Genomic DNA, 49,974 nt, shown 5'->3' with positions numbered 1-49,974 from the left:
CATAATCATCAAATTGTTTGCGGAGCCGGAGCTTGCGCGCTTGATCCTTATCTCCATGTGGTCAAATGCTCACAAACTTCTAGTTTAGCCTGTATTCTTCCTCCATCAAGTACTGCCGTTGTTTGTGGAACACCTGTAAATATGGGGACGGACCCCGTTAATTATTAGTCAACTTGTTCAAAACACATCGGGGCCGTCCCGGACCGTCCCCGGAATATTTCACTCTAGATAAAAGCCTAGCTTTTTATCTATACTTGAATGATTCAGAAATTTACCATCCCCCAATAATTAAGAGGATATCATTTTGAATACGACTAAACGGATTTGGTATCAAAGTTTTGTGGATCCCAAACAACAGGCAAATTACATCAAGCATCTACAAACTCACTTAAACCAATATGCTGATAAAAACTTCCAGTTTGAAGTACATGGCCTAACACCGCCAGACAAAAATCTGCATCCCCTCACTGAGTTTCGCTGTGCAATGCAAACAATTCATAATGCAATCGAAGCTGAAAAAAAAGGTTACGATGCCTTTGTTATAGGCCATTTCCAAGAGCCTGGAATCAATGAAATAAAAGCGGTTCTGGATATTCCAGTCATTGGTCTTGGTGAGGCCAATATGCTCCATGCGTGCAGCCTAGGTTATAAAATTGGTCTTGTTACGATTAATCCAGTATTTATTCCCTGGCATGAAAATCAAATTCGCCATTATGGCCTGCAAGAGAGGGTAATTATGGTGAATGCCGTCAATGCGCAAGTAAAAGATTTTGAACTGGCTTTTAGCGACACCGTGATTTATCAAAAGATGCTTGATGATTTTACCCAACAAATAAGACCAATGGTTGCCAAAGGAGTAGAAGTGATCATTTTAGCGGGCGGTCTTCCCATGTTGTTATTTGCCCGACAAAAGGAATTTATAATCGATGACGCAATTGTAGTTAATGGCATCGCCGTCTGTGTCAAAGCAACTGAAATGATGCTGAATCTTAAAGAGCTTGCGGGAAGTTTTATCAGTAGACGCGGTAATTATAAGAAAGCAACTCCAGATACAATTGATGAATTTCTTGATTTACTTAAAGATGAAGGCTGACTCATGCAAAATTCAAAGCTTAACTCCTGATGAATTTTTTATTGAGTCAAAGGAATCGTCGGCCCAAGGCCCGACAAAATTACAATGAATCGCTAAATTCGGCCACTTTCGAGTGTACACGCCAATATCTATAATGATTCAATGGCGCCAATAACATAAATAAAAAAACTTGACCCTTTGTGACCTTATTGTAACTATGAATAAAAGGAGCTGATTTATAGGAGATTGGTTGATGCTTAGAACAAATTTTTTGAAGGCAGTATTTAAGTCTAAGATTCTTTTATTGTTTGTATTTGTCACTGCTTCTGCCAACGCCGCTGATCCGCTCATTTACATGCGGCCAAACGAGACGCCAATGTTTACTGAATTATACCAACGTTATGGCTTACTTAACCCTCCAGCAGTGCATGTTTTTGACAGTGCCGTTTATTTGGGACAACCTGGTGAAAAAAGTCTACTGATTCCTTCAAGCGTGGCCTTTTTTAATGAGGTCGATCAAGCGCTTCGCGCATATCATGCACGCATTGGTAATAAAGAATTGTTTCTTGATCCTCATGAAACAAAATATACCTTTTGTCCATCCAATGGCTCACTACAAATTATTTTTGCTCTAGTTTATGCAATTGCTGCATCTGAGCCACAAAAACACTTCCTTTTTGTTGAAAAGATACCTTTTTATTCATTCCATGAGCACGCCGTAACTTATCGACCCTATCCAAATGCGCGCTTTCAGGGCTTTAACGATCCGAGTGAAGTGAAGCCAAAACCGGATGAAATCGTGGTTGAATTTGTAACCTCGCCCAATAATCCTGATGGCAAATTCCGCAAGCCATATACTCAAGCAAACATCATCATTGCTGATTTAGTCTTTTCTTCACCATCTTATGGTAGTGATGGTACGGGATATATTAAAGACAATATGGCTTGGCTTGCCAAGGCAAGAAATGAGGGAAAACATGTTTTGGCGTTTAATTCTGTTTCCAAAGCACTTGGAAAACCGGGATATCGTCTGGGTTATATGTGGTTTCCTATGAGTGATGCATATGCTGCCAGTATTTTTCCTAATTTCTTTTCCTATGTCTGGAAGTTAACCACAGGAGAAAGCACTCCAGGTGTTGCTGACGCGTTGAATCTTATGTCCGCCCTAGCCGCACTTCCTGATGCAGGACAAGCCCTACGTACGGATGCCTTTAATACCATTGTAAAGCGGCATAACATTGTCAAAGAGGAAATGCTGAAGCGTTATCCTGGAACGGAAGTCATCAGCATTCCAGGTAGCCCTACTTTTTTTGCAAAACTCAATAGTCCAGACATTTCAAAAATGACCGGCGAGCAAGTTCTGCTTAAAGATCTTAATGTCGCAGTGGATAATGGTAACGCGATGGGCGCGACAGACGCCTTCATTCGCATTAACTTATGTGGCTATAGTGGCGATCTTGCTGAGTTTTTGAATCGTCTTGCCCAAGCTAAAAAATATAATACAAATGAATTATTAGTATCCTCAGCAAATCATTGCAAACACAGAACGATTCACAGTAATGAAAATGCCCAGTATGTTGTTAATCTTGATGATTGTATTATTGATGTTGATGCAAAAGACGCTAACGTTGACATTTTATTGCCGCAATTTATTAACTATCAACAAAGCAATTTAATTTCTATTAAAAAGGTTGATGGCTCAAATCATTCAGTCACAGTGCGAGCAAATCAATTAACACAATCACTTAAAGATAAAAACGAACAGTTACAAATGCAGTGGACACAACCTTTTTTCATGAATGGTCAGTGGCACGTTGCGCGTTCATAAGATGACTGTATTGAGTATTTTTAAAAGTAAGCAGGTCGGGCCAAGGCCCGACAAAATCAAGATTGCTCTTCAAAACGGATTCATGTTATGCCGTTGCAAGATAATCTTTTCCATACTGTTCTAAATAATCATTGTAATTACCAAGAAAATCCTGCACTCCATATTGTTCGGTTAGGACAATGATACGTGTTGCAATGTCATCAATAAAATAACGATTATGGCTAACAAATAATACGGTTCCTGGGAACAACTGAATTGCTTCGATTAAGGCGTCTATCGATTCAAGATCTAAATGGTTGGTTGGCTCATCAAATATCAAAACATTATGTTTTTCCAAAATTAATTTGGCCATAATTAACCGAGCAGACTCTCCACCACTTAATACTGCAATCTTTTTATCAACATCTGCTCCGCGAAATAGTACTTGACCAAGCACTTTCCTGATTTCCTGTGAGGATGCAGCTATATTATCCTCCATCCATTGCAAAATAGTTTGTTCTGGATTGAGTTGAGTTCGATAATCTTGGGCAAAATAACCAACGTTTACAGTGTCACTCCATTCAAAATGTCCCTGATCTGAGTGTAATTCCCTTAATAGAATTTTCAGTAAAGTAGATTTTCCAATGCCATTGGGTCCTATAATGGCACATTTATCGCCACGTTGTATGGTAACCGATACATTTTTTAATAATACTCGCTCATCAAATTTTTTGTGCAACTGTTCTACTTGAACAACTAATTTTCCGGAAGATTTCTTTTGCTGGAAATTAAAATAGGGTTTGAAAATATTAGATTCTTTGATCTCAACCAACTCTATCCGCTCTATCATTTTTTGACGTGACGCCGCCTGGCTTGCTTTACTTGCTTTTGCGCCAAAGCGATCAACAAAACCTTGCAACGCATCAATTCGTTTTTCCTGGTTTTTCAGCTCACTTTGTTTCAAGCGTAAGCGTTCCTCTTTAGCAAAACAAAATTTATCATAATTTCCTGGGTAATCGAGTATCGTATCATAATCAATATCAAGTATATTCGTGGAAGTATTATTGAGAAAACTTCTATCATGAGAGATAAAAATCAATAATCCTTTAAATGATGTTTTTAGGAATTCTTCCAACCATGCAATCGATATAATATCCAAGTGGTTAGTTGGTTCATCGAGTAACATAATATCTGGTTGTTGATAAAGAACTTGTGCCAATAAAACACGTAATTTGTAACCACCTGATAAAGCACTCAAGGGACCATAATGAAACTTTTCGGCAATGCCTAAGCCAAGCAATAAATTTTTTACTGTAGACTCAGCTTCATAACCACCCTGATTCATTACGATTTCTTCTAACTCACTCAGACGATAACCATCGTCCTCAGTAAAAGTTTCTTTAGAGTACAAGCTCTCTTTTTCGGTAAGCGCATCCCACAAAACGTGGTTTCCACGAATAACAACATCAACAAGACGATCCTGTTCATAACGAAAATGATCTTGCTTCAAAATACCTATTTTATGACTTTTTGCTTTTTCAACAGTGCCATGTGATGCTTGTTCTTCGCCTGCTAATATTTTTAAAAAAGTAGACTTGCCTGTACCATTGGCGCCGACTACTCCATAACGCTGCGTAGGCAATAAGGTCAAATCCACATTTTGGAATAAAGATTTAGGTCCAAACAACATACTTAAGCTTTTTACCTCTAACATTAACCCTGCCTCACTTTACCTATTTTAAAAATAACGCTTATTGATCGTTCAAAAGCTCGCTACTTATCAAACATGACGATTAAATTTAAATCTATTTGTATTTTTTGTGCAATTTTAACATGATTTGCATCAATTAGCATTCAACTTAACATGTTGCGCTGGACTTAAAAGCCTATACTTGTTTCTTTTGTCAGAGAATTACCTAAGGCACACAAGGATGATGAGGGAAGAGGTCAACAACAAATTGATTTAAAATTGGACTAAAAAATGTTAGTCTATGCACCTCTTATAAAATACAAGTGCACTCAATGATTCAATCCGAACTATCCCATCAACAACTATTGTTCTCTCAGTTACCCCTGCGCCAAGAACTCATACAAAGTATTGCTTCTTTAGGTTATGACAGCATGACGCCCATCCAAAGGCAAAGTCTGCCAATAATACTTAACAATGAGGATATAATTGCTCAAGCAAAAACAGGAAGTGGAAAGACCGCTGCTTTTGCTTTGTCCCTATTAAATAATTTAAAAATTTCGTTTTTTGCAGTACAAGGTTTGGTCCTTTGCCCTACCCGTGAACTGGCAGAACAAGTCGGCCAAGTAATCCGTCGCTTAGCCTGTTTGATGCCTAATGTTAAAGTGATTAATTTGTCCGGTGGTATACCGATGAAACCTCAACTGGATTCATTGAGACATGGAGCTCATATTATAGTAGGAACACCAGGTCGAGTTCTTAAGCACTTGAAAAATGCTTCCTTAGACTTAACTAAAGTAAAAACTATCGTGTTAGATGAGGCCGATAGAATGCTTGATATGGGATTTTTTGATGACATCACAAGCATTATCTCTGCCACTCCTAAGCAACGCCAAACCTTACTGTTTTCGGCGACCTATCCTGAAGAAATCAAGCAATTGGCTAAACAGTTTATGATGAGTCCCAAAGAAGTCCTGGTGGAAACCTCATCTAATGAAATTGATATTGAACAACGTTTTTATGAGGTAACAAAACAAGCGCAGAAGTTTTCTTTATTAAAGTCATTACTACTACACTATCAACCCACTTCGACTTTAATCTTCTGTAATACCAAGCAACAGACAGCAGATGTAACAGATCAACTCATTCACGAAGGCTTTAGCGCGGTCGCTTTAAATGGAGATATGGAACAAGCAGATCGCGATCTGGCAGTCTTGCGTTTTGCCAACCAAAGTTGTTCTATTCTTGTAGCCACTGATGTTGCCGCCCGAGGTCTTGATATCAAGGAGCTTCCAGCAGTCATTAATTTCGATCTCGCTTTTGACCATGATGTCCACATTCATCGTATTGGTCGCACTGGACGGGCTGGAAATAAAGGTCTTGCTTTAAGTATTACGACACCAGCAGATGCGCAACGAATTTGTGCTATTGAAGATAATCTGTCCTCCCCTATTATCTGGGAAAACAATAATGACTTTGGCAGCAGTCATGCGACTCGATTAGTCTCAGAAATGGTTACCCTAAGCCTGTCCCTCGGTAAAAAAGATAAAATCAGGCCTGGAGATATTCTTGGTGCATTAACCAAAGATGCAGGATTAGCCGGAGACACCATTGGCAAAATTAACATCACAGCCATGCTCTCATATGTCGCAATTCATCGCAACCATGCTGATAAAGCGTATCAATATTTACAAAATGGCAAATTGAAAGGACGTAAGGTTAGTGTGCGTAAAATCAGTTAAACGTCTTGGTAAGCTATAATCGCTTTCAATATTAAAATATTCACATAGCAATCCATTGTAAAAATTTTACGCATTTTGCGTGGTACTCTTAATATCCTCTTAATAATGATTATTTATAATACACCTTGTGCTTTTAAAATTTATAGCGTGGTGTATTATGCAAAAGAAAATAGAAATCGAGGTTGTCGAAACAACTTCAAAAGTGGTATTAAATTACCACAAACATCCCGAAGTCGGTGGTACAGGACATGTTTCCATAGAAGCCACTTGTGACGGTAAAAAATATGTGATTAGTGTTTATCCTAGTACTGATTTATCTCCACTAACACCGCTTGCTGTGACCTCGATGTACATTTTCCCTACAAAAGCAGTAAATCATAGCTCCCCATCACACACGGACAGCCCTATTCATGCCTCGTATGACCTTACTGACGAGATAGCAGATATAAATGCAGTGATTGAAGAAATGAGCAAATTACACGAAGTAATGGATTCAGGCCGCGCCAGCTTTAGCTTAACCCCTGGTTGCGTCACTAAAACTGCAGCGGCTATTTTGAACTGTAATGCTTCCACCACGAATATGATGTTAGGACTGAAGATGTACGATAGAAGTCTCATTGATTCTGAAATTGCACAAGTTGAAGTAATTAATTGTGCCGAAGCAGTAAGTAGAATCCTAGAGGCCGGTGGCATAAAGAGACCTGAGGGCATACTGTCCTTTGCTGCGCCCTCAAGCATTAATAGCCATTTTGCTGCTCGGTTTAAAGAAACAGAAGCAACAGATACGGCTACCGAGCAAAGCCCAGAACCTAGTGAAACAGTCCCAGAGCAAGGTCAAACGAGCCCAACTGTAGAAGAACCTGGCTTTTTGAGAGGCATATACAATTCTTTCGTAAGCTTTTTCACTCCGAAAGAAACTTATTCCAGCACAGAACCAACAAAGCAAAGTTCTAATAGCTATGATTATGATTGGCCTTCTTATGATAGCGGCCCAACTGAGGAATCCGCAAAAGTAGAAACGCAGATAGAAACACCTTCACGAGATGAAGAGACACCATCACCAGCATCTAGAGATGAAGATACCTCTTCAAGAGCGTCAGAATGTTCTGAATCCTTTTTTAGTAGTGAACAGGTTACTGCGCAAAGGGAAGAAGAATCTGATTTGGATTACTGTTCGCGATATGACGCCATGGTTAACTAATGGTGCTTATTTAACTCAATGCAACCTACCATCCTTTTAAAGGAGGGTAGGTTTTGTGCTAAAGAGTGAATTCATGGTTTTCATGAAGATCAAAGCAATAACCTTGCAAGCAACTCTATTGTTCCATATAATCATTTGGGCAATTTTTATCAAAGATGCTCGTCGCATCAGCAGCATTAGTTTGGTTTGCTGTTAAATAACCAATAAAGGGAGGAATCCTTTATGTTAGGTAAAAAAGAAAATGCAAGTATTGAATCAGCCCCATTAGAAGAGCCAATGGAAGACAGTACCGTCACCATCTATTCGTGGTCAACTGGGCTCAATACCCTGGGTCATGTCGCAATGAAGTTTGACGATGAGCCAGGTAATTATTGGAGTATCTGGCCCAAAGCAACCCCAGCTGGAGGCCTTACCTCAATATGGCCATTAAAAGCCACTTTAGCTACAAAATTAGAAGATGATTGCATGCAAGAAGCGATTAGGCCACCAGCAGATTTCGCAAATCTTATGGAGCCTGCTGAGATTTTACCGTTGCCACCCGATAAAGTATTTGTAGTACATGGTCTTGACAAGCAAAAAATGAAAGATGAGTTCACACGGATAAAAGCAGGATTTGATACAGGTGAAGTGTGTTACCAACTTCTCCCCGGAGTAACAGCATCTGGCTTTATTCACAGCGTTCTCTTCGGAAATCCCAAGAACACAGAAGTATATAACTGTGTGACTCTTACAGGGCATTTATTAAAAGCTGGTGGTAAATCGTTAACTAATGACCCGTGGGCAACTCCTTCTAATTTTGCAGAAAAATTATCCACTCTCGATCAAGTAACACTACTTAATCCCCCAGAAAATGCCACCGCCACCGAAAAACCAAGCATTCAGGAAAATGCCCCTGAAGAGGCAGAATCAGCCTCTGCTTCTATCACGAAGAGACTGACAAGCCGCTGGTTTAGTGATGATTATTTTGATAATGATACAAGTAGTCAGGAGGTAACTGATAGCCGTTCGGAAACTCAAGAATCCGTATCGTGGAGGGAAGATGCATCCAGTCCAAGAGTTTCAGAAACCTCTCTTTCTTTTTTTGACCATGAAAATGGGAGTTCTCAGTCATTTTTGCAACAAAAAGATGAGGAGTCTGATTTAAGCTATGTGCAAAGAATGGATGCCATGTGCAACTGAAATTTATGCCCCTCAATAGAGGAAATAGGCAATGAACGAAACCTTGATGAAGCAAAGCGGAGTCAAGGTTCATTTATTACAACTCATCCAATATGCAAATCAACGCGAATTATTTTCACCTCAACCAATCCAGCATGGTACAACAGCGATGCAACTCGCGTCACATCACTTTACAAAGCTACGATTGTTTTAATTATCCAAAAATCAGAAAAACCGAGAGTGCTACTGAGCTCGCGCCCAGAAAAAAGACGAAATAGACAAATAATAATACAGCATGAATTGAAAATGATCTAATTTTGGACTAAAAATTAACTCAGGTGTTTGTAATCACTTGGAGTATATCAATGGATAATGTGTACATAACTAAAACCAGTCATTTTCTCCCCAACCAACCCATCAGCAATGAAGAAATGGAAACATACCTTGGCGTTATTTGTGACAAAGGCTCTCGAGCTAAAAAAATTGTATTACGTAATAACCGTATAGTGAATCGTCATTATACCCTCAACAAATCGGGTGAGGCGACTCATAGTAGTCCTGAATTGACCTGTGAAGCAATAACACGTTTGTTTCAAGACAAAACGTTGCAAGACGGAGAACTGATACTTCTTGGTGTACCAGAAAGTGCCCAATTTCAATATTCAATGGCCCTACTCAGAGTAACCTATAATTAGGCACTGGAAAAAGATTATGATTAACGTGGAACACATTGGTTTCTATTTACCTGAAAAAATAATTTCTAATTTAGCTCGGAAAAACGATTTTGGTGTGGATGAAAATTTCATTCAGAATAAAGTTGGTATTACATCGATAAGAATAAAAAAAATTGATGAAGAAACCTCTGATATGTGCGTCAAAGCATATCTTAATTTACAGGAAAAGTCGGGACACAAAAATGAAGAAATAGATTGCCTCATCGTCTGCACTCAAAATCCCGACAATTATGGGTTACCACATACGTCAGCCATTGTGCATAGCAAATTATCTCTGGGACAACAGTGCGCGGTTTTTGACATCTCTTTAGGATGTTCAGGGTATGTATATGGATTATCCATAATAAAGTCGTTTATGGAGGCAAATTTATTCAATAAAGGAGTATTAATAACAGCCGATCCTTATTCAAAAATCATTGATGAACAAGATAAAAATACATCTCTTCTTTTTGGAGACGCAGCTACCGCTACTCTTTTAACTAATTCAGCAAAGAATGTTTGGCAAATCAAACAATTTGTATTTGGCAGCAATGGAAGTAAATGTCACTCAATCAAAGTGGATGATATGACACAGAAATTTATTATGGACGGATATGATGTGTGCAATTTTGTAGCCAAAACAATACCACCGCATATTTTATACACTATAGAAAAAAATAACTTATCTATTGATCAAATCGAGCAATTCATAGTACACCAAGGCAGTAAATTTATTATTGATACAGTTCGTAGAAAACTGAATGTTTCTCCAGATAGGCTACCATTTCTCGCAATGCAGTATGGAAATACCGTTTCCTCTTCAATTCCAATGATTCTAAAAGATACCTCATTACATCATAAATATGTGTTAATTTCAGGTTTTGGAGTTGGTCTCTCTTGGGCAAGTTGCATTTTGGAGCGTACCTAAGCTAATCATGCAATTGGAGTCATCATGAGCATTTTACTTGAAGATTTAAAGAGTTTAAGTAAAGGCATGGCGCAAAAAATTTAATAACGGCAGACTCTACGTTTCAAAACTTATTGAATTATTCTAATAACGCACTTAATAAAATCGTGTTTGCTAACAGGCTACATTGCTGAATATCACCATCGGGGAATAAAGAGAACATCCATTCTCTTTAATTTGAAGCAAATCTAGGGCGGCCCAAGAACCGACCTAGCTGGTGCTTACTAATCTTGAAGATTCTCTTTTTCTTGTTCAAGCCACTCCAAAAAAGCTTCACGATCTGATTTAGACAAGTTAAAAAATTTATTTTTAATTGTTTCAATAGGTTGCTGTTGTCTTCTAGGCGCTTTGACCAAAGTATCACTTATATTGATTTTTCCTTGCACCACATTTTCATAAGCGATGGGATCTTTCTTTTTTAATTTCAAAAGTTGTCCATCCACAGATCGCGAACGCGAAGGTAAATAAGTAATATTATTTTCCTGATACAGATTATTAGGATGCGTATTATCTTGCTCCCGAAGGTCATTATTCAAATCTTTAATCGAGATTTTATTTTCCTTTGCATACACCCTGACACTATTATCCACCATACTCAGAACATCACCCCAATGAGCGACATGTTGCGTATTGACATCCATAGCAGACCGCAATAACCACAACATTTCATTGTTAGTAATCCCCAGGCCGTCTGCTGATTTATCAAGGGCATATTCCCCAAAATTTTGATAGGGGCTTTCTCTTTTTTTCCAAACTTCCCGTTCAATAATCTGTGATATTATGGAGGGAAGGCGCTGAAAGATAAGTTGCTTAAATTCACATATATGCTGATTCGCTTGCTCATGTAGTTCTTCATCCGAGAGGACTGGCTTCTTTTCATTTAATATTTCTTCTGATTGCATTGTAAATCCACTTGTTGGCAATAATTGTTTGGTATTTTAAAAACTACTAAATGGTTATCTTAAGCTGATACGCTTATTGAACTCAATAAGTGATCCAAAAAATTGGAGGTTGATTAATAAGCCGGAAAGCGCGCACTCTATAGCTTTCAAAATGGCGCAAGAATGGTTTATTTTTAAACAAATCTTGCCATATGTTGTCTATACTTAACTTATCTAAGCGATTAAGGAACTATATTATGTATAAGTTAGTTAAATCCAGTTTAGTAGTCTTATCATCATTAGTTTATAACCCTCTTTATGCGGCGAATTGCCCAATACCTCAATCACAACACCCCACACTTGATGCGATATGTAATGCAGCTACAGGTAATCCCAATTGCCTGCTTACCTGGAAAGGTTATCAATGGTGGCTGGATTACAATGCAGTGCCAGATCCCGGCTTCCCCGGTAACAATTGGTGGATACGTTATAAATGGGATCAGGGACAAGGCTATGATCCTCGCTTTATTCGCGTCGATGAGAACGGCGATTTAGAACTAAAAATTGCCACAAGTGATTTAGGCGGTGGACAAAAAGAATGGAACTCATCAGAAGCCGTTTTAGTGTCAGATAAAGATGGCAATCCCTTAGGTTATGGCCATTATTATGCAGTAATATATGCTCCCCCAGGATTTGCTAAATTAGATGATAATAGTGTTTTTGGTTTGTTCACTTATGCTAAAGATGATAACAAGAAACCCAACAATCATAATGAAATCGATATGCTTGAAATTTCAAAATGGGGCGGCAAAGCGAATGTAGAGCAATCTGGTGTTGACAGAGCCTTAATGCCCATTATGTATAACGATCCTCCTAATGAAAATGATGCTCATGCGCAACTTGGTTTACAACCTTGGTCCTCATGGCTTACAGACGAGAATTTCAAAAAATATCCTATACCAGATGGAGTAAAAACCGTTACTGCCTACATGTATTGGAATGGTAAGGACGGCGAGAAAAAGATCCACATAAAAATTTTCAAAGACAACGTCCCACTTGAACGGGCAAAACAAGAAAAAGGTGACTTGTATGATTGGGAAACTACTGCAAAGAATGAAAAATACATCCCAAATAACGAAGATTGTACCCGTGTGCACATTAATTTTTACTTACAACATACACATTGTAAAATATGGAATAGCAATCAACATAAAGCCGATCCTCTAAATAAAGCATCGGAAACAATTACTGTTAAAGATTTTACGTATGAGCCCTTATAAGCACCCCATCCGTAATCTTTTAAGTCCCGTATTAAGCTTGCGCTAATACGGGATTTTATGTTTGGAACTCCATGTTTCCCTAATCTATAGGTTGTTCTTTTGATTCAATACGAACAGATAATACTATAATTAATCAAGACCTCTTGCATTTCAACAGGAGCTTATCATGGATGCTAAAAACGATTACTCAATGCTTCGAGTTGCCTTGGTTATTGTTGGACTAATTTTTATCTTCGCGGTATATCCATTAACTCTTTTTTGGCCTTCAGGCTGGGCATGGCACCTGGTTGGGCAAAATGTCTATTTACAAATGATATTAGGAATTTATGTCACTTTAGGCATTTTTTTAATCCTGGCCGCAAAGAATCCAATACAACATTTAAGTTTAATTTGGTTTACTGTTTGGTCCAGTCTCGTGCATGGCGGCATCATGGCCATCCAAGCATTATATTACCCTCAGCATTTTGCTCATTTATATGGGGATGTTCCTGCTTTATTTATTATCGCGCTTGTCTTGGCCGTTTTAACCCCTCGCCAAAGCACCGTAACAGAATAAATACTGGCCCATATTAATGAAGCAAGCGTAGGTCGGGCCTTGGCCCGACAAAAACAATTCTACTCACCCCTTAAATTGGTGGTTACTCATTTCAATGCAGTTAAGTAATTATCAATTGGCGCTGCACCTGCAAATTTGAAAAAAGCCATGATTTGTTTATACTAATTTATAGTCTCCATGAAAGGGAAATCAACAATGGAAAAGAGTAAAAAATTACAACTTGTGACGTCATTAGCCATTATCAATACCTTCGCCTCTCCTCTTTGGGGAACGACAAATAGCGAGTTACCAAATAAACCTCAAATAAGCTCACTCGCATCACATGATATAGAAAATACGCAGGATGCTTCTAAAAGCACGGTAAAAATTAGATCAAAACATTTGGGAAAGCTTAGTAAACTTACGAATAAAACAGCTTATTCTACGACGCATTCAACAACTTCCACACATGTTGATTGATCTGTCCTCAAAATGATGTGAAAGCAATGCAATTTATCGAGGAAAATCATGCGGTTGCTGCAGAAACAAGCCAATTGTTTCGCGAAGAAGCGCTATTTACGCTCAATCCCATGCCCGCTTTAATATGGAATAAAAAATTGCAAAATTCCTTAGTGCAGGCGGAGCACTATTTAAATCGTCTCAATCACCTAAGTCAATGTTTCTTAAACCCTGCGTTACTGCTCAAACCATTCATAGCGAATCCATCGCTAGCTCCCAAAGAAGACATGAGCGACACACATCAAATAATTATTTGCCCGCGTGGAAATTTAACTGATTTAAGTACCTTGCTCCATTATCATGTAGCGATTGAATACAGTCTGGAATTATTAAATACTCACACTATATCGGTGGAATTATTACAAAAAATACACAAAAAAATGACGCAAGATGACTCGAATAGTCAACGTTTTCATCCAGGAGAAATTCGGACACGGCAAGTCGTATTAAAAAATCATACAACAGGTAAAATCTCATATAAGCCGCCGCCTGCAAAATATTTACCTTATTGTTTGATAAATCATGATTTATTTCTTCAAGATAAAACGTTTTCTCCTATACTACACGCAGCCATTAGCCACGTTCAATTTCTATCGATTCATCCTTTTTATGACGGAAATGGCCGAATTGGAAATCTATTGATTGCCTTATTGCTGACTCAAAATAAACAATTACCGGAACATTTTTTATCTGTCGGTGTATTTTTTATATACAGCTATTTTTATTCAACGGTGGAGGCCTATTCGAAAGCAATTAGTCAAGCGCGCAAAGGCTATTGGTATGCATGGCTTATTTATTTTTTTGATATTATTTCATTGGTCTGCTGTGAGTTAGTCTCAAGAATGGAGCATATCCAACAAATCCTTACAGGCTATAAAACGCGTACCTCTGCTCATTTAAACACGATTGAGAATAAAATTATTGAGCAGCTATTGAATACTCCTTTTTTTACTGCTTGTGAGATGGCTAATGAGTTAGATGTGTCTCTATCAGGAATATATTATGCAATTCATAATCTCCAAAATAAAAATATTTTAACAGCCATTTATCGCTCTGGAAGAACTATCATATATGGTTCCGCAGATATTATACGGATACTTGATAAGCCCGTTATATTAAATAAACAAGACATGGTTTAAACCCTTGTTGGGTCAAGGACCGACCTACATATCGACTCAGTTTTTAAGTATAAATTAGGCATTTGAGCTGGATTCATGTTTTACGTTCCATATTTTATTGCAAGCGCTCAAAGGGTATAATAAACGATCAAAATCTGTTTTTCCCAATACCATTGCTCACGTGATAACCAATGAAACTAAACCCTTCTTTTATTAAAAACATACATGCTACTTATGGCCAAGAAGGCATAACATGGCTTAGCAATCTTCCAGCCCACTTAAAAACATTATCAGCACAATGGAATTTAAAAATACTCCATCCTGTAAAAGATATTTCTTATAATTTTGTTGCCGTAGTTCAGTGGCAATCACAATTAGCAATACTTAAAACAGCACCTGCTGCTGCACAACTTATGGCAGAGGCTGAGTGGTTAGATGCACACACAAAAAGTGTTCCGAGTATATTTCACCTGGATAAAAAAAATAATGCTTATCTAATGGAAAAATTTGAGCCCGGAACTTCTTTGAAACATCTTGTAAAAGAAGGACATGATGAAAAAGCAACTCGAATAATTGCCCAAGTTATTTTAGATTTGCAATCTGCTGATACCTTACATCAGAAAATGAATTATCAGCATATTTCTGAACATATCTCTGCTTTTGCTTTTTTACGTGGACATCTGGATACACATGTCATTGAGCACGCTGAATCTATTTTTAAAGAACTTTGTGCTGATTGCTCTCATGATATTATTCTACATGGCGATCTGCATCACGATAATATTTTACAAAGCGGTACTTCTTGGTGTGTCATCGATCCTCACGGATATATTGGCAACCCTTGCGCTGAAATAGGACCAATGGTTTTTAATCCCTTAGATTGTTTTCCTAAGCATTCCTTGAAAAATACAGTCGAAGCGCGTTTAAATGTACTTGCCGAAATGCTGCCTTTTGATCTACAACACATTAAGGCTTGGGCTTTTTGTTTAGCGCTACGCTCAGCTGCGTGGGATATCGAAGGATTTAACAGTCCAAATAACCACACAATTGAAATTGCGAGGATCTTATATGAAACCATTTAAGTTAAAGCAATGCATGTGAGTCGTATGAACATGCGCAAATCCAAAATCCATACTTCATTGTTTTTTAGATCGCAAAATCTCTCTTCTATTTGCATATGGCAACAACTCTAACCCTGCAATATAAAACATAGTGCAAATTTATTTTGACCTTCATAATATTCGATTGTTATAATTTTGACCATTTAGTTTTAATGAGTGATTGTATGGCCAGAATGAAAAAAGAAAAAGCGCGTGTCAGCCCATTAAAAATGCTCGCTGGACCCGAAATTGAAACCTTAGCTGATTATCTAGGCCAAGGCGCATTAGGCGTACATTATTTTATTCCGTCTACCGATCAAGTTGTCTTTCACCCTCTTAAAGATGCCTATAATGACATCATTGCTCAGCCTATGGATAAGGCGAACAAACTCTGTATGTCCACAGATTCTAATCGTTCTGAAGAGAGCAATCTCTTTCCCAAAAGAACTTCTATTGAATTTCGTTCTGGTCCAGAACCGCACAATACTGAAGAGCTGTTGCACCTTACTAAAGCGTATTCAGATTGGTTAACGCAACAAAAAACCCTGCTGCGCCGCAGCCAATTTAAAGATTACCATCATCCAACTAGAAAAGAATCGGGTATAAAACATTATCTTAATCTAAGTGATTTTATTACCTATTATAATGACTTAAAAGGGACTACTACTAAACTATATTTAACCTTACCCCATGATATTTTTGACCCTAAAAACTCTGGTCCAGATTTTGAATTTAAGTTCCCAGAAGATGCTCGATGGGTTTTACAATTAAGCTATGCTGATTTAGACCCTGAGTATAATCCTGTATTTACCACCCAATATAATATGAGTATCCCTATAGGTTGTGTTTTTGATCCTCAAGTTAAAAAAACGTTCCCTATTGCCACAGAATTTCCGCTTCTTGATAACGAAAAAGAGGTTGCAGCTGATTTTAATGAGAGCCGCCCACATCTAAAGCTCACAGAATATGAACAACAAACTTTTGCCACCGCGGTCGAGCTCGCTGATCAATTTTTTACAACCTACAAATTCCCTGGCAACGCTATTGGTGCTAAAGATTTCTTAAGAGGGATGGCGTATGAAATAGCCATGATTTCCACCAGTGAAAATTATCTTGTGACATTATTTCAACAAGACGCTTTATGGATAGCCCAACAACATAAAAAAGCCAGAATCACTAAAGGAGGTGAAGGCAAACCGCCAACGGATAAAGAAGTCAATGAAATTGCTATCGACTTAGCGAATACCCTGAAAAAGTCTATTTTCCCCTATTTTATGAAAACAACACTGGCGAATTTTTTTAAACAACTCCATCCTTATGAACAGCAATTATTAAAGAATATTCCTAAAAGAAATATTAAAACCTTTTGTCAGCGTGCTATAAAAATTGCTAATGGAGGAGTAGGAAATACTGAAGAGCATGCTGGACATTTGATGTTTAAATGTGATTCTTTCATGGAACTATTTGATGATTTTTATCAGCAAACATTTCAAGGCATCCCTGTAGATCCTGATTGTGCCCCCGCAGATCCAATAGGTTGTTTAACAGACCGCTTTATACCAATCGCTAATCTTGGGAGTAAGGAGGATCCTGTAAAAGCAGTGGTTGTGGAGTTACGTAATCCAGCACAAGGTAAGCAAGGCTATAAAGATATTCAAGAGCTATGTACAACATTTAGTGAGCTCCATCAAGCGACTCTAAACGCATTTTATCCTACTAGAAAAGAATGTAGCGCTTCTTTAGACGTGCTTTACAGTGGAAACTCTAAGCGCATTAAAACCACAACAAGCTCTCCTAGCCTAACGCCAGACCTTCCTGAACAAGCAGTATCTGCCTTAAACAAAAAAGCACTAAATAGGAGTACAGCACGAAGAATGTTCTCAGTCTCCCAAAGACCTGGCAATGATCAAGCAATGGATAGTAAACCAACTCGTGCTGCTTCAACCAAGGCAAAAAATACGCCCCGAGCCCCGACAATAGAACAACAAAAAATGAAAACACTTGAAGATGGACCTGCAAAAAATACGCGCAAGCAATTAAAAAGAAAAGCAGGCGAAGCAGAATTAAAATCACCGCTTTCCACTAAAAGTTTTTTCGCTAAAAAAGGCGAGCCGACTGTGCTTAAAGAAAATCATTCTAAACCTAAGCGCACCAGAAATATGAACGCATTTAGCTCAGTATGAGAGAGTTGCGGCCTGGTGAAGCGACGCGGAACCCGGGAAGAATGAGGATCCTGATTTTTTTTATCTGAAACCTCGGGTTACGGCCTCGCCTTCACCCAGTACTTTCTGGCTACCAGCAAGCGTAGCCTCTATGAATGTTCGAAAAGCTAGAACCCTGGTTTCACCTCATTTCACCCGCGCTTGCTAAACCACATCCTTCTAAATACGTTATCTTTGTTAATCAGCAGATGTTTCAATGCCGCAAGAATATGTATGATAATCAAGGTTAACAATATCCAGGCAAAAATCCCGTGAATATTTAGGAGTTGATTTGATGCATCTACATTTACATTCACCCCAATTGAAATAGGCAACCCGAAAAAGGCCACGCCAAACTTGTTGAATGACTCACCTAAAAAACCCGTTAAGGGCATTAAAATGATCAATGCATAAAGCAACCCATGAACAACCCTAGAAGCCTTAACTTGCCATAAAGGAAGCGTTACTGAATAAGGCCCTGGTCTGTGAAAAAAACGCCAACATAATCTAAATAAAACGAGCACCCCTACAATAATCCCTATTGATTTATGCAAGTTGAAATACCAGTGACTACGAGGCTCAAGGCCAATGGCAACCATATACCATCCCAAAATCAACATCCCTATTATTAACAGCGCAAGAATCCAGTGAAGAATTTTGGCTACTGGATCAAATTGAAAAACTTCCCTGTGGTTTGGGGCATTCATTTTATTTCGCTCCATGACAAAATCTTCCCTAATTAATATTAATAACTATTAGAAGCATAGCAAAACAAGTGGTGGTATATAAGAACAGATCTATTGTTCTTAAGACCTATTTCCCGCATTACGCTCGCTCATGCAATAGCGGGTAATAAGAAACCCCACAATGACCCCAGCAAAGTTTACCCAATAAATGGGCCAGGGCGACCTAACATGACTCATCAATGATAGAAATAGAAACAAACTGCTACAGTTAAGCATTCCTTAATAACGAATCAGTATAATAAATGCGTGTATTATTAATGTAGTGAAACAAATGAAGTTGATTTTAATAGGAGAAGAGCATCTTTCATGTCATGGTCCTAGTTTTTTATTGTATGTTTTACAAATAATCAGAGAAAAAAACCTTACATGCAGAATAGCCCTGGAAATACCTTATGAAGAACGCATTGAAGTACTCTATCCAATAAATGCAGATAAAGAACTCGGTAGAAAGGAACTTATTGAATCGTCTTTAAAACTATATCCTTTTTTCGCGGCAGATACAGCAAATAAAGAAAACCAGGAACTTCGTGACCAAATTATAGCCAGTCAAATTTCTGAACAGCATTCTTTATATAAACCTGATGTTATCGTCATGCTAGTGGGCGCGCTACATCTTCCTAACCTTCTGGATGCTATAAAAAACTTTAATGGAGACAATGGAGATATTGATATTTTATTTTTTGCTCCACGTATTGGCATGATCAACTTTTTTCCTCATCTGCTAACTCATATGATCAATAACAATGGCTACTTTTATGCGTTAAACAAAGACAATTGGGAAAAAGCAAAGGAACGAGTTAGCCAATTTATCAATACTCAACCCGAAATTGTTGCCTCATTCAGCCATGAGGGATCAGTCAACGGTAGAGCGCTCTCTGTAATTTGAGGTTGAGAATCAGCTGAAGTAAGCGTAGGCCCGACATGCTCTTGAAAACAAAATGTTTTTCGGTACATGGAAGTATATTACAATCGAGAAACGACAGCCCCTCTTAGAAATCGGAGTTTCGATGAACCAAAATGTCTCCCATCTGCCAAGAGAACTCAGTCATATGGTTTCCTGGTCCCTTACTCGTTTAGGGAAAGCCATTGCAGACGTCTATGGCAAAGAAACATACGACCGCATTGAGCAAATACGACTATCCATGCAAGATACAATTGGGAATAAAACGTTTGCACTGAGAAAGGCGCTGCATGGCCTGCAAATTGAACTTGCTCAACTTGATAGTAGTCAGCTTTATCAAATTGCCCATGGGTTTTCACTCATGATGGAGCTCATTAATGCCTGTGAAAACGCCTACCGCATTTTCCGTATCAACCAAAGAAAAGAAAAAGCCTACACTGACAAACCTCAAGGCATTCATTATGTCTTAACAGCACATCCAACAGAAGCGCGTACCAATGAGTTTTTAACGTTGTTTAAAGCAATTCGCGACTATCTTGTCGACACGCTGAAATCTCCCTATCTGATGGATGAGTCTTATCTCGATCAAATGCTTAAAATCTCACTGCAGATTAATATTGCCAACTATGAAAAACCAAGCGTAGAAGATGAGGCTCGATACATTTATCAATATGCACTCAGCCCGCTCAACATCAAACTTTATCATTCCTTTTTAGTCAAAGGCATTCCTATTCAATTACGTACCTGGGTAGGAGGTGATAAAGATGGGCACTCAGGTGTTAACGAAGAAATCATGGTTAAAAGCCTTGAGCTTTCTCGATCTTTTTTTATTGACTACATTCAAAAAAGTCTTAAAGAAGTACTAGAGATCGTCACGCTCACAACCTCATTAAATGCAAACAAAACATTAGAAAATCAGATCCACCAGTTTATTGAAAAAGCACACGCTCTTAGAAAAATACAATCAAGAGATTATGAAACCGTATCTGCATTCCAAAAAGAATTAACTGCGATACAAACAAACACCTTAACGTTTATCCATTTCGAACTCGAACAGTTCTCCGTTATTTCCGGTATTTTTCAGCTCTATCCCGCACTGGTGATCCCTTTAGAGCTCAGAGAGGATTCAACCGTTGTAAAAGAGAGTTTAACAAGTATAGAAAAAACGACGATTACCAAAATGCTTGAGCAAGTCTACTCTATAACTCATGGAACGGATCCCAAAAATTATATACGCGGTTTTATCCTCAGCATGGTTGAATCTGCTGAGGACATAAAAAATGGCATTAGTCTGGTAAAACGAATTTTTGGAAGCTACGCTCTTCCTGTTGTGCCCTTGTTTGAAAATCAACTTGCGCTCACCAGCGCTGATACAATTCTAAATCACTCAATCACTGAAGATATTAGACAAAAGCATCTGACACAATGGGATGGCAGCTATGAAGTCATGCTGGGTTATTCGGACTCGTCTAAAGAAAATGGAGTATTTCCTTCCCGACTCATGATTGCGAAAAGCTTCAAAAGTATTCAGTCTACACTGGAAAATAAGAACCTAAGGCCCATATTTTTTCATGGGTCTGGCGGAAGTATTGAGCGTGGAGGTGGGGATATCAATGAGCAAACCGCCTCTTGGTCTAAGGAAGTGATGGCTAATTATAAAGTGACGATTCAGGGCGAAATGATTGCAAGACTATTTGGTTCAAGTTCGATCCTCAAAAGTCAGATTGACAAGTTCCTTGATATCTATGCACAAAAAGATAAAAACACGCCTAATGATTATCCCGAGGAATTATTATTATTTTCCGCAAAAGTCAGCCAAAAATATAAAGAACTGATTCAAAGTGAATGGTTTTGGCCCACAATTGAACAAGCATCACCTTATCATTTTTTGACAGAACTGAAGATTGGCTCGCGCCCAACTAAACGGAAATCTGGGCCTGATCAAAGAAAACTCAGAGCCATCCCCTGGATCTTATGCTGGACTCAAACTCGACTTCTTTTCCCAACGTGGTGGGGTGTGGGTTCCACCTGGTCAGAACTCAATGAGCCTGGACAAACTAGGCTTAAGGCGCTTTATAAGGAAAATGCCCTTTTTGCTGCCTTTGTAAAACAACTCGGTGTCACTCTTTCTAAAGTGTACCTTCCTATCTGGGAACAGTACTTATGCCAATTGGCTGGCTCCAATGAATATCTACAGCCTTTTCAAGAAGAACTAGAGTCAACCATCCTATTCTTCTATCAAATAACGGGTGAAGAAGATTTTTGTTTTCATCAGCCTTGGCTTGGGGAAAGTATTCAACTCAGGTCAACCATGATTCATCCCTTGAATCTCATTCAGATTGAGGCGATGAAAAGAAAAGATTTACCGCTTTTAAGTAAAACCGTCACCGGTATTTCTTGTGGTATGTTGACCACAGGGTGAATTGGGATGCGCGTAGACAACCAAGCGTACCCGTTTGCAAGCAAACGGGTACGCTTGCCTTAGGTCTTCTCGACCTGAGACATATTTTTTAAAGAGTATACAGTCGTGCTAACTCTGATAAAGATTGATCAAGTGTTGTGAGTATGAAATCCACTTGTTCCTGATTAATTGTCAACGGTGGCGCTATGCGGAAGACATTACCATACTGTCCACCTTTGCCAACTAATAGCCCTTTATCCTTACACAGATCCATTAACTGGAATGCTTCATCAGATGCTGGAGTTTTTGTTATAGGATCTTTGACGAGCTCAATTCCTAAAAGCAAACCACGTCCGCGAACATCGCCAATGATGGGATGTTTCTTTTGTAATTGCTGGAAACCATCTTTTAGTTGATTGCCCATAACTCGTGCATTTTCAACAAGCTGTTCTTCTTTAATAATTTCCAATGTAAGTCTAGACTGGATCATTTGTAATGGGTCACCGGCAAACGTATTAAAATACGTTTTTCCAGTCATCGTTTCAGCAACCTCAGTTTTCATCAGGACTGCCCCAACTGCAGCACCGTTACCTAATCCTTTAGCCATAGTTACCATATCGGCATCGATATCCAAAGTTTTGGTTAGTAACACATCACCGCCCCCACGACCTGCTCCAGTTTGGACTTCATCACTAATGTATTTACCACCGTAATTATGCACAATACGGGCGACCTCAGTAAAATAGTCATCCGGAGGAGTAATAAAACCACCTACGCCCATCACGGGCTCTAGTATAAACGCAGCTATTTTTCCGTGTGTCGAATTTTGAATGGTTGTTTCAACATTTTTCGCACAAGACAGATCACAACTGTCAGGTTTTTGTTTAAATGGGCAGCGATAGCAATAGGGTTCAACCGCAGAAGTTACGCCCGTAACTGGCTGTGCTTTGAAGCGCCAGATTGAATGGCCACATGAGGCAAGTGCCGCAGAAGTACCGCCATGATACGAGTGACGCACATTCACTACCATCGTTTCTCCAGTTGCATGACGTGCTGCCATGATGGCAAGCTCATTAGCCTCTGAACCGGAATTAGTAAAGGATACCCTATCCATGCCATTAGGTGCTTCTTCAAGCAAACGCTCTGCGGTATCGATGGGTGCCTGATTTAAATAAAGAAGACTTGTATGTTGTATTACATCATCTTCTAGTGCATCAATAAGTGCTTTTTTGATCTTAGGATGATTGTGCCCAGCTGAGATACACACAATGCCACCGATGGCATCAAGGTAACGTTTTCCTTCAGAGTCCCATACATACGTTCCCTGTGCTTTAACAAGTTGGATTGGTTCTTTATGGTAAAATCCAGCGGTAGGTAAAAAGTGTTTTTTTCTGAAATCAATGAGCTCTTCGTTTGAGCGTGGTTGTTTTTGATCAATACTCTCATTCATGAGGGTTGTTTCCTTTTATGTTTGTAAAGACTTGAACTTGTAAATAAAAAGCTTTTGCACACTCCTTTTACTTCAAATTCTTGTTGATTTATTTTAATACTTACATCTTTTGCTCGTGTTTCTTGAACACTATATTGTGTAGGGTTCATATCTTTATCCTTCTCCTTTTTAGACTCTTTATTAAAAATAAGTATATGCGTCATGATAGATGCCATATTTCTTCAAAAATTAAAAGTGGTCTCACCAATTTAATTTTCTTATTTTTATGCTTGGCGATATTGAACCAACGTATGTAAAACAATCTATACTACAATCAAAGGATTAAAAACATGGGAAAGCTTCAAAGGAAGGAATAATGATCTCAAGAGCATTAAGAAAGGTAACTATATGTCTTTTTCACGCTTCTTAAATAGACTCAATCATTTGTTTCATCGCCCTGAGCAGAATTATAGGTCAATAACGCCACGTGAATTAACCTTACAACACACTCAAGATTTCAAGAAACAGTTTCTAAAAAATCAAGAAGCAATCTACTATTCCAAAGAAATACTGCAAGAGCTAATCAATAAAAGACTAAGAGCATTATTACTACACGCTAAATCAAAATCTCCCTGGTATAAAAAAACACTGGCAAAAATCAACGTAGAGCACTTCACCAAAGAACGATTAGACGAACTTCCTACGATAAATAAAACCATTCTAATGGAAAACTGGGATGCAATTGTCACCGATCCCAAGCTGTCCTTAGCCTTAGTTGAACAGCATGTGAGCCAAAAAAATGATAGGCTCGATACCTTGTACCTATTTTCTAATTATCATGCCGTGGCAACAGGGGGAAGCAGTGGCAAACGAGGCATATTTATTTATGATTGGGATGAGTGGATTACATTTCACACTGCATTTTTCCGCTTTCCACTCTATAACCATGAACGCACGCAGCTTATCACTAAAAAACTCAATGAACATTCAAAAATGGTGAGTTTGTTTGTAGCAAACACAGCTGTTGCCGCCTACTCTTTAGCAAAAACCTTTGGGCGACATAATGAAAATACCTACTTCCTGCCCATGGCGATAACCCCCTTAAACGTAGTCATTACTCGTCTCAATCAAATTCGTCCTGATATCTTGACTGCCGCTCCGTCATACATTCACAAAGTATGTCAATTAGTGCAAAAAGGACAAATAAAAATTGAGCCCACGATTCTTTTTCTTGGCGGAGAACCACTTTTTGAACAAACATTGGCGTTAATCAAAGAAACCTGGCCTAAAGTGGATGTGTTTAATATTTTTGGCTGTACTGAAGGGATGGTAGGACTAAACTGCCGAGCGAATACGGATGAAATGCATTTGAATGATGATCTATGCATTATTGAGCCATTGGATGCACAAAATTGCCCTGTTGATACAGGAGTTATGGCAACCAAGGTGTATATAACTAATTTATATAATTATACTTTGCCACTCATCCGCTATGAAAACGCCGATGAAATTTTATTTTTAAATAAAACCTGTGATTGTGGTATTCAACATCAGCTTATCAAAGCACCTAAAGGTCGACCTGGGTGTGACTTTAATTATCCAGGCAATATTTTTGTTCATCACTCGCTTTTTTTGGGTGCGCTGTTACCAGAAAAAAATATTCTAGAATATCAAGTCGAACAAACAATAGAGGGGGCCAATATTAAGATTGTAACCACGGGTTATATCAACAAGCTTCAGCTCCAAAACAATATACGCACACGTTTAAGCAAAGTTGGATTCCATGATGCCAAAATAAGCATTATTGAAGTACCTGAAATTATCTATTTGTATTCGGGCAAACTGAATCGTTTTATACCATTGAAGTCGAACTTGAGTGATGAATGATCATCGGCTGGACCTACACTTGCTTAATCCTAGGTTCCACTACGCTGCGCCAAGCTATAACGACAATTAGTTACACGAAGCTACGCAAAACTAGATGCGTGTTACTTCCACCCGCACCATAGCTAGACACCCCTGCTAAATAGTGGTCTTTTATTTGGGGGAAGTCGTGTAACTGAGTAGCAATATATAAGGGGGAATCCTCCAACATGAAATCTGGATTTGGGGTTTCAAAATTAATTGAAGGAACTATTGCTTTATTTTGGAGCATCAGTACTGTTTTAATGATTGAAGCCATGCCAGATACTATGCCCGTATGGCCTAGATTGCTGATTACCGAGCTTAGTGGGCAACGATTTGTTCCTGTAACGTCTTTAAATGCTTTTTTCAGTGCGTATATTTCTGTTGCATCACCAAGCTTGGTTGAGGAGCCATGAGCAGCAATATAATCAAGATCACTGGGCTCAATCCCTGCATTTTTCCAAGCCGATTGTATGCACGTATATTGACCATGAATTCCTGGGGCCATAAATCCTTCTTTTGACGAATTGCCATCATTATTCATAGCAGATCCAATAATAACCGCATGGATTTCATCATGATCAGCAATTGCATCTTCAAGTCGCTTTAAAACAACTAAGCCAGCACCATTTGAGTATAAAGTACCGCAGGCTGAAGCATCAAAAGAATGGCAATGACCGTCAGAGGAAAATAATCCGTTCTCTTCATAAATATACCCAACCTCCTGGGGCAAATCGATTAAGCACGCCCCAGCAATAGCCATATCACATTGATGACTATTTAACTCTCGGCAACTTTGTATCACCGCGGTTAAAGAAGATGAGCAGGCCGTATATAAATCAATGGAGCTTCCTTGAAATCCAAATTGATAAGAAATATAAGGTGCAACTACTTTTGAATAATACCTCTCTATTGCTTTTTGTGTATCAATCGCCTGGTAATAGGCGGAGCCTAAGAAATGAGAGGATGGCTGATTATTTGTACCAATATAAACAGCAGTGTTTTTGATTAAGCCATTTGCATTACTGCTCATGGAACTCAAAGCACGATGCGTTAAATGGGACATCACTTTGCCTTGCACGCCTAACGCTTCAAAATTTTTGCTAGTATTTGCCAATGGAGGAGTATCAAATGCTTCTAAGTTATCTAAGATACCTCTGTATGGTTTGTAATTGGGTGCAACGATTAATTGCTCGGAAATACCTGATCCCTGTAATTGCTCGGCAGAAAGTTTAGTCACTGCTTCTTTGCCAAACCTCAATAGATCCCAATACTCATCAAGATCATTAGCACCAGGAAGTTTTACAGCCATACCTACAATAGCAACTTTGTTTAAGTGGTCATTTGCATTCATTATTAAAGGCTCCATTTCTTTGGTCGCGCAATTTAATAGACACTAATTAGATGGTATATAAATGGGGTAACTGAGTCTGAATTACCGTCTACTACAACAACTGTCTTTTAATTTTAAGTATAGGTCATTTCTGTCAGCAGAGTTACGCTAATTAAATGGAACTCAATAGCTTCTCTTTATCTATTTTGCCATTTTCTTTTATAGGCAATGTACTTAACCAGATGTAGTGCTCAGGAACCATATAATCTGGAATTCTGGTTTTTAAAAACGCTTTCAGTTCAGCGCTACTAAGCTCTATTTGCTTGTTATGCGCTACTAAAAATACGACCATTCTAGGCTCAAAAAAACTCACTTTCTCACAGACAACAACTGCATCCTGGATGTTGGGGTGCTCTAATAAATGATATTGTATTTCTCCTAATTCAATGCGTATGCCGTGTACTTTTACCTGATCATCCTTGCGGCCTAAAAATAATAATTCATGCTTTTTATTCCAACGAACTATATCGCCAGTACGATACATTTTTTCTCCAGGCAGATAAGGATTATCTATGAAAGATGCCTGGGTAAGCTCTGGGTTATTTAAATAACCTTGAGCTAATCCAATTCCAGAAATGAATAGTTCCCCAGGTTCGAAACCCGTTAAATTAAGCTGCTCATCTAACACAAATAATTGCGTATTTTGGATAGGTTTTCCAATTGGGATAGTTCGATAGCGCTTGTGCTGCTCACAAATAAAATAAGAAACATCTATTGTGGCCTCTGTAGGGCCATATAAATTAACTAATTGTGTTCCCTGGTTTTGAAACAGCTTATTAAATAAATTAGCGCTTCGCGCATCAAGCGCTTCTCCGCTTGAAAAGACATACTTTAAAGATCGTAAGCGATTCATTGAAAAATCCTGCTCAATATAACTTAAAAAGATACGTAATACAGAAGGTACAAAATGAATAACATGAAGCTGATAGTGCTCTATCATCTGAATAAATAACTTAATGTCATGTTCTTTTTGGGGTGGCAAAAGGGCCACTCCTGCGCCCGCAACAGACCACCAGAAAGTCTCCCAAACAGAAATATCAAAACATGTGTGTGTTTTATGAAACACAACATCATGGCTTTGTAAGGGAAATGTGTTTTGCATCCAGAGAATTCGGTTAGCCAGAGCCTGATGCGAAATCATAACCCCCTTGGGTTTTCCGGTAGTTCCTGAGGTATACATCACATAAGCTAAATCATGCTTTTCTCGCAGTAGATTTAAATTATGGCATTTCTCATCACACACCTGATCACGAATGCTTAATACCTGAAGATTATCTAATCCAGATTTTGCAGTTAATAATGAAGGATCATCTACGATTAGAAATTGGATTTGGCTGTCTTCAATGATGGTTTGATTTCTCAGTACGGGCGCTAGAGGATCGATTGGTAAATAGGCACCTCCCGCTTTTAATACCGCAAAAATAGCCACGAGCATTTCAAAAGAACGCGGGAGTTGAATGCCAACAATTCCATTTAATGGCAGCCCTTTCCTTTGCAGGTACCGTGCATATTGATTGACTTGTTTATTAAAGACCGCATACGAAATGTGGCGATCTTCTAGGAAAATAGCAGTATTTTCTGGATTTTTCCTTACTTGTTCCTCGAATAAGGAGAAAATTGTTGTGTACTGCACTGAAGAGTTCATTTTATAAAACATCCTCTATGAATTGCTGCAAAGCTTAGAAATAAGAATTTCGTGCATTTGTGAGGTTCCTTCGATGATCTCCATGACCTTAGCATCTCGGTAATATCGTGCAACAGGATATGTTTCCTCAAAACCCGCTGCACCAAATATTTGCAGTGCATGATTTGATACAAAAACAGCCATTTTTGACGCAGCGTATTTGGCGACTAAAGTTTCTGCAATGTATGCCGGATTTTTTTGTTGTCTCAGCACCCCCGCATAAAAACACAATTCGCGGGCAGCTTTAACCTGCACAATCATTTCAGCAATCATTTTTTGAATTAACTGATGCTCATCTAAGGTACGGTCAAATTGTTTTCGTTCTTGCGCATAGCGAAGTGCTGCATCCAAGCATGCTTGTCCTAGACCAACACATCCATATGCGGTTGTATAGCGCCCTTCATCCAAAGCTGCTTGGACAACATAGCTAAGCCCCATACCAATACGACCTAATACATTGGTTTTGGGAATACGGCAATTATCAAAAGAAATTTCTGCCAACATATTAGAGCGTAACCCTAAAAAATGAGACATAGGTGAAATAGTTACGCCTGGTGTGCTTTTTTCGACAAGAATCGCTGTGGGTTGATCTTGGCAGTTTGCTAAAACTAAAAATAAATCCGCGATTTGTCCTAAAGTGATGTATTTTTTGCTCCCTTTCAGAATGAATGCATCCTCTTTATCCACCAACTGAGTTTCAACATGTTCCAAATCACTACCAACATTTGATTCAGTTAATGCCAATGCTGCTAAAACGTCCCCAGATGCAATCTGAGGTAGCCAGGTTTGTTTCTGCACCTCGGAACCAAACTGAATAAGCGACTTACTCACCATGCCCAGTACAGTTAAAATATTTGCCATGGAACACAGCTCTTTAGCAAACGACTCATGCATGATACCAACAGTCAATTCATCCCATTGCTGCCCACCAAATCGTTTAGGAATGCCCGCACCTAAAAAACCATTTTGGGCTAATGTATAAAAGAAATCGCGCGGAATCTGTTGTTCTTTATCAAAACGTGATGCATAAGGATGCAAGCAACTTTCTATAAATTGCTTAAAGAGTTGCTGTTGTTTCACATATTGAGGTTGGTAGTTAGGCAAAATTCCTCTCCTTAGGATCTTAAGGTTTGTTTACAATTTGCTGGCTTGAGTGAAAAACACTGCCGCGTCATCCCTGTATATATTAGGTAATTCGTTGACAAAAATAGCACGGGCAGGCTGGGCTGTTAAGCCCAGCATTTGCAGAGTTAATTCTTACACTCCAAATCCTTAGCTGGCAATGTTACATGCTGGGCTTAACAGCCCAGCCTACGATTCTTGAGCTTTGGCAACGAATTACCTAACAGATACAATCCCGCGATAACGGGTAACTTTTGGCTCAAGCTAATGCATTAAACAAACCTTATTCATATTGATAAAATCCTTTTTTCGTTTTCTGCCCAAGAAGCCCGGCATCGACCATATTTTTTAATAACCAGCATGGTCGATACTTTGGATCATTGAGCTGTGAATATATTGATTCTAAAGAATAGAGAACCGTATCCAAACCAATCAAATCTGCCGTATGTAATGGCCCCATTTTATGGCCAAAACATTGTTTAAATAAAATATCAATGTCTTCGATTGAAGCAATGTGTTCCTGTACCATAAAAATGGCTTCATTAATAAAAATCATCATTGCCCGATTACTCACAAAACCAGCGGAATCCTTTACAACAATCATTTTTTTATGAACTTGCTCAAGTAGCGACCTGGTTTTTTCTATAGTCAATTCGTCAGTGTGATACCCCTTAATCACCTCGACCATAGGCATTAATGGCGCTGGGTTCATAAAGTGTGTCCCTATAACGCGTTGAGGATGCGCAACAAGTGATGCGATTTTAGTAATCGAGATGGACGATGTGTTTACCCCAAAAATACAGGTTGTACTGCATTGTTCATTTAATACCTGGTATAACGTTTTTTTCTGTTCCCAATGTTCAGGGATGTTTTCAATAATGTATTCAGAGTGCTTAAGCTCATCGAGTTGTGTTGTAAAAGAAATTGATGCCAATATTGTTTCAGTGGAATGTTTCGAGGGCACATTTTGCGTTAATAACAAATAGTGTAAATTTTTAGCTATAACATCTTTTGCTATATCTAATTGCGATTGGAGATTATCAATTAAGGTGACATAAAATCCACATTGTGCAAACAGCTGGGCAATGCCTGTACCCATTGTCCCTGCACCAAGAAGAGTCAGTTTTTTTTGTTTCATGTCGTGTGTCCATTTCTACATACATTGATCCGGCCAAAACTTTATCAGTAACCATTTGAATTATAGTTTATTCGCAATAAAGTCAGCAATCGCATCAATACTCGTTAACTGCTTTGGCTCAAACTCACCAACCTCAAGATCAATTTTATATTTCTTCTCGATAAAAACTAATAATTGAATGAAAAATAACGAATGCATCGCCCCTGTATCAAAAAGATTATCCGCATAACCAATATCCTTAACTCTAAAAGAATTAAGTAAAAATAGTTTTACTTCTTTTTTAATGTGGTTAATTTTCATCAGCTTGCTCTGTTTGATAAAGGTACATCTTAATTATCGTAAAAAAAACTGTTGGCTTCCACTATGAATATCTACTGTCGTAAGTCGGGCCAAGGCCCAACCCACTTTTACTTAGGATAATGGCTAGTAACTGAAATTGAGCGTAGCATATAATTCTCGTTGGCCGCATAATTATCTTCAAGGGAGTAACGCCATTCATGCCAAACGATATTGCTATTTCGATTACAGGGCTGCAAAAGATTTATGCCAATGGTTTTAAAGCACTAGATGATATCAACCTAGAGATTCGCCGGGGTGAAATTTTTGCGTTGCTTGGTCCGAATGGCGCAGGTAAAACAACGCTCATTAATGCCATTTGCGGCATTGTGCAACCCACTAGTGGCACTGTTGCCATAGCGGGCTATGATAACATCGCCCAATACCGCGAGGCACGCGCGGCTGTCGGCTTAGTCCCCCAAGAACTCACGACTGACGCATTTGAAACAGTATGGGACACAGTGACCTTCAGCAGAGGTTTATTTGGCAAGGCAAAGAATTCTTTATATATTGAGGAACTACTGAAGCGTCTTTCACTGTGGAGTAAAAAAGACGAGCAGATTCAACATTTATCGGGTGGGATGAAACGCCGAGTCATGGTAGCCAAAGCGCTATCACACGAACCTGAGATTCTTTTTTTAGATGAGCCTACAGCAGGCGTCGATGTGGAACTACGTAAATCCATGTGGGCGCAAGTACGTACCTTACGCGGAACGGGTATTACGATTATTCTCACCACGCATTACATCGAAGAAGCACAAATAATGGCCGACCGCGTGGGTATTATTAATAAAGGCAATTTAATTCTGACTGAAGATAAAGCAACGTTAATGCAGAAAATGGGTAAACACCAGATAATTTTCGTTTTACGCGAGCCACTAGCAACCATACCCCCAGAATTAAAAGACTATCCGTTGACGCTGGAAAAGAATGACAACGGTGGCAAATTGATTTTGACTTATGATGCTGAAGCGGAGAATGATATTTCAGAGGTATTGGATAGTCTAAAATCGCATGGCATACGCCCCAAGGACATTAATAGTCATCAAAGCAGCTTAGAAGATATTTTCATTGGATTGTTGGAGACAAAATGAATATACGTGGTGTTCGTGCAATTTATACATTTGAAATGGCGCGCATGTTGCGTACTCTTGGGCAAAGCATTGCCTCTCCGGTAATCTCGACTGTCCTTTATTTTATTGTGTTTGGATCTGCTATCGGTTCCCGCATGCAAGATATCAATGGCATACCGTATGGTGCTTTTATTGTGCCGGGCCTGATTATGCTAACCGTTTTGGGACAAAGTGTATCCAACGCATCATTTGGCATTTATTTTCCGCGATTTACAGGCACTATCTATGAAATTCTCTCCGCCCCGCTTTCTTTTGTCGAAATAGTGTTAGGCTATGTGGGTGCAGCAACAACGAAATCGGTGATCATTGGAGTGATTGTACTCACAACAGCCTGGTTTTTTGTGCCACTGCATATTGCACATCCGTTTTGGATGACATTTTTTTTAATTATGACCAGCGTGACCTTTAGCCTGTTGGGCTTTATCACAGGCATATGGGCCGATGACTTTGAAAAATTGCAACTGATACCGCTCCTCATCATTACACCGCTCACCTTTCTTGGCGGCAGTTTTTATTCCATTCATATGCTACCTCCCTTCTGGTATCACGTGTCACTAGCAAATCCAGTTGTCTATTTAGTAAGCGGCTTTCGCTGGAGCTTTTACGGGCATAGTGATGTGAGTCTCACCATTAGTGTCACCATGATTTTAACATTTACCGTAATATGTCTGGCAATTATTAGCTGGATTTTTAAAACGGGATATGGATTAAAGAAATAAATCTTTATCTGGCGCGTAGTCTGGGTACAACGGAGTGAAACTCGGGGTTTCGATGCTTCGAAGTACCACACAGACCACCCCTGGCTATGCTTTATGCACTTGATTAATCAACGATAACAATTTTTTGTCTTCTTCAGTTAATTGACTGTCTGAATAATCAGGATTGGGCTCGTACCACCATTGTTTTTTAAAGTAACTTTGTAAATCAGGAGAGTTAAATTGTCGTCCGTATTGAGCATAAATTGTATTGCGTAAAATCTGCAATTCTTTAGTGCTCAATTTTGCTAAAGCATGCGCAGGATGTTCTGAATTGAGTGCGGGATAAATCATGGTATGACGAACATAGCTTATTGGTGTATATAGGCACAGCAACAGATCGGACTTAGGTTGAAAATGAGCCAGATCCCATACATATTTCCTATTTTTGCCATCACCAACAATCTTGATACCAGCCGGTGTAGGCTGAAGATATTCTTCTTTAGGATTGATTTCAGAACACAGACGTGTAGGCGTGTTGGGAATAACCTCTAATTGTGTATGCCCAATGGTATTCTCATGCCATAGTGCTCCGGTCTTGAGAACATAAGACACCCAATGATAGCCCATTACATCATAAGTTGCCCCAGTCACATAATCATGGTGAATGTTGACGGTTGCCAGAGATGGAAAGGTGGTATCCCATAAGTAAGCATCTTCGTAATTTAAATTTTTTTCCTCATTCGGAGCAATTTTTTCTCTATGTGAAGAAACCGGAGTATCATTCACGCGCACCTGGAAATCATAAACCAGGGCTTTTCCTTCACTGGTTTTTTGACCTTGGGGAAGAGCGATCTCACTCATTCCATTATTGATTGGAAAAGGAAAGCCCATAGATACCTTGAGCGCTTTGTTTAAGGTATTTTTAAATTGGAAATCACAACTAAAATGCCAGGAACCATCCCATTCAGAATTATTTAAGTTCTTGCCGGTGATTATAATGACTTCTTTAACCATCTTGATGTCAGGTTGTGATATAGGAATTGGCAACGCACCACTACCACCAAACGAACTGTCATTCGCATACATGCTTTTAGCAAAAAGCACAGTTAAGAATAGGGCAAAAGATTTTGCTTTTTTACTCATGATTTGATTAAGCAAATTCATATGATCTTCCTGAATAAGAAATAAACTCATACTTTATTTTTTTATATGTTTCATAGCAAGAGTAAGCCTAATCTATGTTTCTTGATACCGACCTTGCTTTATGACACGCAAGGTTACACTCGATAGTGAATAGACATGCTATAAATTATAAGGGTATCTGATTAAAAATTTTAGGGAGAATCATATGCATACAAGAATTGATTTTTATAAATCCGCACCAGATGCGATTAAAGCGATGTTAGGCGTTGAAAAGTATGTCACCAGTTGTGGGTTAGAATCATCTCTTCTTAATCTGGTTAAACTACGTGCCTCGCAAATTAATGGCTGTGCCTATTGTGTTGATATGCACAGTGCTGAAGCAGTAAAAGAAGGTGACACTGAACGCCGCATTCATTCAGTAGTCGTATGGAGAGAATCTCCTTTTTTTAATACACGCGAGCGCGCCGCCTTAGCTTGGACGGAGGCAGTTACCTTATTACCAGAGTCCCATGTTCCTGATGATATTTATAATGAAGTCCTAACTTGTTTCCATGAAAAAGAACTCGTTGATCTCACTATGGCAATTATCGCTATTAATAGCTGGAACCGCTTAGCGGTTAGCTTCCGTAAATTACCAGGCTAAAAATGATAGTAAAAACAGACAGCGCTTGCATTGTCGGGCCTTAGCCCGACCTACACCGTTTAATTGACATCATCAATTTTAAAGGTACTATAGCAACTCTTGGTTAGAACTAGCTCATCAAAAGTACGTTCAGCAAACCAAAATCTTATTTTAAAGGAGTGTGGTTAAATTTATTAATCACGAAAATCAATTTGTCCCTGATCAAGGAGTAGTTCATATGTATAGCCATTTCGATCAAAATAATGATGACTCTTTCTCAAGTGCTTATATGCAATTTATCCTGCTGACAGGCCTTGCTTTAGCAACGTGTGCCGTCATTCTAAAATACGCTGAGTCGAAGAATCGTCTTAACTACGAAGATCGTTTTGCCCGTGTCGCAGCCGGCCTTTTGGTGCTTATGATGCGTATGATGCATACAAAGAGTGGCGATTTAGAGATTGATAACACAAAAGATGAAGGCAGCCTCATTGCCATAGGCCCACATCAATCTGGCCTAGTAGATGCAGCGGTTGTCGCCTCAAAAATGCAGGGCAAACCACCTCGTTTTTTTGCCACAACGGGTTTTAATGGCCTGCCCGGCGTTGCTCGTTTTCTGAAGATGTTTCAAACGATACCAGTAGAAGCCACTGCAAAGAAAGGTGAAGGACGAACTGCTAATGCTGGCGCGATAGAAAAAGCAAGTGAAGTACTGAAAGAAAAGGGTTGCGTTGCACTGTTCCCGCAAGGTAATTTTTCAAGAATCGGTCAAGAGCCACCCAGAGTCTACACCGGGGTAGCCAAGCTTGCATTGATGAATAACATGCCTATTCAGGTTATTCGACTTGATGGTTTTTGGAGTTTACAAAATCCGCTGATTCCTTTATTTGTTCGCAACAGTGCTGCTTATCGTGCCTTTGCAACTGCATTGCATATGAACAACGTACGCGCCACATTATGTTGTGTAATTGATTTTCACTTAAAGCCAGACAGTGAGAAACTGACTGAAGAGGAAAAAGTTGAGGAGATATGTGCGCAACTGTATGCATTCTATCGCCATACACAAGAGCTCTCTCCGAAACAAATTGAAGAGGTTAAGAAAGAAATCACCAATGGAGCTCATCGCAAACTTTGGGACATGAAAGTCCAGCGAGAAAAACTAGGAAAAGAAATTGTGAGCTTAAAAAAAGAAGAAGAGAAACTGGAAGAAGCTACCTTTGCATCAATGACATTAAGTTAGCGTAGGTCGGGCCTTGGCCCGACAAAACCAAAATTATTCTCGAAAACAATTCGCTATTGTCGCGCCAAGGTCCGACCTACACATATCATTTAAGAATTACCTAGAGATTGGCATCCTATTTTCAAAGCCTAAGCAATTTCAGCAACATGCTTTCCATAATATCGGTTGACGCGGCACCATTTGCACCAGCAAGCGTTGTTGCGCCCATAGGGCGTTCCGTCAGTAATTTCAGCCACTCTGGGGTTAACTGAAGGAAAAAGATTTTTGAGAGTATTGCGTACCACATAAATAAACTATACTGATTGGGAACTTCTTTTCGAGGCAAGAACAATGCTTTGTGATTAAAAGGTTGCCCCAAATAACTTATTAACAAGGAGAGTAAAACATGTCAGCCAACACCATAAAACCTCTAGTAACTGCAACAGCGATTAATACAGGAGGGAGAAATGGCCATTCGGAAACTACGGATCATTCTGTGAGCGCCAATTTTTCTGTTCCCAAAGAGATGGGAGGCCGGGGTTTACCTAACACGACAACTCCCGAGCATCTTTTTGCTGCTGGTTATGCAGCATGCTTTGGTGGCGCATTGGAATTTGTGGCAAGCCAGCACAAAAAAAATGTTGAGGGTACAACTGTAACATGCCACGTTTCTATTGGACCACGTGAAGGTGGTGGGTTTGGCCTTGCGGTGAAAATGAATGTCAATGTCCCTTCCCTGCCAACCGCTGAGGCACGTGAGTTGGTACAGGAAACACATGACAAGATTTGTCCCTATAGCCATGCTACCCGCGGTAATATCGATTTTACACTGGAAGTTAGTGGAAACTAATACCTTCTTAACAAACTCTACATGCTGGTTGGATCCAATAATCCAACCAGCATGAGTGCTCATATTTCAGCAAATTTGCTTTCCTATTGATGAATAGAATATATTCAAAAAGATGCATCATATGGGGAACATCATGATCGAGATAAAAAAACTAGACCAATCACATATCGAGGAATTGTCATCCTATCTCAATCATTATCAAGAAACGACCATGTTCATGAGGAACAATTTATATTACTCAGGAATCACCTATCAGGATGCACCATTTCATGGCGAATATTATGGCTCGTTTGAGAATACCCAACTTAATGGGGTTTTAGCGCATTATTGGAATGGAAATGTCATGATGCAAGCTGAAAATTTTTCCATATTATCCGCTTTGGTTGATACGTTTAAACTGAAAAGAACAAGAGCAATTGCTGGCATATTAGGCGAAGATTCGCAAGCTCGTTTTGTCATGGATAAGCTGGAGTTATCCTCGTCTGAATTCGCCATTAATTATCAAGAACAATTATTCTTACTTAATCTTGAACAGATGATAATACCCAAAGCAATGCATTTATATCATTGCGCCCTCAAAACAATGCAAGAGTGTGATATAGGGGTCATCAAAGAATGGCTTATTGCTTATCATATAGAAGCACTAGGAGATGACGCTGGCGATCCTAAACTTGAAGAATCTGTGATGGATGAAATTCAAGATACGCGGCTGAGTCAAAATCGGTGGGTTTTATTTGTAGATAATATCCCTGTTTCACTATGTGGATTCAATGCCCAGTTACCGGATATTGTGCAAATCGGTCCAGTTTATACCCCCCCTCCTTTAAGAAATAAAGGTTTTGCCAGAATAGCTGTGTATTTTTGCCTACAACAAGCGATGGTGAAACAAATCAAAAGAGCTATTCTATTCAGCAATGAGCGTGCTGCTGTACGTGCTTATAAATCACTTGGCTTTCAAGAAATAGGAACATATCGATTAGCCTTATTAAAATAAATAGCCTTTTGATTGTAAATACTGTCTTTAAAAATAAACCTTAAGATTAAAGACAGTATCTGCACTCCTAAGGTCAGTTTACAATTCGGCCAAAATGATGTGATTTTAGCGCACCGAAACGCGGCATACACTAAGTATGTGAGTATCGGAGCACTTAACATCGCGTCATTTTGGCCAAGATAGTAGAACTTATTGTCCCTGTAACATTTTTGCTATATTTGCAGCAACTAAATAAGCTGTGGCCATAGGAGTACCATCCATCGCAACAGGATCAACAGAAGCATCCGCCACAATAAGATTTTGCACCCCATATACATGGCCTGTACTGTCAACAACCCCTCCTTGATTTAAGGGTGCCATACGACAATGGCTTTGGAAAACCATGTTACTCCCCACTTCTTGCCTTATAAAATCAGTTAACTGCGGAACATCATCAAGCAACCCAGGATCGGGGAAAATCATCTGATAAGTCGGATCAATACTTTGTAATTGAGCATTGATATTCTTAATGTAATTTTGCATCGTACTGATATAAAGCGCGAGATCAGATTGCGATTGAAACTCGCCTAAGTTCATAGCTGGTTCTACAAAAGGATCTCTGCTTTTAATCACGATAGAACCACGACTCACTGGTTGTACCAGATCCAAGAAGACCACGGTGATGCCAGGAATTGGATTTATTGAGGCAAATCGCACCGCACGTACTCCAGGATTGGCTCCACTAGGATCTGGCAACCAAGCAATTTGTGCAAATAAACCATTTGGTACATTCACCTGAGAACCAATATATTTAATAAGTTCTTGGCCAATGGGCGTATTGGCTAAAGCAGAAATAATATTGCCTGCAATCTGCAGCAAATACGATGAAGGAGTATCATTAGGATTCGACGTATAAATCAGTATCACATGTGGTTGATCAGCCAATCCCTGACCTACGTTCGGGTTATCATAAACCACAGGAATGTTGAGCGATTGCAATAATGAGGCCGGACCAACCCCAGAGCGCATAAGAATTGAACTACTCTTAATTCCCGCACTGACTATGATTCCTTTTGTTGCATAAAGACTCTTTGCTGCATTGAGCCCCTTCTTCATACCATCCTGATAATATCTAACACCAACGGCAGTATTTCCACTCCAAATCACATTATCTGCAGTAGCATTAAATAGTACATGTAATTGACGCCCATTTACTCCATTTCCTTGTTGGTCCATCACTTCACTATTCAGAAAAACAATGGAGCTGCTTGCACGTAACGCCCCATTTGCACCCATTTGCGTATATTGCACCTGTGTCGAAGCGCCGATAGGGGTATTGGGATCATTATAATCCAGAACAAGCCCCACTCCCGTAGCATTCATAATGGCTTGTGAGAATTTAATTGAAACTTGGGTGGGACTAGCCTCTTGCCGAACCGGAAGAGGTCCACTAAAGCCTCGGGCAGCAGGATTAGTCGTTTGACCGGTATAATTTTCTAATTCAACATAGGCATTCTGAATATTGGCCACCGACCAGTTTGGCCCTGCTAATGTTTCCCATTGCGAATAAACTTGATTCGTACCACGACACCAAGCGCCCGCATTGATCGATGATGCTCCACCCAGCGGTATTGCATAAACCCAATTTAACATCCGATTATCAGCAAATTGTTGTGAAATTGTGTCAGAAAGTGCATAAAGTGGCGGTCCAATTAATCCTGATGCCACCGTAATAACGGCATTTTTTGAAAGATTAATCAGCGGATCTTGATTCAGATTGGGCCCATTCTGTATTGCCACGACAGAAGTGTGCATGTCATCACTTAATTTTTTCGCTAAAACAGCACCCGCAGTACCTGCACCAATAATAATATAATCAGGCGCTTTAATCTGAATTGTTGCTGACGATCGGTGACTCACGTAAAACATACAAAATCCATTACTTAACGGAGTGCACCCTGAACCGATTGAGTAATAAGGAGAATTAATCTTAATTCCAGCATAGGGATAGATATGCATAGGCACAGTTAATAAACTTAAATTAACCGCAGAAACAGTATACTCTTGGCAACTTGTAGGCACTTTCCCTTTGACGTTGAGGCATAAGGTCACATCAACATCAACGGGCGATCCATAACTGGAAATGGTAAAAAAACGACCAGGGCTAGGGGCTGCCGAAACAACATGATGGATGCAAACAAGAAAAACAACATGCCATATCCCCTTTATCACGAGTCCTTTTACCATGTAAAATCCTTTTTTAAATCAATGATTTATATAGTTACCGCACACACCAGGGCATTGGCGTAGGTATCACCGGTATTTAAGTTATCGAGGTATTGATCATTAACCCTATTTAAATGACCTTGGCCTAAATAAAAGAAACGATAACCACATTCCAATGGCATGGGCCCAATTATATTGTTTAAGCGAATTCCAGCCCCAGCTGTGACAGAAAAACTCGTTGTGGAGGTTCCTTTAAATGCATGATCAGGGATAACAAAGTCTTCTAATGGGGTTTCATGATAGTCAGAAGTCCACATAAAATTAGGGCCAATCCCCGCATCTATTGTGAAGTTGTACCTGGGGTTATTTGTGAATATCAGTGCTTTGGCTGCGGCATAAACAGGCACGTTTTGAATGCTGTATTTATAAGATAAGTTAGTAAACAAGTCCTCTTGAATAATATCGCCGCGTACTGTGGTTTTCCCTAAATAAAAAGCATCAACTCCATAAGACAGCTGAAACCAATTGTAAGAGGGACCATTAAAATATAAACCAACACCGACAAGTCCACTAATTTGCGAGTTGTTGTCTACGGTATAGTCGTTACCTATCAGGCCATCAATATCAACGTGCTGTTCTTTACCTTGAGATGCCCCAAAAAAGCCCCCTTGAATAGGGATAGACCAGAGCTTAGAAGGACCTACATTACCCATAGTACCAGCGGAACAAACAAGGGGTAATACAAGACTAGTACAAAATAATTTATTAAGTAAGCGCATCATTATCCTTAACTATTTAATCCATAACCTCATACAACATGAATACGCTATTATAAATTGAAATGGACGTCAATTAGTCCCAACCATAGCTTAATAAAAATCGCTCAATAATTAGGAAAATTAGGAAAATTAGGAGCTAGCTGATGGCTATTTATATGAAAATTAAAATGAATGTTTGCCCCATTGATATCATTTAAATAAGGGGAGTATAGTAGTAGCGCAACTTTAACATCATGATTTTAAACAAGGAAAAAACATGCCAAGGTTTTTTGGTGATTCTACACCAACATCAACAGTTCATCATAATGTACAAGTTTCTAATAGTATTGTTCAGATACTTACTACAACTGTGGAGTCCTATGCCCCTTCAATTGTTATACCTGGTACCGTGGCGCAAACACTAGGATCAATTTATGCTATTTCCCATAATGACTCCCATATTTCAGAAAAACTTCTACATTTACTCCAAGGACTTATTGCATTAGCCCGATTTGGATTAGCAATTGCTTTAATGTTTGAGAAGCAAGAGTGTGATACTTCTTCTCAGGCAAATATATGCATTGCTTCGTTTTTGCTGCTGTTGATCTACTCAGGTGTTGTTTCAGTAGGATTAGCATCCAGTGCTTTGTCAAAAGACATCAAGCCCTCACAAGAATCTCATGAAAATACAGAACATCAAAGTCTAATTCAGAACGTGTAGAACCTAGAAACACAGTGGAAATGTTGCAAATACTGCCAAACCACACAACAACCTGGCTGCTTGCAGGCAGGTTTATCTTCATTTACATTGTATGACGCAAAAAAATTAATCATGATTATTGTTTATGAAAACAGTTTGTGTCTATCTTGGTGCACGTTTTGGAAGTAATCAATTATTCGAACAAGCAACGATAAAGCTCGCACATGACATTGTTGCTATGGGACTAAGCCTGGTTTATGGCGGCTCGAGTCTAGGCATGATGGGACTTTTAGCGAACACAGTAAAAGGATTAGGTGGTAAAGCAATAGGAGTTACCACGATTCATCTTTTAGATAAAGAAAAACCATTAGGCATCTTAGACGAACTGCATGTGGTTGACTCAATGCAAGAGCGAAAAAAAATGCTACAACAATTGGCGGATGTATTTATCGTCATGCCCGGAGGATTAGGAACTCTGGAGGAGGCAATTGAAACATGGAATGCACTAAAAATAGGGGAACTCGATAAAAAAATGGGGTTCCTAAATATCGATAATTATTTTGATAAGTTATTTAATTTTATGAATCATTGTGTCGTTGAAGGATTTATGAATGCGCAACAATCAGCAATTCCAATAGTACATAGTGACCCCACTTTGTTGCTCAGCAAGTTAATGCATGCAATTGGAGAAATTGGCACTTAAATCAAGCATAGCCTAGCTGCTGCAGCCAGGCTACCTTTGTTCGGTTAATTGAGCTGCTTTTACAGGAAGTTAATGTGAAAAGAATTATTATTGTAGGTTTCACTTATCTCATTTTAGCTACAACGACTGATCCAGTCTGGGCAAAAGAGAGAGCTATATCAAGCCAAACTACATTAAAATGTGATCCTTATATCAACTATGCGTGCTTAGATAGTTATTTAGGTGAACAGATTATTAAGCGTTTTTTTCGTTATTACCAGTTGGAAATGGGGCATGCTGCCGCACCTTCTGACCTGCAGGCTCCCTCTGCGCATAGAAGAGGTTGGCCTGCCACCCCACAGTCTACGCCCCCCATGCCCTTTACTGAATGGCCTTATGGCGCCACCACGTCATTAGGGGTGAGCCTACCTAACTCTGTTGATAGCCCACTGATGGTCGGCATTGCCAATACCGCTACTGGAAAATGGTTACAAAAGAGTCATATTCAAGTATATGGTTGGGTAAATGGCGGCGGCAATATCAGTTCAAACACAGTCAAACCAGGCGGCAACGCACCTATGGCTTATTTGTATACGCCAAATACCGTTCAATTGGATCAAGTAGTGCTTTATATGGAACGCGTTCCCGATACAGTGCAAACAAACCATAGCGATTGGGGGTTTAGACTATCAGGGATTTATGGGGAAAACTACCGCTATACCACTGCCTATGGGATTGCCAGTTATCAGCTTTTAAATCATAACTCAGTGTATGGTTATGACTTTCCCATGGTTTATGGTGAAGTATACATCCCTAATGTAGCACAAGGATTACTTGTGCGAGTGGGACGTTATATTTCAATTCCTGATATTGAGGCACAACTTGCACCCAATAATTACATGTACTCACACTCGATGACTTATACTTTCGATAACTATACCAATGAAGGTGTAGTAGCAAGTTTAGCAGTTGCTAAAAATGTCATTTTCCAATTAGGTCTAGTAGGTGGCACAGATACCGCGATTTGGAATATAGGGAAAAAAGTAAATAATCCTGCTCCCAATCCTTTATACCCCAATGCAACATTTCCCAAAGATCCAGGCGCAAGACTATCCGCCGTTGCTTGCGCGCGTTTTACCTGGAATGATGGTAAAGATACCTTTTATCCTTGCATGGACGGTATCAATAATGGGGTTTGGGGTTACAATAATCTGCAGTGGTATGGATTCACTTATTACCATAAATTCAACGACCGCTGGCATATTGCCTATGAAATTTATACACTCCATCAAAAAAATGTGGCGAATATCAATAATCCGATTGCAGCAGCTGCTATTGCGGCTGGAGGAACGCCTTTTTCGCCACAATATATTCCGTTTAACGCACCGAATGCAGCACAATGCAATAGTACATCGACACTTGCTTGTACTGCTTCAGTATTCGCTACGTTAGCCTACATCAATTATCAATTCTCACCTCTTGATAATATTTCTTTTAGACCTGAATTTTATGACGATAAGCAGGGACAACGCACAGGTGTCAAAACTCGCTATCTGAACCTCGGTCTTGGTTGGCAGCATTGGCTCTCACCACAAATCGAGTTGCGTCCAGAAGTTGACTACGATTATGCGCTGGATAGAAATGCATTTAATGGCAATGCCAATGCAGGAATTTCACCAAATAAACGCTATACAGTATTAGGAGCAATGGACATTATTGCACATTTTTGAACCCAAATAGATTGGGTCTTAGACCCAACATGAAATCTACATTCGTCACAGGATTCAAAATAACCCAGTCTTGTCTCTTGATTACTTTTTGTTTTTATAAAAATTATTTTTTATCTTAATGGAGTTTTAATGCGATTCAGAATTAATTTACGGGTATTGGATATCGTCTTTTATGCAAATATAGATGTATGAGTAAATACTCTACGAACAACATAACGCTTTTAAAGAAACAATTTTTAATTTAAATTTAGCAATTGAAACGATGAGGTACTACACTAAAATACCTAAGGTTTTCAAGAATAGATTTGTGTGCTTTTTTATAATTTTATTTAGGCTCGCTATTTCAACGTTTAAAAAAATCTGAAAGGAGAACAATATGGGAAGCTACGGATGTGCTCAAGAACACTGCCATTGTCCATGTCATGATATGCATGAAGAACACCACCATCATGAACACGGCCATTGTCATCATGGCGAACATGCTGATGGCGACGATATGAAGGCAAACTATTTTTTAGAACTTGCTGATGAAGCATGGGAAGAAGTATTAAAAGAGAAAATTAAAGCGCACGTTATGAAAACCCAAGGTGATCGTCTGGATAAACTGGCTCAAATAGTTGCCGAAGGAAACAATCACCGTTGGAAAAATATAATGGATAAAAAACAAGGTTATACTGATTTCATGGAAGAGATTTGCAAGTTCTTTCACGAATCAAAGAAATAGTAAACATGCGACCTTATTTATGAGTAACCGGATCGGTAAAAATCATACCGATCCGAGACGCTCATCAAAATCACGTCTATGCCTCATTCAAAAGATTCTTCACTTCGCTCAGGATGATGTACTCCATGTATGCAATTACTGCTAACCCTTTTTTAAGTATTGAATACTTTTAAGCCAGGCTTTTGCTTCTGCACTGACTTTATCGTCCTTAAAAACGATTTCGTAAATGTCTTTTTGGCGAGATGTCTCTTCACCATACATATCAACCAGTACCGCATTCCAAAGAGTTAACACGCTTGCAGCAGAGGTTTTTCCTACCTGTTGCAAAATGCCATAAATTCGTTCTCTCCAATAAGCATCCATCGCTTTATCCATCCATGCTACAATTTCTGGAGTCAAACCTACCTCATCGAGCCCCTTCCCCTCTCCAAAACCCTTTTCAAATTTTTTGGTTCTTAAATGGGCGTATTTTTTACCATATACCCCATTCACCCAATCCATAATTTTCTTCCCTAAATCAACACCAACGTTTGAGCTAGGATCGAACTGCAAATTATTGCTTACTTCTGTCACCAACTGATGCCAATTCTTTTCAAAAGTAGCTTGTTGTTCTGGTGTCGCATTGGCTTTCATTTCTTTTTCAAACTCAACGTACTGCTTTAACTCATCGGGTGTGAATATTTCTTTGACCCAATCATGTTCAAGATGCGCTGTCATTCTATATACCTCTATAAGTTGAATGATGGTTTCCCATGCAATGGATTGATTGTTGTCAACAGAGTCAATGATGCGTCGCAACGTTTTAGCCCCCTCAAGCAGAGCGGCTGCTTTTTGTTCTAACACTTGGGCTTGGCTGCTAAAATGTTTCAGCGCACTATGTTCATCAGTAAGCAAGGTTTTGATTTGTGACAACTCAAAACCAAAGAACTTCAAAGCAATAATCTGTTGTAGTTTCAATAAATCCTTCTCGGAGTAAACACGATACCCATTAGAACGTCGTAATGAAGGTATAAGTAAACCGATGCGGTCATAATGATGTAGCGTTTGCACCGAAACACCGGTTAATTTGCTTAGATCTTTTACGAACCATTGAGTCATAATGTTCCCTCCTTAAATACAAAGGTAAGGTATATAGCAACAATAGGGTCAAGCATTTTTTTTCAACTTTTTAAGCCCATTGAACCTCGCTCAAAACTCGCTGCAGAGAGACAGATGCCAGGAGGAACGGAGCGCAGAACTGGAGTGTACAAGTGAGTACCTGAGGATTCGAGCACCGTACCGACGACGCACTTGTCCTCTGCAGTAGCGTGATGAGAGCGGTCATTATTTTTCCAACTCATTAATCAAATAATGTAGTTTAATGAGTACCTCATTTTTTGCTCTAAAACTCGCAAAAGTAGTTTTTTCTTTGCTGTCAGCGATATGGTTCACAAAGGTAACCACGCGACCATTCTTTTCAATCCAACCCACAAACCATCCATGTTGCAAAGGAAGTTGATGGCTTTTGTCTCTCGTTAATTGTCGACCAGTTCCAGTTTTTCCATACAGTTTCCAACCACCAGCTAATTCTTGAATATAAAGAATGTCTTTAGTCATACTCAAAGACTTTTGGCTCACAGGTAGTTTGTTGTAGACTATTTTTTGTAGAAACTTGATTTGCTCTGCCGGCGAAATAGCAAGCGAGCTTGAAAGCCAGGCATGGGTTAATCCGTTATTCTTGCCTTTATCGCCTGATACATCTTGATTGCCGTAGTGAAAGGCTTTGACATAATTCTTAAATCGATTCATCCCTAATTGCTGTGTCAACACTTGCGAATACCAAACACAGGAATCCCTTATCCAAGTACGTGGATTATGAGGATCTTTCCACACATTGAGATAGAGTTCGTATTCTTTTTTATAAGGCCATTCAGGATGAAGCGCATCTTTTAATATCCCCGAATCAAAACCCATAAGACTTAAGGCAATTTTAAAGGTCGATGCCGGCGAATAACGCTGATTACACTCGTTGCCCTCGTGTTTTAGCACTGTTTGATTTTCATATGCTAAAAAGCAGGCGCCTTGAGCCCAAATAGTAGTACACAATAACAATCCCATACCTATTAATAAAATATTTTTTTTCATTACGACCTCAAAATCATTTCAAATGACCAGTAAAAATCCCTTCTCTCCAGGGGGAGAAGGAGCCCTCAGGGCGGATGAGGGTATTGAGTACAACTACAAAAACCTCATACCTACCTCACTCCCGCAAGTGGAGAGGGAATTTTAGTGATTATCGCTTTGTACCATCCAAGCTATTTACCGCAACCTTACGGAATACAGGCGCTGCCAGTTCTCCCCCTGAAGTTAATGTCTTGCCATTTTTACTTAAATGCCCGTCTTCAATTACGACTAACATGACATAACGGGGTTTATCAGCAGGTGCATACCCTGCAAACAACGCAAGTTGGTTGTCTCTGTTTTCGATAACAGTTCCTGTCTTACCCGCCACAGCAACACCAGGAATCACTGCGGGTTTTCCAGTACCATTGATAACCGCATTCTTAAGCATGTGATTTATCGAGTTTGTCGTTGTTTCGGAAATAATTGGTGAGTCCCCGCGAGTAAAAGGACGTCCTTTGTTGGCAAGAATGGCGTAGGATTTTGTTAACGATTCAATAGTGACAGGGATATTTTCACCCAGTGACGCCATTGCAAGTTGTAACTCATCGCTTTGATTCGCTTGCCACCAAGTGTTCATGTCAAAACCAAATTCAGCAAGTTTTTTACGGATTACTGGTGCCCCAGCCTCTTGCGACACCTTGATAAGACATACATTAATCGACTTTGCCATCGCCTCTGTTAAAGAAGCAGAGCCCACATTAGGATTGTAGTTGGTAAATGTTTTACCCTCTAGGGAATAAGGTGCGTGACAATCATAATTCTTAGTTACAGAACTTGTACCGGCATCAATAGCTGCGGCAGCAATAAAAGGTTTTATGGTAGAGCCAGGTGAAAAAACACGCGAGGCCCAACTGTTGTCCTTCGTACCAGACTCAGCAAATGCAATGATATTACCTGTGTTGGGATCAGCAATGGCAATCACCCCTGATTTTGCGTGATAGCGCTTGACCGCGGCGGTAATTTCTTTCTCTGCAATGTGTTGCATTTTAGGATCCAAATGCGTTGTATCCACTTTATTTGTCTTAGGACTGGTTAAGGACCCTACTGCTGAATAGGCCACACACATAGGTGCTAAAATAGAAAACCCAACAAATGCAATCCCTAGCAACAAAGGCTTAGATGCATTAAATGGATAAGTTGATAACATGGAAATTCTCCTTATGATAAAAGTACAGTCTTCATTTTCATTGTTCAAAGCCATACCCACCGTGCATGCTAATTCTCGATTAGATGACAGAGAACTCTGAGATACCGTCTGGATCACTTGAAACAGACAGTGGCCATAGTCATGTGCTGAAATGTTTGGGTGGCCAACCAATACTTCATCACATGAAAATTCTTGTAATTCACTTAAAACGCTGCTCCAGCGTGTAACACCTGGATTCCCAAAGAAGATAATGCGCAAAGCTTCAATAAAATAGGCCCACAAACAATCGCCATTACGATGGTGTTGTCCCTCATGAGCAATCGCAATCCGCACATTTTTAGCAGAAGAAAATAAGGATACGGGCAAAACGATATACGCTTTATTCAATAAAAATACTGAGAATGGAATATCGCAGCGGTGAGACACTTTAATAATTAGTTTTCCAGCACGTCGATAAGGAATTGCTTCAGCTAACAGCGCTCGCAACCCCCGCAAACCCGATAATACGTGATAAGCACGAAATAAAGTGATGAGACAAAACAGCAGATAAAAGAGCTGGCAATAACTCACATTGTCCAGTGTCAATGAAGGTGCTGATGCCTGTGCACGCTGCGTGGTTTTTTCCTTTAAGATAGGTTGATTAATATATTCTTGCAGTACATCAAATGATACATAGTTATGATGCTCAGGTTTTTGATTAAAACTCACACAATGAACAATTAATGGAGAAACCACACAGCTGATTAATAAAAAGCGAGCAAGTTTCAGTTTAAAAGACGGTTGCTTGGTAAGCCAGCGCCCTCCGATAAACCATGAGCTTATCAAGAGCAAACAATGGATGCTCAATAAAATTTCTATGAATAACATTATTCCACCCCCACTTTTTTGGTGTCAGAGGCTAATTGTTTCAGCGCTTGCTCTATTGCTTGCAGCTCATCGTGTTGTAATTTTTTAGCCATCAAAAGTCTTTGGACAAGGGCTACAGGCTCACCATCAAAAACATTGGCAACAATGTGATCAAGGCAGGTATTTTCATAGTCAGACTTTGTCACTATAGGCACAAAAACATGGGCATAAGAGCTTTTCTGGCATTCAAGAAATCCTTTTTGCTCAAGCACTTTTACCACCGTTGCGACAGTGGTGTACGCTAAAGGTCGTTCTTGAGACAGATGCGCAACAACCTCTTTGATCGTTACCTTATTAAGGCTCCAAATAATATTCATTAATTCAAGCTCTACTTCTGTAAGCAGACGATCATGGGCTGACGATACTTTTTTTATGGACATTTTCCTCTCCAGAAACCAAATAGGGCATACTCTACTATTTTTTTAGTAGATCCTACTATAAAAATAGTAGGATTGAAAGCGTTCTGAAAAAAGTCTTCTGAGGGCTGTTTTTTTTATCTGTAAAAACTATGATATAAACCGCTCTTTTCGGTGAACGGTTTATATAAGTGGATGACATTCTATTTATCTGATTTTTAAGAAGCTTACATAAGTGTCTTCAGCAACATGGTGTTCGGTTTCCTTTTCTAACGCTTGATTACCCGAATATTGAGCAATTTTTAGCAGAGCTTCCTTTTGTGTTTGCTCGACGGTCTTACCACGCTTCGTTGAAAAATCCTGTTTCTGCTCAGAAGACATTCCGCTGGAAAAAAGACCTTGCCGATAACCTTGGCACAATACTTTGGTATTTCTACGAATGGTCATAAAATCCTGAGCCCCTGGGTTTTTTAGGAAGCTAAGGTTGTCAGGATAAGGTTTTCCACCTAAATTTTCTGCTAATGTAACCGCATTAATAGGGTCAGAAACTAATGAATCAAAATTAAATGCATCTAATTTTCCACCATATGCCAAACACTGAGCACCACTATACAATGTCTTAATGAATGATAGTTGTGGTAAAAGTATATCTAAACTCGACTGCTCTAGAATTTTAGCTTCTTGCATCAGTTTCAGTAGTTGCAGTAAGGATTTGTCGGTTAATTTCGCTTTACAAATAGCGATAATATTCTGTTCCTTATGTAAATTATTTTTTTGTAAAAATTCAATCACCTCAGCGGTGTAAGCTGCACATTGTGGCCGTTTCAGCATCGCTGCGCGTTGAGATGCATCGACACACCCAGCATTAGTATATTGAATCCAAAATTGAGCCAGCCCTAAAGCGTGTTCTG

The 49,974-nt window shown here is 39.2% G+C and carries 46 protein-coding genes (1 of these 46 cut by a window edge); 27 read left to right on the top strand and 19 right to left on the bottom strand.

Features of this window, described 5'->3' with window-relative positions:
* Positions 1 to 304: 304 nt before the first annotated feature.
* A complete protein-coding gene (locus tag BGO44_RS06920; RefSeq protein WP_273197756.1) occupies positions 305 to 1,093 on the top strand; it encodes an aspartate/glutamate racemase family protein in 789 nt (262 codons plus the stop codon).
* A 232-nt stretch (positions 1,094 to 1,325) separates the two neighbouring features.
* Positions 1,326 to 2,900 (top strand): aminotransferase class I/II-fold pyridoxal phosphate-dependent enzyme, encoded by a 1,575-nt coding sequence (locus BGO44_RS06915; protein ID WP_273197758.1) that lies wholly within the window; start codon positions 1,326 to 1,328, stop codon positions 2,898 to 2,900.
* 85 nt (positions 2,901 to 2,985) lie between these two features.
* Here the strand turns inward: BGO44_RS06915 and BGO44_RS06910 are convergent, their stop codons facing one another.
* Entirely contained in the window at positions 2,986 to 4,593 is a 1,608-nt protein-coding gene (locus BGO44_RS06910) for an ABC-F family ATP-binding cassette domain-containing protein (protein WP_273197759.1), read from the bottom strand.
* A 308-nt stretch (positions 4,594 to 4,901) separates the two neighbouring features.
* Here BGO44_RS06910 and dbpA point away from each other — a divergent pair, with 308 nt between their 5' ends.
* The 6 genes from dbpA to BGO44_RS06880 all read left to right on the top strand — a co-directional run bounded on the left by dbpA (position 4,902) and on the right by BGO44_RS06880 (position 10,308).
* Positions 4,902 to 6,308, top strand: a complete 1,407-nt coding sequence (dbpA, locus tag BGO44_RS06905) for an ATP-dependent RNA helicase DbpA (protein WP_273197760.1) — start codon at positions 4,902 to 4,904, stop codon at positions 6,306 to 6,308.
* Between the two features lie 157 nt (positions 6,309 to 6,465).
* Positions 6,466 to 7,509: a hypothetical protein gene (locus tag BGO44_RS06900; RefSeq protein WP_273197761.1), complete on the top strand. Its 1,044-nt coding sequence runs from the start codon at positions 6,466 to 6,468 to the stop codon at positions 7,507 to 7,509.
* A gap of 222 nt (positions 7,510 to 7,731) precedes the next feature.
* Positions 7,732 to 8,688 carry a hypothetical protein gene (locus BGO44_RS06895; RefSeq protein WP_273197762.1) on the top strand — a complete coding sequence of 319 codons (957 nt, stop codon included), beginning with the start codon at positions 7,732 to 7,734 and terminating at the stop codon, positions 8,686 to 8,688.
* Positions 8,689 to 8,719: 31 nt separating this feature from the next.
* On the top strand, positions 8,720 to 8,881 hold the full coding sequence (locus tag BGO44_RS06890; protein ID WP_157070688.1) for a hypothetical protein: 162 nt from the start codon (positions 8,720 to 8,722) through the stop codon (positions 8,879 to 8,881).
* Between the two features lie 151 nt (positions 8,882 to 9,032).
* Entirely contained in the window at positions 9,033 to 9,362 is a 330-nt protein-coding gene (locus BGO44_RS06885; protein ID WP_058509672.1) for a hypothetical protein, read from the top strand.
* 16 nt (positions 9,363 to 9,378) lie between these two features.
* Positions 9,379 to 10,308: a ketoacyl-ACP synthase III gene (locus BGO44_RS06880; protein ID WP_058509673.1), complete on the top strand. Its 930-nt coding sequence runs from the start codon at positions 9,379 to 9,381 to the stop codon at positions 10,306 to 10,308.
* Between the two features lie 263 nt (positions 10,309 to 10,571).
* Here the strand turns inward: BGO44_RS06880 and BGO44_RS06875 are convergent, their stop codons facing one another.
* Entirely contained in the window at positions 10,572 to 11,249 is a 678-nt protein-coding gene (locus tag BGO44_RS06875) for a hypothetical protein (protein ID WP_273197763.1), read from the bottom strand.
* Positions 11,250 to 11,485: 236 nt separating this feature from the next.
* On the opposite strand from BGO44_RS06875, the gene BGO44_RS06870 reads away from it, so the two are divergent.
* From BGO44_RS06870 to BGO44_RS06845, 6 genes are all read left to right on the top strand, one after another.
* A complete protein-coding gene (locus BGO44_RS06870) occupies positions 11,486 to 12,508 on the top strand; it encodes a hypothetical protein (protein WP_058509675.1) in 1,023 nt (340 codons plus the stop codon).
* A gap of 166 nt (positions 12,509 to 12,674) precedes the next feature.
* Complete coding sequence (locus tag BGO44_RS06865; protein ID WP_273197764.1) at positions 12,675 to 13,064, top strand: DUF6632 domain-containing protein; 390 nt, start codon at positions 12,675 to 12,677, stop codon at positions 13,062 to 13,064.
* Between the two features lie 195 nt (positions 13,065 to 13,259).
* Positions 13,260 to 13,523, top strand: a complete 264-nt coding sequence (locus BGO44_RS06860; RefSeq protein ID WP_273197766.1) for a hypothetical protein — start codon at positions 13,260 to 13,262, stop codon at positions 13,521 to 13,523.
* A 26-nt stretch (positions 13,524 to 13,549) separates the two neighbouring features.
* Positions 13,550 to 14,701 (top strand): Fic family protein, encoded by a 1,152-nt coding sequence (locus tag BGO44_RS06855; RefSeq protein WP_273197767.1) that lies wholly within the window; start codon positions 13,550 to 13,552, stop codon positions 14,699 to 14,701.
* Positions 14,702 to 14,871: 170 nt separating this feature from the next.
* A complete protein-coding gene (locus tag BGO44_RS06850; protein ID WP_273197769.1) occupies positions 14,872 to 15,762 on the top strand; it encodes an aminoglycoside phosphotransferase family protein in 891 nt (296 codons plus the stop codon).
* A gap of 203 nt (positions 15,763 to 15,965) precedes the next feature.
* The gene (locus BGO44_RS06845; RefSeq protein WP_273197771.1) at positions 15,966 to 17,963 is read left to right on the top strand and encodes a hypothetical protein; all 1,998 of its coding nucleotides are present in this window, start codon (positions 15,966 to 15,968) and stop codon (positions 17,961 to 17,963) included.
* A gap of 170 nt (positions 17,964 to 18,133) precedes the next feature.
* Here BGO44_RS06845 and BGO44_RS06840 read toward each other — a convergent pair whose 3' ends face one another.
* Complete coding sequence (locus BGO44_RS06840) at positions 18,134 to 18,703, bottom strand: cytochrome b (protein WP_068310883.1); 570 nt, start codon at positions 18,701 to 18,703, stop codon at positions 18,134 to 18,136.
* Between the two features lie 295 nt (positions 18,704 to 18,998).
* On the opposite strand from BGO44_RS06840, the gene BGO44_RS06835 reads away from it, so the two are divergent.
* Positions 18,999 to 19,613: a hypothetical protein gene (locus BGO44_RS06835; RefSeq protein ID WP_273197774.1), complete on the top strand. Its 615-nt coding sequence runs from the start codon at positions 18,999 to 19,001 to the stop codon at positions 19,611 to 19,613.
* A gap of 121 nt (positions 19,614 to 19,734) precedes the next feature.
* Positions 19,735 to 22,050 (top strand): phosphoenolpyruvate carboxylase, encoded by a 2,316-nt coding sequence (locus BGO44_RS06830; protein ID WP_273197775.1) that lies wholly within the window; start codon positions 19,735 to 19,737, stop codon positions 22,048 to 22,050.
* Positions 22,051 to 22,138: 88 nt separating this feature from the next.
* Here BGO44_RS06830 and BGO44_RS06825 read toward each other — a convergent pair whose 3' ends face one another.
* Entirely contained in the window at positions 22,139 to 23,479 is a 1,341-nt protein-coding gene (locus BGO44_RS06825; RefSeq protein ID WP_058509683.1) for an aspartate aminotransferase family protein, read from the bottom strand.
* The gene (locus BGO44_RS06820; RefSeq protein WP_058509684.1) at positions 23,476 to 23,682 is read right to left on the bottom strand and encodes a hypothetical protein; all 207 of its coding nucleotides are present in this window, start codon (positions 23,680 to 23,682) and stop codon (positions 23,476 to 23,478) included. The genes BGO44_RS06825 and BGO44_RS06820 overlap by 4 nt, the downstream gene beginning before the upstream one ends.
* 184 nt (positions 23,683 to 23,866) lie before the next feature.
* Here BGO44_RS06820 and BGO44_RS06815 point away from each other — a divergent pair, with 184 nt between their 5' ends.
* The gene (locus BGO44_RS06815) at positions 23,867 to 25,345 is read left to right on the top strand and encodes a phenylacetate--CoA ligase family protein (protein WP_273197776.1); all 1,479 of its coding nucleotides are present in this window, start codon (positions 23,867 to 23,869) and stop codon (positions 25,343 to 25,345) included.
* A gap of 70 nt (positions 25,346 to 25,415) precedes the next feature.
* Here the strand turns inward: BGO44_RS06815 and BGO44_RS06810 are convergent, their stop codons facing one another.
* From BGO44_RS06810 to BGO44_RS06790, 5 genes are all read right to left on the bottom strand, one after another.
* Entirely contained in the window at positions 25,416 to 26,717 is a 1,302-nt protein-coding gene (locus tag BGO44_RS06810; RefSeq protein ID WP_273197777.1) for a beta-ketoacyl synthase N-terminal-like domain-containing protein, read from the bottom strand.
* Positions 26,718 to 26,868: 151 nt separating this feature from the next.
* On the bottom strand, positions 26,869 to 28,401 hold the full coding sequence (locus tag BGO44_RS06805) for an amino acid adenylation domain-containing protein (RefSeq protein ID WP_273197779.1): 1,533 nt from the start codon (positions 28,399 to 28,401) through the stop codon (positions 26,869 to 26,871).
* A gap of 15 nt (positions 28,402 to 28,416) precedes the next feature.
* Positions 28,417 to 29,544: an acyl-CoA dehydrogenase family protein gene (locus tag BGO44_RS06800; RefSeq protein WP_273197780.1), complete on the bottom strand. Its 1,128-nt coding sequence runs from the start codon at positions 29,542 to 29,544 to the stop codon at positions 28,417 to 28,419.
* Between the two features lie 301 nt (positions 29,545 to 29,845).
* Positions 29,846 to 30,700, bottom strand: coding sequence for a 3-hydroxyacyl-CoA dehydrogenase family protein (locus tag BGO44_RS06795; RefSeq protein WP_273197781.1), 855 nt, complete (start codon positions 30,698 to 30,700; stop codon positions 29,846 to 29,848).
* Positions 30,701 to 30,760: 60 nt separating this feature from the next.
* Positions 30,761 to 31,000, bottom strand: a complete 240-nt coding sequence (locus tag BGO44_RS06790; RefSeq protein WP_273197782.1) for an acyl carrier protein — start codon at positions 30,998 to 31,000, stop codon at positions 30,761 to 30,763.
* Between the two features lie 197 nt (positions 31,001 to 31,197).
* On the opposite strand from BGO44_RS06790, the gene BGO44_RS06785 reads away from it, so the two are divergent.
* Together BGO44_RS06785 and BGO44_RS06780 are read left to right on the top strand one after the other, a co-directional pair.
* Positions 31,198 to 32,130: an ABC transporter ATP-binding protein gene (locus tag BGO44_RS06785; RefSeq protein WP_273197783.1), complete on the top strand. Its 933-nt coding sequence runs from the start codon at positions 31,198 to 31,200 to the stop codon at positions 32,128 to 32,130.
* The gene (locus tag BGO44_RS06780) at positions 32,127 to 32,888 is read left to right on the top strand and encodes an ABC transporter permease (RefSeq protein WP_273197784.1); all 762 of its coding nucleotides are present in this window, start codon (positions 32,127 to 32,129) and stop codon (positions 32,886 to 32,888) included. The genes BGO44_RS06785 and BGO44_RS06780 overlap by 4 nt, the downstream gene beginning before the upstream one ends.
* 84 nt (positions 32,889 to 32,972) lie before the next feature.
* Here the strand turns inward: BGO44_RS06780 and BGO44_RS06775 are convergent, their stop codons facing one another.
* A complete protein-coding gene (locus tag BGO44_RS06775; protein ID WP_273197786.1) occupies positions 32,973 to 34,031 on the bottom strand; it encodes a YARHG domain-containing protein in 1,059 nt (352 codons plus the stop codon).
* Between the two features lie 184 nt (positions 34,032 to 34,215).
* On the opposite strand from BGO44_RS06775, the gene BGO44_RS06770 reads away from it, so the two are divergent.
* Complete coding sequence (locus BGO44_RS06770; protein WP_058509693.1) at positions 34,216 to 34,653, top strand: carboxymuconolactone decarboxylase family protein; 438 nt, start codon at positions 34,216 to 34,218, stop codon at positions 34,651 to 34,653.
* A gap of 160 nt (positions 34,654 to 34,813) precedes the next feature.
* Entirely contained in the window at positions 34,814 to 35,869 is a 1,056-nt protein-coding gene (locus tag BGO44_RS06765; protein WP_273197787.1) for a lysophospholipid acyltransferase family protein, read from the top strand.
* Between the two features lie 121 nt (positions 35,870 to 35,990).
* Here the strand turns inward: BGO44_RS06765 and BGO44_RS06760 are convergent, their stop codons facing one another.
* Positions 35,991 to 36,194: a hypothetical protein gene (locus tag BGO44_RS06760; RefSeq protein WP_273197788.1), complete on the bottom strand. Its 204-nt coding sequence runs from the start codon at positions 36,192 to 36,194 to the stop codon at positions 35,991 to 35,993.
* Between the two features lie 60 nt (positions 36,195 to 36,254).
* On the opposite strand from BGO44_RS06760, the gene BGO44_RS06755 reads away from it, so the two are divergent.
* Together BGO44_RS06755 and BGO44_RS06750 are read left to right on the top strand one after the other, a co-directional pair.
* Entirely contained in the window at positions 36,255 to 36,698 is a 444-nt protein-coding gene (locus BGO44_RS06755) for an organic hydroperoxide resistance protein (protein WP_058509695.1), read from the top strand.
* A 133-nt stretch (positions 36,699 to 36,831) separates the two neighbouring features.
* Positions 36,832 to 37,692, top strand: coding sequence for a GNAT family N-acetyltransferase (locus tag BGO44_RS06750; RefSeq protein WP_273197789.1), 861 nt, complete (start codon positions 36,832 to 36,834; stop codon positions 37,690 to 37,692).
* 189 nt (positions 37,693 to 37,881) lie between these two features.
* Here the strand turns inward: BGO44_RS06750 and BGO44_RS06745 are convergent, their stop codons facing one another.
* Both BGO44_RS06745 and BGO44_RS06740 read right to left on the bottom strand, forming a co-directional pair.
* Positions 37,882 to 39,918: a GMC family oxidoreductase gene (locus BGO44_RS06745; RefSeq protein ID WP_273197790.1), complete on the bottom strand. Its 2,037-nt coding sequence runs from the start codon at positions 39,916 to 39,918 to the stop codon at positions 37,882 to 37,884.
* Between the two features lie 26 nt (positions 39,919 to 39,944).
* Positions 39,945 to 40,679 carry a hypothetical protein gene (locus BGO44_RS06740; RefSeq protein WP_273197791.1) on the bottom strand — a complete coding sequence of 245 codons (735 nt, stop codon included), beginning with the start codon at positions 40,677 to 40,679 and terminating at the stop codon, positions 39,945 to 39,947.
* A 253-nt stretch (positions 40,680 to 40,932) separates the two neighbouring features.
* Here BGO44_RS06740 and BGO44_RS06735 point away from each other — a divergent pair, with 253 nt between their 5' ends.
* From BGO44_RS06735 to BGO44_RS06720, 4 genes are all read left to right on the top strand, one after another.
* Positions 40,933 to 41,376, top strand: coding sequence for a hypothetical protein (locus BGO44_RS06735; protein ID WP_058509699.1), 444 nt, complete (start codon positions 40,933 to 40,935; stop codon positions 41,374 to 41,376).
* Between the two features lie 124 nt (positions 41,377 to 41,500).
* Complete coding sequence (locus tag BGO44_RS06730) at positions 41,501 to 42,058, top strand: LOG family protein (RefSeq protein ID WP_273197792.1); 558 nt, start codon at positions 41,501 to 41,503, stop codon at positions 42,056 to 42,058.
* A gap of 74 nt (positions 42,059 to 42,132) precedes the next feature.
* The gene (locus BGO44_RS06725; RefSeq protein WP_273197793.1) at positions 42,133 to 43,767 is read left to right on the top strand and encodes an outer membrane beta-barrel protein; all 1,635 of its coding nucleotides are present in this window, start codon (positions 42,133 to 42,135) and stop codon (positions 43,765 to 43,767) included.
* 376 nt (positions 43,768 to 44,143) lie between these two features.
* The gene (locus tag BGO44_RS06720; protein WP_058509702.1) at positions 44,144 to 44,491 is read left to right on the top strand and encodes a hypothetical protein; all 348 of its coding nucleotides are present in this window, start codon (positions 44,144 to 44,146) and stop codon (positions 44,489 to 44,491) included.
* A 141-nt stretch (positions 44,492 to 44,632) separates the two neighbouring features.
* Here BGO44_RS06720 and BGO44_RS06715 read toward each other — a convergent pair whose 3' ends face one another.
* The 5 genes from BGO44_RS06715 to BGO44_RS06695 all read right to left on the bottom strand — a co-directional run.
* Positions 44,633 to 45,589, bottom strand: a complete 957-nt coding sequence (locus BGO44_RS06715) for a MerR family transcriptional regulator (RefSeq protein WP_273197794.1) — start codon at positions 45,587 to 45,589, stop codon at positions 44,633 to 44,635.
* A 225-nt stretch (positions 45,590 to 45,814) separates the two neighbouring features.
* Positions 45,815 to 46,615 carry a class D beta-lactamase gene (blaOXA, locus tag BGO44_RS06710; RefSeq protein ID WP_273197795.1) on the bottom strand — a complete coding sequence of 267 codons (801 nt, stop codon included), beginning with the start codon at positions 46,613 to 46,615 and terminating at the stop codon, positions 45,815 to 45,817.
* Positions 46,616 to 46,763: 148 nt separating this feature from the next.
* On the bottom strand, positions 46,764 to 48,668 hold the full coding sequence (locus tag BGO44_RS06705; protein WP_273197796.1) for a M56 family metallopeptidase: 1,905 nt from the start codon (positions 48,666 to 48,668) through the stop codon (positions 46,764 to 46,766).
* Complete coding sequence (locus BGO44_RS06700; protein WP_058509706.1) at positions 48,668 to 49,087, bottom strand: BlaI/MecI/CopY family transcriptional regulator; 420 nt, start codon at positions 49,085 to 49,087, stop codon at positions 48,668 to 48,670. The genes BGO44_RS06705 and BGO44_RS06700 overlap by 1 nt, the downstream gene beginning before the upstream one ends.
* Positions 49,088 to 49,270: 183 nt before the next feature.
* On the bottom strand, positions 49,271 to 49,974 hold the 3' end of the coding sequence (locus BGO44_RS06695) for a hypothetical protein (protein ID WP_273197797.1). 1,150 nt of this gene lie beyond the right edge of the window; the window shows 704 of its 1,854 coding nt (coding positions 1,151-1,854); its start codon lies beyond the right edge, outside the window — the gene reads right to left on this strand; the stop codon is at positions 49,271 to 49,273.

Source organism: Legionella sp. 39-23 (assembly GCF_001897665.1).
Lineage (GTDB): Bacteria > Pseudomonadota > Gammaproteobacteria > Legionellales > Legionellaceae > Legionella > Legionella steelei.
The sequence above is the reverse complement of the archived record's forward strand: the minus strand, read 5'-3'. Positions and strand labels throughout refer to the sequence as shown.

Excerpts from the sequence above, each read along its gene's own strand:
- BGO44_RS06915 (WP_273197758.1), top strand. The coding sequence starts at position 1,326 with ATGCTTAGAACAAATTTTTTGAAGGCAGTATTTAAGTCTAAGATTCTT.
- BGO44_RS06910 (WP_273197759.1), bottom strand. The coding sequence starts at position 4,593 with ATGTTAGAGGTAAAAAGCTTAAGTATGTTGTTTGGACCTAAATCTTTA.
- dbpA (WP_273197760.1), top strand. The coding sequence starts at position 4,902 with ATGATTCAATCCGAACTATCCCATCAACAACTATTGTTCTCTCAGTTA.
- BGO44_RS06900 (WP_273197761.1), top strand. The coding sequence starts at position 6,466 with ATGCAAAAGAAAATAGAAATCGAGGTTGTCGAAACAACTTCAAAAGTG.
- BGO44_RS06895 (WP_273197762.1), top strand. The coding sequence starts at position 7,732 with ATGTTAGGTAAAAAAGAAAATGCAAGTATTGAATCAGCCCCATTAGAA.
- BGO44_RS06890 (WP_157070688.1), top strand. The coding sequence starts at position 8,720 with ATGAACGAAACCTTGATGAAGCAAAGCGGAGTCAAGGTTCATTTATTA.
- BGO44_RS06885 (WP_058509672.1), top strand. The coding sequence starts at position 9,033 with ATGGATAATGTGTACATAACTAAAACCAGTCATTTTCTCCCCAACCAA.
- BGO44_RS06880 (WP_058509673.1), top strand. The coding sequence starts at position 9,379 with ATGATTAACGTGGAACACATTGGTTTCTATTTACCTGAAAAAATAATT.
- BGO44_RS06875 (WP_273197763.1), bottom strand. The coding sequence starts at position 11,249 with ATGCAATCAGAAGAAATATTAAATGAAAAGAAGCCAGTCCTCTCGGAT.
- BGO44_RS06870 (WP_058509675.1), top strand. The coding sequence starts at position 11,486 with ATGTATAAGTTAGTTAAATCCAGTTTAGTAGTCTTATCATCATTAGTT.
- BGO44_RS06865 (WP_273197764.1), top strand. The coding sequence starts at position 12,675 with ATGGATGCTAAAAACGATTACTCAATGCTTCGAGTTGCCTTGGTTATT.
- BGO44_RS06860 (WP_273197766.1), top strand. The coding sequence starts at position 13,260 with ATGGAAAAGAGTAAAAAATTACAACTTGTGACGTCATTAGCCATTATC.
- BGO44_RS06855 (WP_273197767.1), top strand. The coding sequence starts at position 13,550 with ATGCAATTTATCGAGGAAAATCATGCGGTTGCTGCAGAAACAAGCCAA.
- BGO44_RS06850 (WP_273197769.1), top strand. The coding sequence starts at position 14,872 with ATGAAACTAAACCCTTCTTTTATTAAAAACATACATGCTACTTATGGC.
- BGO44_RS06845 (WP_273197771.1), top strand. The coding sequence starts at position 15,966 with ATGGCCAGAATGAAAAAAGAAAAAGCGCGTGTCAGCCCATTAAAAATG.
- BGO44_RS06840 (WP_068310883.1), bottom strand. The coding sequence starts at position 18,703 with ATGGAGCGAAATAAAATGAATGCCCCAAACCACAGGGAAGTTTTTCAA.
- BGO44_RS06835 (WP_273197774.1), top strand. The coding sequence starts at position 18,999 with ATGAAGTTGATTTTAATAGGAGAAGAGCATCTTTCATGTCATGGTCCT.
- BGO44_RS06830 (WP_273197775.1), top strand. The coding sequence starts at position 19,735 with ATGAACCAAAATGTCTCCCATCTGCCAAGAGAACTCAGTCATATGGTT.
- BGO44_RS06825 (WP_058509683.1), bottom strand. The coding sequence starts at position 23,479 with ATGAATGAGAGTATTGATCAAAAACAACCACGCTCAAACGAAGAGCTC.
- BGO44_RS06820 (WP_058509684.1), bottom strand. The coding sequence starts at position 23,682 with ATGACGCATATACTTATTTTTAATAAAGAGTCTAAAAAGGAGAAGGAT.
- BGO44_RS06815 (WP_273197776.1), top strand. The coding sequence starts at position 23,867 with ATGTCTTTTTCACGCTTCTTAAATAGACTCAATCATTTGTTTCATCGC.
- BGO44_RS06810 (WP_273197777.1), bottom strand. The coding sequence starts at position 26,717 with ATGAATGCAAATGACCACTTAAACAAAGTTGCTATTGTAGGTATGGCT.
- BGO44_RS06805 (WP_273197779.1), bottom strand. The coding sequence starts at position 28,401 with ATGAACTCTTCAGTGCAGTACACAACAATTTTCTCCTTATTCGAGGAA.
- BGO44_RS06795 (WP_273197781.1), bottom strand. The coding sequence starts at position 30,700 with ATGAAACAAAAAAAACTGACTCTTCTTGGTGCAGGGACAATGGGTACA.
- BGO44_RS06790 (WP_273197782.1), bottom strand. The coding sequence starts at position 31,000 with ATGAAAATTAACCACATTAAAAAAGAAGTAAAACTATTTTTACTTAAT.
- BGO44_RS06785 (WP_273197783.1), top strand. The coding sequence starts at position 31,198 with ATGCCAAACGATATTGCTATTTCGATTACAGGGCTGCAAAAGATTTAT.
- BGO44_RS06780 (WP_273197784.1), top strand. The coding sequence starts at position 32,127 with ATGAATATACGTGGTGTTCGTGCAATTTATACATTTGAAATGGCGCGC.
- BGO44_RS06775 (WP_273197786.1), bottom strand. The coding sequence starts at position 34,031 with ATGAATTTGCTTAATCAAATCATGAGTAAAAAAGCAAAATCTTTTGCC.
- BGO44_RS06770 (WP_058509693.1), top strand. The coding sequence starts at position 34,216 with ATGCATACAAGAATTGATTTTTATAAATCCGCACCAGATGCGATTAAA.
- BGO44_RS06755 (WP_058509695.1), top strand. The coding sequence starts at position 36,255 with ATGTCAGCCAACACCATAAAACCTCTAGTAACTGCAACAGCGATTAAT.
- BGO44_RS06750 (WP_273197789.1), top strand. The coding sequence starts at position 36,832 with ATGATCGAGATAAAAAAACTAGACCAATCACATATCGAGGAATTGTCA.
- BGO44_RS06745 (WP_273197790.1), bottom strand. The coding sequence starts at position 39,918 with ATGGTAAAAGGACTCGTGATAAAGGGGATATGGCATGTTGTTTTTCTT.
- BGO44_RS06740 (WP_273197791.1), bottom strand. The coding sequence starts at position 40,679 with ATGATGCGCTTACTTAATAAATTATTTTGTACTAGTCTTGTATTACCC.
- BGO44_RS06735 (WP_058509699.1), top strand. The coding sequence starts at position 40,933 with ATGCCAAGGTTTTTTGGTGATTCTACACCAACATCAACAGTTCATCAT.
- BGO44_RS06730 (WP_273197792.1), top strand. The coding sequence starts at position 41,501 with ATGAAAACAGTTTGTGTCTATCTTGGTGCACGTTTTGGAAGTAATCAA.
- BGO44_RS06720 (WP_058509702.1), top strand. The coding sequence starts at position 44,144 with ATGGGAAGCTACGGATGTGCTCAAGAACACTGCCATTGTCCATGTCAT.
- BGO44_RS06715 (WP_273197794.1), bottom strand. The coding sequence starts at position 45,589 with ATGACTCAATGGTTCGTAAAAGATCTAAGCAAATTAACCGGTGTTTCG.
- blaOXA (WP_273197795.1), bottom strand. The coding sequence starts at position 46,615 with ATGAAAAAAAATATTTTATTAATAGGTATGGGATTGTTATTGTGTACT.
- BGO44_RS06705 (WP_273197796.1), bottom strand. The coding sequence starts at position 48,668 with ATGTTATTCATAGAAATTTTATTGAGCATCCATTGTTTGCTCTTGATA.
- BGO44_RS06700 (WP_058509706.1), bottom strand. The coding sequence starts at position 49,087 with ATGTCCATAAAAAAAGTATCGTCAGCCCATGATCGTCTGCTTACAGAA.